The following is a 57,671-nucleotide window of genomic DNA, read 5'->3' as shown; positions in this document are numbered from 1 at the left end:
CAGTGAGCAAGTGCAGCAAGGTTTTGCGTTTACTGGCACGCCACTGTTTAAAGCAGTGTTATTTGTTACACCTGACGGCGAAGCCAACAATCGCTTGCTGTTTAGCGCACATCACTTGCTAGTGGATGGCGTCTCTTGGCGTGTGTTACTTGAAGATGTAAGTCAGCTATTACAGCAGCAAACAAACAATGTGCCGCTGGAGCTTCCTGCCGCAAGCGCGAATTTGGCTGAACTTGCCGATTTTTATCGTGAACTTGCAACCGATGAGCGTGGTTTGCGCAAATGGCAGAAGGTGGCTGCACTGGCTGAAACTTCGCACTTATTGAGTCTTAAAGATACAAGCGCGACCCCAACCATAGCCAAAGTTCGCCACACATTGTCAGCAGCGCACACCCGTGCGCTACTGGGATCCGCCAACACCAGTTACGGTACGACGGCGCAAGCATTGCTGCTTAGTGCGCTTGCCTGGTGTGCGCAAAAGCGTGGTGCAGGCAGTGAAGTGATCATGCTAGAAGGGCATGGTCGCGAGTTACTGACGGAGGCACTGGATAGCAGCCGAACCATTGGCTGGTTAACGGCGCTCTATCCAATGCAGTTATTTAGTAATGGTAGCCGCTTGCATGATGTGATTTGCAGTATCAAGGCAGAGCTTGAAAGGAGCGCTAAAGTCGCCAGTAGTTATGGTGCAGCGCGGTATTTACACCCAGAACCAAACGTTCGCTCGTCGCTTGAGATTGATACTCGAGGCTTACTGTTTTTCAACTATTTAGGCCAGCTAGATACAGTCATTGAGCAACAAGGTTTGCTGGGCGAGGCCCGTGAGTCGACTGGCACTTTGGTTGCAGAGTCAAACCTCAGTTACTTTGGAGCGCAGCTAACAGCGGCAGTTGTCGATGGTCAATTGGCGTTAACGTTAGAGTTTGACAGCCTGCGCTTAGCATCTGAAGCAGCAGAGCGATTAAGTAAAGAGATACTCGAAAGTCTAATTCAGGTCATCGAGCATTGCCAATCCCAGCCTCAACGTCATTACACAGTCAGTGACTTTGCACTTCTCAGCGGCATTTCTGAACGGCAGTTACAGCGCATACTTGGGCAGGTTGAAGGGGAAGTTGAGGATATTTACCCTCTAACAGGCTTACAGCAAGGCATGTGGTTTCACAGTCAAACGGTACATGAGGCGCACGCTCAAAACACGCAACCTTATGTCGAGCAAACCAGCTTATTGTTGCAAGGAAGTATAGATATTGAAGCGCTGAGTTATGCTTGGCAGCAATTGATTAAGCAGCACAGCATATTACGCTCGGCATTTATAGACGTTGCTGGCGAGCCGCTGCAAGTGGTCTGTAAACATGCCGATGTGCCACTCAAACTGCTGCACAGCAGTGTCATTGCAGAAGAGCAATCGCAAATAGTGAAATCACAGGCCGCGGTGGAGCTTGCCGAGCCGCTTAGGCTTTCACAAGCGCCTTGTATGCGATTGAAGTTAATTGCTTTTGAGGATGGCAATGTTGGGGTGGTTTGGACTTATCATCATCTCATCATGGATGGTTGGTCGCTGCCGGTATTATTTGCTGAATTATTGGCATTTTATCAAGCCCGTTGCCAAGGTGAGTTACGGCCCATTGTGGTAGATAATTTCCGCGATCATATCGAATATTTGCATACGCATGCTGAAGTTGATGAAGCGTTTTGGCGAGAGTATTTGGGAGCAGTCACTGCGCCCACATTACTCAGCGAAAAGGTACTACACACTGAAAATCAAGCGGCTGGTGTTAAAGAACTTAGTGTGACTTTACCGCAATCGTTGCAAGATGCCGTGACTCGCTTTACAGGCGAACATGGACTCACCGTCAATCAGTTTATCCAAGGGCTTTGGGCTTACTGGATGGCAAGCTGCTGCAACGAACCGTATGCCTTATTTGGTCAAACCATTGCTGGCAGACCTACAGAACTCAGTCGAATGGCGCAGCGCGTTGGCTTGTATATCAATACGCAAGCGGTCCATGTCGCGATAGATCAAGCTGCGCGTGTGAAAGATTACCTGCAAGCGGTGAAGTCGCAGCTTACGGCATTGGCGCAGCACCCGCATACACCACTGACACAAGTTCATCAGTGGTCGGGTATTGAGAACGACAGTCTATTGTTTGATTGCTTGTATGTTTTTGAAAATTATCCGCAAGATCCGTTGCAAAATAGCGCTGCGCTGCCATTTATTGCAACAACCTTAAGCGAAGTTGACGAAACACACTACCCATTGACCTTTGTGGTCGGCGTAGGGGCGAGTTTATCGCTCACGCTGAGCTATCAGCAGCAATGCTTTGATGAAGTGTTTATCGAGCAAAGCCTTGCGGCGATGCAGCAGTTGATGTTAGCTGCGACACAACAGCCCGAACAAACACTTGGGAAATTGTCTTGGCAGCCTCAACACGCGCCGTACAGCAAGGCATTGCCTCTACCTACTTTTTCACTGACGCAAGCGGTGCAATATCAAACGCCAAATTTACCAATTCAGCAATTATTTGCTCAAGTTGCTGCTGAATTTCCTGAGCATATTGCTATTCGTGAATATAGTACCGCCTCTGGGGAGGCTCGCTGTTATCGCTATTCACAGCTGGATAAAGACGCCAATCAGCTCGCCCATTACCTTGCTTCACGACTAGAGCCGAGTACAGCCCCCGTTATTATTGGCCTGTGTCTAGAGGCGAATTACCAGCTTATTGTGGCTATGCTTGCGGTGCTCAAATTGGGCGCAGCTTATCTACCAATTGCACCAACACTACCCGAGTCTCGACGTCGTTTGCTGCTGCAAAATGCCAATGCAGCCATGCTGGTTTCTAAAACAGAATATTGGCAGGGTAGCTCGGAGCAGGTGGTGCCTCAAGTCGATTTAGATAGTATTCAGGGCGCTTTGGCCGAGCAGCCTAGCCGTTGCTTTACTGCGCCATGCCAGATTGACGACCTCTGTTATGTAATTTATACCTCGGGCACCACGGGCATGCCAAAAGGGGTGATGGTGGAGCATGCCAGTGTCGTTAATTATGTGCAGGCATTAGCCGCGCAATATGCGATTACGCCCAGCGACAATTACCTGCAATTTGCCAGCATGAGCTTTGATGTGTTTGCCGAAGAAGTCTTTTGTACTTTACTTCGTGGCGCAACCTTGGTGATGGCACCGACAGACGACATGTTGGATCCCAACAAGCTAGCGCAATTAAGCCAAGATGCCGAGTTAACGCTGATGAGTTTACCGACGGCGTATTGGCATCAACTTGCAGCGACTTCAGTCACCTTGCCAACCTCGCTGAGGATCATCACCATAGGTGGCGAGCAAATGCTGATTGCCGCGCTCACCGATTGGCAGCAGCGCTATGGCGACCATATTCGAATTATTAATGCCTATGGCCCGACCGAAGCAACCATTTCTGCAACCCTTAATGATGTCACACACTTCAGCGGTGCACGCGTGCCGATCGGTCAACCCGTCGAGGGTTTATCTTTATATTTACTTGATGAACAGCTTCGAGCGGTGGCTACCGGTGTGGAAGGGGATTTATACATTGCAGGTATTGGCCTTGCCAGAGGCTACCTCAATGACGAAGAAAAGACGCAGCAGGCCTTTATCATTGAGCCAAATAGCGGCCAGCGACTTTATAAAACCGGCGATCGTGCTTGCTGCTTAGCCTCAAATGAATTGCTGTATCTAGGCCGTGGTGATGACCAAGTTAAAGTGCGCGGTTACCGCATCGAACTGGGTGAGATTGAGCGGCAACTTCAGCTGCTAGACGAAGTTGCTGCGTGTGCTGTGGTGGTGCGTGAAGATAGCAGTAACAACGCGCAATTAGTGGCATTTGTGCAGCCAACGCAACATACGGAAGTGAATGATGCAGCTCTGCGAGCGCAATTACGCGCAGTACTACCCACTTACATGGTCCCTGAGTTGTTTCAATCAGTTAGCCAACTTCCGCTGACAACGAACGGCAAAGTAGATCGCAAACAGCTCATTGCGCTGGCCGGATCATACACTCCGCCTCAACCCTTGCGGCAAGAGGCTAAGCTGGAAAGGCTTACACCACTACAAACTCAATTAGTGCAGCAGTTTGCTAGTCGTTTGCTGGTGGATGGAGTGTGCCTTGACGATAACTTCTTTAATTTAGGTGGTCATTCGCTATTAGCGATGCGTTTAGTGGGTGATATTAATCAGCACCTACAACTCAATTTGCCACTGTCGGCACTTTTTGAGCATCCGACTGTGCGTGGGCTCAGCCAGTATATTCAAGCATTGAGGGATAGTTTCGGCGAATGTCATGGTAAACCTCAATCGCTTGAAACCTTAGTGTGTTTGCAAGAGGGCGAGCTTGGTTTTACACCAGTGGTGTTGATTGCGGGAGCGGGGGGGTGGCTAATGGCATTTCATGCTTTAGTGAATGGGCTTGATAGCCGTATACCCGTTTATGGCTTGCAGCCAGAGGCGCTAGCCGAGGAACCCGAGACGCTAACCTCGATTAGACACACCGCAGCGTATTACTTGAGTGTATTAGCAGACGCTGAACTTGGTGAGCAAGTGCATTTGGTCGGACATTCTTTTGGCAGCTTTATCGCCTATCAACTTGCCACTTTACTTGAGCAGCAAGGTCGAATTGGCTGTTCGGTAACTGTGATTGATACGCCTGTACCGAGCAACCCAGCGCTTAACTTAGATGAAGCGCAAATCGCACAAATGATGCTGGATAATCTGATAACGTTTTTTCGTCTCAGTGTCTCTGATGCTGAAATCAGTGCCTATAAGCAAGGTGAAGCTTCAACACGCATTGCCTATCTCAATCACTGGATACATCAAGCTGGATTTAACTTTAGTGATGCGCATTTACGCCACTTTCAACAAGTTTTTAGTGCCCAACTGCGAGCAAATATTGAGATGCCGTCTATGCTTAGCGACACCCTAATCTGTGTTGTAAAAACGCAGCAAACGCAAGAATTTGAAGGCCATCCTGTGAATAAAGACATGGGATGGAAACCATTTAGTCACTCTCTCTCTTGTTATGAAGTCAAAGGAGATCATTTGTCCTGCCTGCAAGCCGAGCAAGTAGGGCAGTTGGTTAACATAATTGAGCGCAACTATGTGTTGCACTAGCAAAAGTACATACTTTTAAGGATGGGAAAACAATGGATCACGCACTTTCTTTGGAATTGGATCCGACATCGATTGCAGCAGACCCTCGGATACATGACTTATCTGAGGTTAAACAAAGCGGCATGGCATGGGTGAAAAACCACGTTCAAGAGGTGAATAACTGGGTTGAGCGAGATGGTTTTGCATTGCTTCGTGGCTTAAATATTGTGAGCACGAATCAGTTTAGCGCCATACTTGAGACCTTGTTTGGTGAGCGTTTAAGCCAGTATGTTTATCGCTCTTCGCCACGAACGGCACTGAACAACAATATTTACACCACCACGGAATATCATGCCGATCAAGTGATCCTGCAGCATAACGAAAATGCTTACTCCAATGTTTGGCCGATGCGAATGGGCTTTTTTTGTGTGATCCCAGCAACCACGGGTGGGTGCACACCACTTGCCGACAGCCGTGAAGTATATCGTCGTATTCCCAGTGAATTAAGAGACAAGTTTGAGCGTTTAGGTGTGCAGTACGTGCGTAACTACGGTGATATCGACCTACCTTGGCAAGAGGTTTTTCAGACTGAGAGTAAAGCCGAAGTTGAGCAATATTGCCGACAAAATGAAATCGAATTTACTTGGCTTGATGATAAAAGGCTACAAACCAAGCAATGGCGTCCGGCGGTCATGCGCCATCCAAAAAGTGGTGAAAAGGTATGGTTTAATCAAGCTCACTTGTTCCACTGCTCGAGCCTAGATAATCAACTCAGTGCACAAATGCGTGACAGTATCGGCAGCGAATTTTTACCTCGTAACGCCTTTTTTGGTGATGGTAGCGAAATAAGTGACCAAGACATCAAGCTCATCAATCAGGTTTATCAAGACCTCACTTTTGCTTACCCGTGGCAAAGAAACGATATTTTGCTGCTGGATAATATGCTGTTTACTCATGGCAGAGAGGCCTATACAGGCACTCGTAAAGTACTAGTTGGCATGGCAAATATCGCGTCAGCATAACTAGTTGGTACTCATTCCGATGAAAATCGGGCAACAACATTTGTTAGTGGTTACGTGGTTGGCAATGTAAGGAATGAAAAAATGAAATGGCTAATACAACTACGGCTAAGAATGATGATGCTATTTTGCATCACCTTAGCACTGGCTTCTTGTTTGCAGAAAAAGAGCGTCGCAGATAATCACACGATTATGCCTAATCAATTAGAAATGATAGCGGCGGTGGTGAATGAATATTGCGATGCCAACCTATTCTTTGGCACGGTTTATATCACCTCGGTTGATAAGGTGGTGTACCAGTCCAACTGCGGACCACAGAACATGCAATATGATGTAGATAACAGCGTTAAGTCCAAGTATCGCATTGGCTCCAATACCAAAGCGTTTTCGGCTGCTATTTTAATGAAGATGTTAGATGGTAAGGACTTACGGCAGGAAACCATTGGCGATCACTTGCCTTGGTACCCAGATAACCAATGTGCGGATGTTTCGCTGCATCATTTGCTTACCATGTCGTCTGGGATCAATAACTACAGCGACAACGAAGCCGTGTACGATAATTACGGTTGGCGGCCTTATTTATATAACTCGAGTCTAGATCTTAACGGTCCGGAAGATTTTAGTAATCGCTTTTGCACCTGTGGTGCCGAAGCGGGGCAAAGTGGCACACCGTCATTTACGCCCGGCAGCAAGTATGAATACAGCAACTGTAACTATTATCTCATCGGTAATATCATCGAGCAGCTAGCGGCTGGCAAACAAGGCAATATCGGTCGTGAGTATTGGTTTGCTAATATCGTTCAAGAGCAAATTCTAAACCCGCTTAGCATGACGGACAGCGGCTCTTACAGTGCGATTGGTGTCTATGCAAATATGACCACAGGCTATATCTATAATCAAAACCAATACTTACCCCTTGCCAATGGTCGTCCACCAGCTACAGGTGGACCTGCACCTTACGAAGACATTTTAGTGAATCCATATAGCAACCCTTTGGTACTGTATTCCGCTGGAGATTTGTATTCCACAGTGGAAGACATGCATAAGTGGGATCAAGGCTTGTATGGCACTCAAATCTTAAACGATACCCAGAAACTAGCGGCCTTTGCTCCCTACTCTAACACTGGTAGCAGCGACGAGTGTGAATACTATGGCTATGGTTGGTTTGTGACTTATGTCGACCCAAACCAGTACGGCAAAGTGGCAAATTGCCCCGAAAACCCAGCCGATGCAAATCTCAGAATGTATGAAAAATTTTTACAGTACTCTGGTAGTTACCCCTATTCATGGGTGACCAGTTTCACCCGTTTACTGGAACGAGATCAAAGCATCATGGTGTTTAGCAACTATGTGAAAGAGGGGATTGAGTCAGATTGTATCGCCAAGGAGATCCGCAACATTATCTTCTATAGTGATAAACACCGTACCGAGCAATGCCAGCAAGATTTGAATCAGGCATAACGCGGTAGGGAAAAATACCGAGCTTTCGCGCTCGGTTAAACAAATTAATAGAACGCCTGCAGTAGGTGGCAACGTTTCGCTCAGTTGTATTTGTGACACTGTGCAAATCCTTGGTTGTTCTTAGGTTTACTTCTTCATCATGGATGAAGGCGGTAAAACTCAGAGTTGAATAAGTGCAACTTGTTTGATTTTGGGTACTAGGGCAAGTGCCAACATGGTGCTTGATGAGTTCGACAACTGTTTAAATAAATCATAGAGGATGAATTATGGCAGTGACAAAAACAGCGAAGGATGACAAGGCGAGCGACGCTCCAGAACAACAGGAATCACAACTTGTTGCTGATGAAGACAGAGCAGCCGTTGCTCAGCTGATTGTCGACAAATACACAAAATGGTCGTTTGGCTCTGGGTTTATTCCCGTTCCTGCGGTTGATTTAGTGGCGTTGACAGGGATCCAAATGAAGATGATAGGCGAAGTAGCAAAAGTCTATGGTCAATCATATGGTGACAACAAGCTGCGTGGCACAGTAAGCGCATTGATCGGCGGCTCTTTTCCACAAACCTTAGGGGGCGCGGGACTAAGCAGCTTTTTGAAGGCGGTTCCTGTCCTTGGCACGTTAAGCGCAATCGCATTTATGCCTGTTGTGTCTGCGGCATCAACACACGCAGTAGGCGCAACTTTTGTTCGACACTTTGAAAATGGCGGCACGCTGATAGACCTGAATCTAGCAAGTATGAAAGGGGATATCGCAGACATCGCAGCTAAGTATCGTGCAAATAAAGGGAATGCGGACGCAACAGCTACAGCGGAAAAAGCCACAGTATAGATACTGGCTGACATAAACCGGCAGGCAACTGCTGGTTTATTCTTCGCACCGAATTTATCAACAACTTGGAGAAAATTATGCTTATCGCTTTATATTTAGTGTTATGCATTTTAACTGGTTATTGGGGACGAAACACCTTTGCCGGACCTGTGGGCTTCTTTTTAATTTCGTTGATGTTTACGCCTATTGTTGGCTTGATCATTTTACTAGTTGGGCAAAAGCGCAAGCCCACAGAGGAGAATGACGAGGAATGAGATCTTACATTGCCGGTAAAACTGGGCGATTTATAAATATAACTTAATGTTTTAATGCAATATTTATTTAAATCCAACAGGCAGTTTTGATTTTTAGGGACTATGCTAAGTAGCATGCGCGGGCGGTAGCCCAATAACAATAAAAGATAATAACAATGGTATTGTACGAATTAATTCGCCGACATATTCAGATAAAGAAAAGGACCTTTATTGCACTGGGGTGTATTTCTGGTTTGGCCAACGCGTTGGTGCTTGCGCTTATCAACAACGTAGCTGCCAATATCTCTGATATTAATAAAGAAAATCATATTCTTTACTACTTGGTGCTATTTACACTGACGATTGCAATATATGGTTTCACTCAGCAAAGATTGATGACTAAAGCCGCGCAAATGGTGGAGCGTGCTATAGATAAATTGAGAGTCGATCTGTTTGAAAGCATTCGTCATACCGAACTGTCAACGCTAGAGAAAATTGGCAAAGAGCGGATCTTTAATACCATCAGCAAAGAGTTACAGACCATATCTCAGTCGGCGCAGCTGTTTGTGATCATTGGTCAATCCATCAGTTTGGTGTTTTTCACATCTCTTTATATTGCTTGGCACTCTTTTGTGGCTTTTATGGTTATCTCGACACTGATTTTGGTCGGAGCCAGTATTCACCGATTACGCGCCAATGAAATCCAGCGCAACATGCGCATTTCTTTTGAAAGCGAAAACCAGCTTATTCAACGCTTATCTGACTTGCTCGATGGCTTTAAAGAAGTAAAGCTCAGTGAGCCAAGAGCGGAAGATTTAGAACATGAATATCGTCGCGATTCGAATCGTGCAAGGCGTGCAAAAACCAAAACCCAAACCTTGTTTGCGACCGACTTTATTCTGTCGCAAATCACCTTTTTCGCAGCGACAGGCGCTATGGTGTTTATCGTCCCTATGCTCTCTGACGTGTATACCGATGTGGTCATTAAAGTTACCACCGCATCGCTATTTTTAATCGGCCCTATTACCAGTATTGTTGGTGGGATCCCCGTTTTCACCACCGCAACAGAGGCGGCGCAAAACGTCTTAGCATTGGAGCGCGATTTAAAAAATGTCCAAGATGAGCAAGAGGTTAAACGACCTGAACCGAGTGAAAGCCTAACCTCATTCAATGCCATCACCTTAGCGGGGGCGTTTTATCAACATCAGAAAAAATCGAGCGATCGTCCGTTTGCCGTGGGGCCGGTGGATATCACCTTTGAACAAGGGAAAACCACTTTTATTACCGGTGGTAATGGTAGCGGTAAAACAACGTTTATACGGATGTTGACTGGCCTTTATGAATTACAGAGCGGACAAATCCTTTTGAATGGCAAAGCGGTTACGGAAGATAATCGCCTTGCTTATCGAAGCCTATTCACAGCCGTTTTTGCGGATTTTCATTTGTTCCAGCAGCTCTATGGTATTCGTGATTTGAGTACTGAAGAAATCGACGAATGGTTGGACTTTTTAGAGATGCGCGCCAAAGTGGGTATTCAAAATGGGGCGTTTAGCACCATAGATTTATCATCAGGTCAGCGCAAGCGCTTAGCGCTTTTGAGTACCATTTTAGAAAATCGTCCCATTTACATCTTTGATGAGTGGGCGGCAGATCAAGATCCTATCTTTAGACGAAAATTCTACGAACAAGTGTTACCTCGTTTAAAAGCGCGTGGTAACACCATTATTGCCATCACCCATGACGACGCCTATTTCCATTTGGCCGATGTGCACTTAAAAATGGAGGAAGGTCAGTTGTTAGCACACCTCGACAGTGAAAGTAATGGAGTACCATCATGAACATTAATATTTCAGGGGATTTTGCCTTACTCGTCGCCGGCGGCTTAATACTGGCACTGATCCTATCTAATTTGCTCATGCGGGTGTTAAAGCGTTACAAGCCCAAGTGGCATAAGCGTATTTTGTCTTGGCGTTTTCGCGCAGGTGTGACGTTACTTATTCTACTGTTTATTGCCGTTGCATTGGTCAAAGTTATTTTTATTAAAGTCGACTCAGGTCAAGTTGGGGTGCTGTGGAAGCGCCTTGGCGGTGGTACGTTTGTAGAACATCCATTTTATGAGGGTACGGTGCTGGTTTATCCCTGGGATACGTTGACGATTTATTCGAGTCGATTTCAAACTGCGACCACAGAGATCCACGCCATTACCTCCGAGGGGCTCAGGATCAAAATGGAAATAACAGTGCGATACCGTCCTGTTGTGGAACATATTCCTTACCTACACAAGTTAGTCGGGACAGACTATCTTGATGAAATTGTGATCCCTGAAGTTGCATCAGCGGTTCGTATGATTGTTTCTGATTATACCGCTGAAGAGGTCTATGCTAATCAGCGATTAAAGATCCAAGATCAACTGTTAAGCACTGTGTTGAGAGAAGTTCAGCTACAAGAGAAGTCGATACTCAAACAGGAAAAAAGCGAAATGCAAGGGCACAATTTGGTTAATTTAGACGATATGCTTATTCGTCAGGTTGATATTCCTGAAGGCGTACATAGTGCGATTGTTGCGAAGGTGAATCAAATGCACCTATATCAAGAATATAAAATGCGTTTAGATGTTGCTGAAAAAGAGGCTGAGCGAAAGAAAGTGGAGGCTCAGGGGATAGCCGACTTTCAAGAAACGGTGAGTGGTGGGATCTCTGAAACTTATCTAAGATGGCGCGGCATAGAAGCAACCATAGAATTGGCGAAATCTAATAACGCAAAAGTGGTGGTAATAGGCAGTGGTAAAGATGGTCTACCATTGATTTTAAATACGGAGGGCAGCACATCTGCTTTGCCTGCTTCGGTTAACCCAAATGCTACGGATCCACAAAGCCAAGAGCCACAAACACCTAATGCAGCTAAATCAAAGTAAGGAGTAGTTACATTTTCAGTGTCACGGACTACACTGTGGCGATAAAGGAAAAGAGAAGGACAACGAAAAATGCAAATTGATTTACATAATGGCATGACGTGGGTGGTCGCACGCGCAGCGGGATTCACTGACCAAGAGGCTGAAATTATTGCTCACGCGGCACAATACGTTGATGATGCAACAAACTATGGTCACATCAAGTTTGATAACGGTGCAGCTTATGAGCGCATCGCAACTGCCCACAAGATGCTCGATTATAAAAACCTAGACAGCTTAAAGAATATGAAAGTGTGGGTACCTTTTCATTTCCTACCGGGTAATGGCGGTTTACCTGCTGGGCAAAATCCGTCAGGCACCTTTATTCAAAAGCTAGTGTGTAAGCCACATTCCCATGTAGCAAAAGATATGGTCGCTGAGTGTATTGCAGATAAGCATAGGCCTTATGGATTGCACCGTCTTGGTATTACCTCTCATGTCTTTATTGATACTTGGGGGCATCAGGGATTTGCTGGCATACAGCATGAAGTCAATGAAGTGACTGAAATAATGGACTTGAATGGTGAAGCAGAAGAGACTTGGCGCGAGCGAATAAGCGAGTACTTTTCTGATGTTTTTCAAGATGATATTCCAAGTTTAGGACATGGGCAGGCGCTTTCCCACCCTGATCAGCCTCATCAGCAGTGGAGTTACATCAACGGATTGGGCGAGAAAGTGGTGCGAGATAATCCAAGCGATTTTCTGGTCGCAGCCGATGAGCTCTGTAAAGTCTATCAAGACTATCTAGGCGAGGCTACAAGTGGCTTGAGTGAGTCATTAAAGCAAAAAATAGCGCAGTGCTTTGCTGAATTTGATATGGATGATGGTGAAGAACGTCATCAACTGTGGCTTGATGCCATTGAAGCTAACCGATTTGGGCTTGGAAGTTATACCCTAACTTACATTGCCAAAGGTGAAGGGTCGTGGAAACACCAAGCGCTAGGTACAACCCGTGCTAAAGGTGACGACGATAGCTATTCATTTCGCAGTGAATTCTTAACTTCTAACTGGAAGTATTTTCACGATGCAGCCAAAAAGCATCGCCTCTGTGTCATTGATGATATTTTACCCAAATACGGAATTTGTGTGAGCTAAGCTTCAGTAAAGTAAGTGCAGCAAGGCTGCACAATTTTGTGTTTAAAATAGCTCGGAAGAAAGCTCGCGGGATTGTGAATTTTGGTTAATATGCCAAGTTTCGACAAGGCGAGTCGTACCACCCGAGTTTTTACAAATTAATTCTGTCACCAGCACTTTATAAAAACCACTGTATTTAGCCTCACCCACAACATTCAAGACATCACTATAAAATCCACCTTGATGTCTTTCATTGAAAAATTCTGGGTTACCACTGACATAATTGGTTTTACGGCACTGGCCTTGGTGCGAGTTGTTATTAATATTAATCAAGCCGGTATATTGAACATCCGCAAAATACCCTGGGCCATTGCTCGGCGTTTGCCAATCAGCCACTGTGATTTTACTGTGCCATACAACGGCGGGAGCCTTGGGTATCTTGTGATAAACAACCGCCTCTTCACCTGAGGGTAACGTGCAGCTGAGTTTAAGCGACTTTTCTGTCAGCTTATGCTCCGCAGGCAGTGGGCCAGAAATAAAGGGCGCGTTGAATGTGAGAGGAGCAATCAAATCGCCGGTTTGTGTATTAACCACTTCAAATTGATGGCACTCATCCGCCGCTAAGCCGCCCGTGAGCGCATTAAAGTACTCAGTTGTGCCTGCACGAGCTGAGATAAAATCAACAGGTGCGCCCTGATACTGCGAATGATCTCCAGCACCATCCTGATCATAAAATACCTGAGTAGCCAAAACAGAAGTGGAACTACAAGCCAATGCCATCGCAAGTAGTCGAGTGTTGAATGTAACCATAGTCTTTCCTTTACAGTTGTGTTTGTTTTTTATTCAGTCTCAATATAAGGTAAATGTAACTTCATGCAACTTTTTGATTTTTCTGGTTTTGGCAACTATCTAATTACTGCAACTGCTATTTGGGGTGGTGCGTGATGTGGATATAAATACTTAGAGTTTAGCCAGCGTTAGATGAATGGAGTTCAAGTGGGTAGAGGGTCGAGTTATCTGAAGCTCTAGTTACTAGGTTTCAGTGTCTTATGATGTGGATTGAAAGTTGTGTTTGTACCTTCTTTGGATTAAAGCTGTGCAACTTTAAAATTTAGGGCTAAGGAGTTATGGGGCCAATATTTTTATAGTTTGCAATCAAATAGGCTTTTGAATATTGATTTCAGTAGTACGTTAAAAAGAATAAAAAAGACGTAAGGTAAGAAAAATGGTGGCCCCACCTGGACTCGAACCAGGGACCTAACGATTATGAGTCGTGCGCTCTAACCAACTGAGCTATAGGGCCATTTTGTGTTGTAAGTGCTCATTAAATTCATCCATGAAGCAATATCCTGTCGGCGTCCTGCCTCCACCTCATCAAGCTGCGAAGCGGTGCTTCGGTCTTGATTCGCCCAACTGAGCTATAGGGCCATTTTGTGTTTTTGCGCGTTATATTCGTCCATGAAGCTTGGTTCCGGTCTCGGATTCAACACTCAGGGTCGCTGCGCTAATATCCTTTCGCTTCCTCGACGTAAACTTTCTTTGAAAGTTTACCCAACTGAGCTATAGGGCTATTTGCTGTAGTGATTTAAAGGTAAATCACTGAAAGCGCAGGCAGTATAAAAATTTTTAACAGGCTTGTCACTATTAAAACGTGAAAAAGTCGGGGCGAATGGATTGATTGCTCAATAATAAGCCAATGTTGTAGCGGTTAGGGTGTTGCGTTGTGCGGATCATTAAAATGGTGAGGTAAGTATTGGTCTGGTTTTGCAGTGTAAAAAAATAGAGTTACTTAGAATTCGGGTTGGATTTTTGCTGTAAACACAAGATGAGCAAGCAGTAACGTTCGCTGGAAGTAGGGCAGAGATAAAAGAAGCCGGCAATTGGCCGGCCTCTTTTAGGAGAACGAATTAGGTTATTGGTGCATGCCTAGTTTTTTCTCTAGGTAGTGGATATTCGTGCCACCGTTTTGGAAGTTCTCGTCTGACAAGATCTTCTTGTGAAGCGGGGTATTGGTTTTAATCCCGTCAATTACTAGCTCATTTAGTGCGTTTTTAGCACGAGCGATCGCAACATCACGGTTCTCACCATAAGTGATTAACTTACCGATCATCGAGTCGTAATGTGGCGGTACTGTGTAATCAGCGTAAATATGGCTGTCCCAACGGATCCCAAGGCCACCTGCTGGGTGGAAGCGTGTAATTTTACCCGGTGAAGGGATAAAGCTCTCTGGGTCTTCTGCGTTAATACGGCACTCGATTGCGTGACCACGGATCACCACGTCTTCTTGTGTGATAGAAAGCGGTTGACCAGCAGCAATCTTAAGTTGCTCTTTGATTAAGTCTACGCCAGTGACCATTTCTGTTACTGGGTGCTCAACCTGAATACGGGTGTTCATTTCAATGAAGTAGAACTCGCCGTTTTCGTATAAGAATTCAAACGTACCTGCGCCGCGATAACCAATCTCGATACACGCGCGAGTACAGCGATCACCAATGTATTTACGCATTTCTGCTGTGATCCCTGGTGCAGGTGCTTCTTCCACTACTTTTTGGTGACGACGCTGCATTGAACAGTCGCGCTCACCTAGGTGGATTGCATTGCCTTGACCGTCAGCGAGTACTTGAACTTCGATATGGCGTGGGTTTTCTAGGAATTTTTCCATGTAAACCATACCGTTACCGAAGAACTGCTTCGCTTCTTGTTGTGTTAAGGCGATAGAGTTTGCAAGTTCTTTTTCGTTGCGAACGACACGCATACCACGACCACCGCCGCCGCCAGCCGCTTTGATGATAACTGGGTAGCCGATACGCTTAGCGATCTGCGTATTGCGGTCGTTGTCATCTGTCAATGGACCATCAGAACCTGGCACGCAAGGTACGCCTGCTTTTCTCATCGCTTCAATTGCTGATACTTTATCGCCCATTAGGCGAATAGTGTCGCCCTTTGGACCGATAAAGATAAAGCCACTTTGCTCAACTTGGTCTGCAAAGTCAGCATTTTCAGAAAGGAAACCGTAACCTGGGTGAATAGCAACCGCGTCAGTGACTTCTGCCGCTGCGATAATACGAGGAATATCAAGGTAGCTTTCGCTTGCCGCAGGTTTTCCGATACAAATGGTTTCATCTGCAAGAAGAACGTGTTTTAGGTCGCGGTCAGCTGTTGAGTGCACAGCAACCGTCTTAATACCTAGCTCCTTGCAGGCACGCAATACGCGAAGTGCAATTTCACCTCGGTTTGCAATGACTACTTTATCTAACATAACGTTGACCTTCTGCGTAATTATTCGATGATGAATAGCGGTTGGTCGAATTCTACTGGCTCACCGTTTTCAACTAGGATTGCTTTCACTACACCAGCTTTGTCTGATTCGATCTGGTTCATCATCTTCATGGCTTCAACGATGCAAAGTGTGTCGCCAACATTTACTTTTGAACCTACTTCAACGTATGCCGCTGCTGTTGGAGAAGAAGCGGTGTAGAAAGTACCAACCATAGGAGACTTAACTTGGTGACCCGCAGGTGTGCTGCTTTCTGCTGGTGCTGCTTCTACTGCTGCAGGAGCCGCCGCTGGTGCTGCTGGTGCAGGTGCCGCTGGAGCTGCCATGTATTGTTGAGGTTGTGCATAAACTGGTGCACTGCTGTGGCGATTGATACGTACTGACTCTTCACCTTCAGTGATTTCTAGCTCTGCAATACCTGATTCTTCTACTAGCTCGATAAGTTTTTTGATCTTGCGAATATCCATACAATGACCCGCCTGTTAGTTAATTTGAGTTATTTTGTTTTCGCAATTGCGCTAACGCTGCATCAAATGCAGCACGATAGCCCAACGCGCCTAATCCACATATCACGCCTTCCGCCACATCAGAAAAATAAGACTTGTGACGAAATGGCTCTCTGGCGTACACATTGGTGATGTGTACTTCATAAAAAGGGATGTCCACACTGAGTAAAGCGTCTCGAAGGGCAATGCTCGTATGGGTAAATGCGGCAGGATTAATGATAATCGCATCGCATTGTTCATATTGAGCGTGAATAGCCTCAATTAGCTGCGCTTCACTATTACTTTGAATGTGTGACAAGCTGACTTGCTGTGCTTCTGCATATTCAGTTAATGCGTCAACAATTTCGTTGAGAGTCTGCGTGCCGTACTTGTGCGGCTCACGGCGACCTAGCATATTCAAATTAGGGCCGTTTACTAATAAAATCTTTAATTTTGCAGACATATTACGCGAACTTCCTTTAACTAAAGCATTAGCCAAAAATTTAGACTGTATGGCTTGTTAACTTAAGCCGAATTCCAGCAAATAGCAAATATTTCTCCATTTCGTGGAGTATTATAGAGAGTTCGAGGTAAATAGCAGCAAAATACTGGTCTAATCAGAAGGGGAGAGGGGCAAACAAGCTTGCCCCTAAAATGGTTACTTTGCGTCCTGCTTGGCCTTTTCTAGGTGGGCAGCAAAGTCTTTTGCATCTAAGAAGCCTGTGATGCGGTGTGCTGGCATCTCATTACCTTGGCTATCAAAGATTAAAATAGTCGGCAAACCAAACACCGTAAATGCTTCCATGATCTCTTGGGTGTTGTCATTGGCTTTGGTCAAGTCGAGCTTTAATAGCTCATAATCTTTGAACTGTGCTTGTACTTCAGGTTTCGGGAAAGTGTATTTTTCAAACTCTTTACACGCAACACACCACTCTGCGTATAAATCAACGATAGGCACTTTGCCCTTGGCATTGGCCTCAGTAACGGCGACTTTAAGCGCGGCTAAGTCAGGTAGTAGCTTAAACTTCTGCTCTCCGGTAACGGCCTCTGCTTGAGTCGATGCAGTACTTACAACAGCTGTAGGTGCAGGAAACAAGCTTGTTTTTAATGCGTATAAGCCAACAATAAACAGGGTGATCGCAAAGCCCCACAATGTGGTTTTACCTTTTCCTGCCTGTAATTGGCTTTGCCAATAATGCAAGTAGAGTGCTGTTGCTACGGCGAGGCCACCGGCAAGTGAGACAATCACTGTCGCATCGAGTATGCGCTCTAAAAGGATAAGCGGTACGAAGAGCATTACAAAACCAAATAGCGTTTTGACCTGATCCATCCAGCCTCCTGCTTTTGGTAGTAATTTTCCACCTGAGGTACCTAGCAGTAATAGCGGTAGGCCCATGCCCAAGCTAAGTGCATATAGGGTTACCGCGCCCACCACATAATCACCACTTTGCGCGACAAATAATAGCGCGCCGGAAAGTGGAGCCGTGGTGCAGGGCGATGCAATAAGTCCAGATAGTACACCCATAATGAATACGCCCCAGTAATTGCCGCCTTTTTGCTTGTTACTGAGCTGAGTGAGTTTATCCATCATGCCGCTAGGTAAACGAATTTCGTAAACTCCAAACATAGATAGCGCGAGTGCGACGAACAATATACTAAAGCTGATAAGTACCGTTGGATGCTGCAAGTAGCCTTGAATTTGGCCACCAAAATACGCAACGACTAACCCAAGCGCAGCGTAAGTGACCGCCATACCTTGCACATAAACAAAAGACAAACTGAAGGCTTTTTTAGTCGAAAGGCCTTGTTGACCGGCGATGAGGCTCGACAAAATCGGGAACATCGGGAATACACAAGGGGTAAACGCAAGGCCAATACCAAGGCCAAAGAAAGTCAAAATATTCGCAACTAAGCTGCGCTGCATTAACTGCTCAGTGAAAGACAAATTATCGTTATCCACAGGCGCGATGTCGCTTTGAGCTTCTGCTTTTGTCTCAGGTGCTTTTGTTTCAGGAGCTTTGGTTGGCGTGGTCTTTGGCTTTTCTCCTGCAATCGTGCTTAACGGCACTTCTACAATTTCTGGCGGATAGCAAAGTCCAGCTTCGGCGCAGCCTTGATAGCGTATTTTTACGATTGCACCTTGCTCGATATTACTGAGCTTAGAGACAACAGATAAGTTATTAAAGTAGACTTCAGTGCGACCAAAAAACTCATCTTCAATCATCTTGCCTTTTTCAAGTTCAGGCACTTGGATGTCGGCTTGTTTGGCGATAATTTGAAGATTCTTCTTATATAAGTAATAGCCGTCGGCGATGTCCCAACCCACAAACAAGGTATTGCCTTGCTGGTCAAAATCGAACTTGAATGCTTCTTTTACTGGTAAAAAAGTCTGTTGTTTAGGAGCCAGTAAGCTGTCTAGCACCGCATTGTTTGCTTGCGCGGGAAACCACATCAGCAATGAAAAAAGAACTACTAAGAGTCGCATTACAATAATACCTCGTCCATCCATTTGAAATAAGCTAAGTTGCCGCTGGTGACGTCCACGACTTGAATTTCTGGGACATCATAACTGTGTAAGTCGCGAATAGCGGCCATCACTTGCTCTAGTTTTTCGGATTTTGTCTTGATTAACAGCTTGGTCTCTTGTGCATGTTCAACCTGACCTTCCCAAACATAAATAGATTCCACTGCTGGGATTAGGTTCACACAAGCTGCAAGTTTTTGCGTTACAAGTTGCGTTGCAATCTTACGCGCTTCTGCAACCGAATCGCATGTAGATAAGACGAGTTTATATCTTACGCCCATTGCCATTTCCATTTTAGGGTTAGTAATGGCATCTTAGCGGATAGCTCCTCTTTTCTAAAGCGTCTTACTTGTATCGCTTGAATTAAGACCTTAGCACCCATATTTATCTTTCGTAGATTTGGAGAAAGTATGTTTAGATTCTTATTTATTTTATTTATCGCTATTCCGATTATTGAAATTGCTTTGCTGATCCAAGTCAGCGAGGTGATAGGCGGTTTTGCTACCATTGCGCTTGTAATTGGTACCGCCATTTTAGGGGCAAGACTGGTTAAACAGCAGGGTCTTGGCGCTTATGTCAACGTACAGCAACAGATGTCTCGTGGGCAATTGCCTGCACAAGATTTATTTACTGGTTTGTGTGTGATTATTGCCGGTGTGCTATTGATGACGCCTGGGATCATGACCGATGTATTAGGTTTTTTACTGTTAACCCCAGCCGTTAGAAAAAAGCTGGCGCAGTCGCTTTTAGCCCATGCCACCGTAAGAGTGCAAACAGGCATGCATTCAGGTCAATCGCCGTTTGCTAATCAATCACGCGACGAGCGTGCGGATCAGCAGGAAGAAATTAGAGATCCATTTAAAAATCAATCGGGTAGAAATTCTTCAACAACGATTGAAGGTGAATACGAAAGAAAAGACTAAATTTTTTTGGTTTTTTCTCTTGGGTTTTAATTTGCCCATCCCCATAAATGAAAGCAATTAAAATTGCGTGTGTTAACCACAGCCTGTGGATGTAACAGCGCCTTAAAAAAGCATTATTTCTGTCATTGTTCAGAAACTGTTAGGAGAACTATATAAATGAACATTCGTCCTTTACATGATCGCGTCATTGTTAAGCGTCTTGAAGAAGAAACAAAGTCAGCTGGCGGCATTGTGTTAACTGGTTCTGCAGCTGAAAAGTCTTCACGTGGTGAAGTGGTTGCAGTAGGCAACGGCCGCGTGTTGGACAATGGTGAAACTAAAGCACTACAAGTAAAAGCTGGCGACACAGTGTTGTTCGGCTCTTACATCGAAAAAACTGAAAAGATCGAAGGTCAAGAGTACCTGATCATGCGCGAAGATAACATCTTAGGCATCGTAGAATAATTAATACTTTTTAGTTTAATCGACAACAGAATTTAAGAGGAATTTATAACATGGCAGCTAAAGAAGTTCGTTTTGCAGGTGACGCTCGTACAAAAATGCTAAAAGGCGTAAACGTACTAGCAGACGCAGTAAAAGTAACACTAGGTCCTAAAGGCCGTAACGTTGTTTTAGAAAAGTCATTCGGCGCACCAACTATCACTAAAGACGGTGTATCTGTTGCGAAAGAGATCGAGCTTGAAGATAAGTTCGAGAACATGGGCGCACAAATGGTTAAAGAAGTTGCGTCTAAAGCTAATGACGCAGCGGGTGACGGTACTACCACTGCAACTGTTCTTGCGCAAGCTATCGTGAATGAAGGCCTTAAGTCAGTTGCTGCGGGCATGAACCCAATGGACCTTAAGCGTGGTATCGACAAAGCAGTTATCGCTGCTGTTGAAGAGTTAAAAACGCTTTCAGTACCTTGTTCAGACGCAAAAGCGATTGCACAGGTTGGTACGATTTCAGCTAACTCTGACAAAGAGATTGGTGACATCATTGCAGAAGCAATGGAAAAAGTAGGTCGCGAGTCAGGTGTTATCACTGTAGAAGAAGGCCAATCACTACAGAACGAACTAGATGTAGTTGAAGGTATGCAGTTTGACCGCGGTTACCTTTCTCCGTACTTCATCAACAACGCTGAAAAAGGCCAAGTTGAGCTAGATAACCCACATATTCTTCTAGTAGACAAGAAGATCTCAAACATTCGTGAGCTTCTACCTACACTTGAAGCTGTTGCTAAAACAAGCAAGCCGCTACTAATCATTGCTGAAGACCTTGAAGGTGAAGCGCTGGCAACTCTGGTTGTAAACAACATGCGTGGTATCGTGAAAGTGGCAGCGGTTAAAGCGCCAGGCTTTGGTGACCGTCGTAAAGCAATGCTACAAGATATCGCGACACTAACTGGTGGTACAGTTATCTCTGAAGAAATTGGCCTTGAGCTTGAGAAAGCTACGGTTGAAGACCTAGGTACAGCTAAGCGCGTGGTTATCACTAAAGACGACACAACTATCATCGACGGTGCAGGCGAGCAAGAAGCAATCGATGGTCGCGTATCTCAAATCAAAGCACAAATCGAAGAAGCAACTTCTGACTACGACAAAGAGAAACTACAAGAGCGCATGGCAAAACTTGCAGGCGGTGTTGCAGTAATCAAAGTTGGCGCAGCAACTGAAGTTGAAATGAAAGAGAAAAAAGACCGCGTAGAAGATGCACTACACGCAACTCGCGCAGCGGTTGAAGAAGGTGTAGTACCTGGTGGTGGTGTTGCGCTAGTTCGCGTTGCGAGCAAGCTTGAATCGCTAACTGGTGACAACGAAGACCAAAACCTCGGTATTAAAGTGGCACTTCGTGCGATGGAAGCACCACTTCGTCAAATCGTTTCAAACGCAGGTGACGAAGCATCAGTTGTGGTTAACGCAGTTAAAGCTGGCGAAGGTAACTACGGTTACAACGCTGCAACTGGCGAATACAGCGACATGATCGAAATGGGTATCCTAGACCCAACTAAAGTAACGCGTTCTGCACTACAATTTGCAGCATCAGTTGCCGGTCTAATGATCACCACAGAAGCGATGGTTGCTGAGATTCCGAAAGAAGAAGCTGCTGCTCCAGATATGGGCGGCATGGGCGGAATGGGTGGTATGGGCGGCATGATGTAATCAGCCTCCTATGATTTCATAGAAACTCATAATGTTTCAAAAACCCCGTAAAGCATTGTTTTACGGGGTTTTTCTTTATCTGTAACTGTTCAGCTTGTTTCACAATAGTTCACGAAGTTTCAATTTTTTTGGGGTATAAAGTGGGGGATATTTAGCAATATAAGCTCTAGCGGGAATACTTCCGGGAAGCTTTGGTGTTATGAATAGAGTGACCAGCACCTAACAAGTGAAAAAGTTCAAGCATCGAGTAGTACTCATTGCCATAGGAATAATATCCCCAGCCAGCTACTGCAAATGCCAAGTGCTTGTTGTTTCTATTATTATTAAATGCAGGTTTATAGGCTTTACCTGCTAGCTGAGCTTCAATCTGGAAAAGATTTAACTGGCGAAGAAGGTGTTTTATAGCAGCCACTCTTTCTTGAGTGACTGCTCAAATTAGCTTTGTGGAGTCCTAAAGTATATTGTCTTCTGTTAGAATTGAAGTTGGTAGAATTACTAATTTTTGATTGAAAATGAATAACGTATTTCCATCAACACTCAATTTCATTTGTGGATAATACCCAAGTGACTCATTTAGCCAGGTTGCTGCAACTTTTTCTGGGACACCACCATTTTCTATCTCTGAGAGATCATATTTGATTACGTAAAATAGATTACTGACAATATTTCTATACAGGATATATGCCTGATTGCCATTATCTGAAATTGTAGCGTCAACTAAACCTAAATAGCCGTCATCACTACTAAATCCGACTGGTAACGTAAAACGTTCATTAAAATTTTCATCTCGAATAGAAAGCGCTCGTGGACCAGATTCATAATGTGAAACAAGGGCATTAACAGCTAGTATTCGTTTGCCATCCTGACTCATCGACGTACGAACATTATCAACAAAATTGTCCGAAACTTTCTTTGCTGTCTTACCTTGGTCTTCAATTTTATAAAGTGCTTCGTAATGATATGTTGAAACGAAAATAGCAGCACCATTTCGGCTTCTAAACGGAACAGGGTCGTAACCAGTTTCAATGTCGATTTCACTAAAGAGCTTGGCGTTTTGAGAATAAATTAACATTGATGTGTCACTTCCACTGGTATCTCGACCAAATAGAATTTTATCCTCATTATATATATTTAGAGATGTAACATCATGCAAAGTATCTCTATCTTCCAGCACAGTCTGCTTGTATGTAGAGGCATCAAATTTTATTAGTTTACCTTCTTTTAAGGCCAAGAGTGATTTGTTATCGCTGGACAATTCAAGATCTTGAATATTGCTAAATGCAAATAGTGGGTCTTTTGACCAGGCTTCTCCATTTCCCTTAATCGCTTTCCAGTGTTGTTCGCCTTCAATATATAGAGTGTTATTTAGAGGGTTGAATAGACTTTTTCTGTAAGAAAAAGTATCCACTTCTAAATCAATGACTTGATATGAGTAGTTTTGCTCGGTTTTTATTGTAATTGTATTATTGAACGACTTCTCAATATTTTTAACATCAACAATTATATCTCCGGTTTGTGAAACAGGCTCTGCATCAAGATAAATCTGATAGTTATTTTCAACTTTGGCTTTGGTAACATTGATACCATTTACTACCAAGTTATTTGAGTCTATCGAAGATAAGCCACACCCGTTAAGTACTACCCGTATTGGCTGACCTTCATAATGTACTTTTGGCATTACGGAAGTTATCTTGGGATACTGGCTGTCTACATTTACCTTTAGTGGAATCGTTAGATGTGTATTTAACCCCGTTACAGTGTCCACTTTTATTTGGATATTGGCATTATAGGTGCCGCATTCTAGTTGGTCAGATAAGCTGAATGACAGAACCCCAAGTCCGTTGTCTATGCTTTGTTCAACTGTTAACCAGTCTTGATTTGACTGTTCATATGTTACTGAAGCTGACCAGTCGTGGTTTTTTAGTCCTAGGTTGTGAAAACTTATTTCTACATTGTCTGATATAACGTGGGAATCATCATATGCATTTAAATGAACGCTCTCTGGTATTGTGGGAGCTTCAAATATCTTTACGGTATAATCAAGCTTTGCGCGTCCAAATTCATTAGTACAAGCATTATCATAACAGCCCTTTAAGTTAACCTCGCTAGTATATTGTCCGGGTGTGAGATCAGTTTGGCTAGTTATGTAGAGAATCCCATATCCGCGATTTGTATAAACCGTTAATTCTGCATATGCGACGCTGGGCTCACTTGATTCAATAAAGAAGTAGAGCTTCTTGCCGTTTTTTGCCTCATTATAGATATCTTCAGAAACGTTAACGCGGACCGTTGAACCTTTGCGCGTCTCTTGGTTAACAAAAGCATGATGCTCTACCCGATTATCGGAAAATGTAACTTTTCCATTCTGTTTGATAGGTTGATTACCACTTGAATTACCAATGGTATTATTACTTGAATCACTTCCGCCTCCGCAACCAGCAATCAATCCTGAGACCACTATGACACACAGTAGCCCTTTTACTCTATTCATGTAGTTCCTCATAATCACCTTTATAGCTATTAAATATCGCATGTTTGGAATCTAGTACCGCAGAAAGGAACGGACCCTACCATATAATTTGTAGTTTCAACACAATTAATTCATTTCTCCATTGGAACTCCCATACCAAAAAAATTACGAGGACAAAATTATTAAAGTAGCTGTCCGTTGCTGCCAGCAGCAGAAGCGTAGGCTGGCGTTCTGTTGATATAGATAACTGGATGAAAAATATATAAATTTATCCTTTATTTCACTCTAGGGGTATAAAGTGGGGTATCACCACTTTTTCCCATGTTAATAGTTTAATAGATACAAAGGCTTGAGTTCTAGATGGGCGGCATGATGTAAAACATCATCTCCTAAGCACTACATGCTTTAGAAAAAATCTAGCTGTTTGAACTGACCCCCAATAGTTGGACACCAACATTGGGGGTTATTTTATGTCTACATACATCAGAGAATTAAAGCTGTGCATCGCACAGCGTTGTCTTGATGGTGAATCATCGACTCAAGAGTTTTCTATCAGTTTTAGACTGATTAGGTATTGGACTTCTGTTTATATAATCCATGGTTCATCTTCATTTTACCTCTGATTATGAAAATTCCGCAGACTTTAAATGCTCGGTATGGTTGTTGGCGTATTCATTATGTTTTGCGTAAAGAAGGTATCTACTTAATCATAAAGCGGTTCAGTGTTTAATGGCAAAACTAGGGTTAAAATCGACTGTAAGGCCGGAGAAATATCGTTCATATAAAGGATTAGATGGACGTATTGCACCAAATATCATGAATCGAAACTTCACATGGACTAAACCAAATGAAAAGTGGATGACCGATGTGACAGAATGTAAAGTGGCAGGTGAAAAAATGTATTTATCTCCTATTATCGATTTATTTAATCAAGAAATCGTTAGCCATACTGTCGCGACCACACCTAAATTGCATCTCGTGACTGAGATGCTAGATAAAGCGATGAGTGAATTAAGTCAAGTATGATCCTTGGTTCTACATAGCGAACAAGGGTGGCAATTCCAGCACCATGGTTATCATAATATTTTGAAAAATAAAAAATTAATCGGAGTGTATTGAGAAAAGGAAATTGTTTTGATAATACAGTGGCTGCAAATTTCTTCACGCTTTTAAAATCAGAAATGTACCATGGTCACTACTTTGACAGTGCCGAGCAACTTATGGCATGCATTGATGAATATATTGATTATTACAATAACGATCGGATTAAGGTCAAATTAAAAGGCCTGATTCCGGTAGAATACCGAAATCAGGCGTTGGAAGTCGCATAATAGAAATGTCCAACTTTAATGGGTCACTTCAGCTAAGGTGGCTTTTCTTGTTCGTTCGGAAAGTTTAACTAAAGCAGCAATCTTTGATTAGCGATTTAATAATCGCTTGAGATGGTTTTATTTTTTCCATATTGAGATATTCATTTGGCTGATGTGCTTGATTAATTGAACCTGGGCCCATGACGATAGTTTCGCAGCCTAGCTGTTGTAGAAATGGCGCTTCGGTACAATAGTTTACAGCAATTGCTTGTTGTCCTGACAGGCGTTCAGCCATTTTCACCAAAGCAGAATCCGTCGAGCCGGTAAAAGCCGGAATAGGTTCGTGCATATCTATAACCGAGACACTATTCGGATAATGTGTATTGATTGGTGCTACGGCTGCCGTGAGCATGGCTTGTAGTTCTTTGATGCTCAGACCTGGCAAAGGGCGCATATCAATATGTAATTCACAACAGCCACAAATACGGTTGGCATTGTCGCCGCCATGAATGTGTCCAAGGTTTAAAGTTGGGTAAGGAATAGCAAAATGTGGAGTTGAATATTTATTCTTTAATTCTTCTCTTAATTTTAATAAATTTGCAATCACCTGATGCATGATTTCAATAGCATTTAAGCCACGCTCTGGATCTGAGCTATGGCCTGAACGACCAACTATACGGATGGCGGTCGTCATATGGCCTTTGTGGGTAAATACCGGCACCATATCGGTGGGTTCACCAATAACGCAGCGCGCCGGCTTCAAGCTTGGATGTTTAGCAATTTCCTGAGCGCCAGCCATGGTGGTTTCTTCATCGGCGGTGGCTAAAATCATGATAGGAGCACTTTGCTGTAATTCATCAAGCTCTGAGATTGCATTCAATACGAAAGCAAAAAAACCTTTCATATCAATACTTCCAAGACCATATAATTTATTATCTTGCTCGCTTAATTTAAAAGGATCAAATTGCCAGCGGCTATCGTCGAATGGCACGGTATCCGTGTGGCCGGCCAACATTAATCCACCATCGCCATTACCTCGTCTTGCAATTAGATTATATTTTCCTTTTGCATGTTCAAGCTCTGTTACTTCGACAGTAAATCCTAACGTTTCGCACCACTGTGCGAGTAGGTGGATCACATTCTGATTACTCATGTTGAGACTTTCTTCTAATGCACTGATAGATGGCGCGGCGATCAGTTGCTGATACATTTCCATAAAAGCGGGCAATTTCATAAAAATTCCTAAAATACTTATTCAAAGTTCTTGCATAAAAATATAAAGATGTTTAGAGTGAATATCAATTCACTTTTTTAGCATAAATATATTTTGGAACAGCAATGCGACGATTTGACTTCAACAATTAGCAGAACCAATCCTAATCAAACTTTTTTAATCTTGAGAACACTATGTTGAAAGTATCTATAATCGGAGCGAGCGGCTACAGTGGCGCTGAGCTTGCTAAGCTGGTTGCCAAGCATCCTGCCTTCACACTTGCGCATTGCTTTGTATCTGAGCAAAGCTTAGACAAACACAAATTCATCAGCGATTTATATCCAGAATATTCGGGCTTGCTAGATATTGAGCTGCAACCCTTAAATGAGCAAGCTTTTTCGTTGATAGAGCAATCATCGGATTATGTGTGTTTATGCACGGATCACAAGGTTAGCGTAGAGCTTGCACCGATATTTTTACAGATGGGGAAACGGGTTTTTGACCTATCTGGAGGTTACCGTTTATCTAGCAATGAAGACTACGAAAATTACTACGGCTTTTCTCACCCACATCAAGACTGGTTAGCGCAAGCGCAATACGGATTAGCTGAATGGTATGGCGATGCTATTAAAACGGCGAAGTTGGTGGCGGTCGCGGGCTGCTATCCGACTGCGGCACTCAATGCACTCAAGCCATTACAACAAGCTGATCTGATAACAGAGCAACCAGTTATCATCAATGCTGTTTCAGGTGTTACTGGCGCAGGTAGAAAAGCGAATGTCGCCACACACTTTTGCGAAGTATCTCTTGCACCGTACGGTTTGTTTACGCACAGACACAGTCCAGAAATAGAAAAATACCTTGAACACCCAGTGTTGTTTACGCCGCATTTAGGGAACTTTAAGCGTGGTATCTTGGAAACGATCTACGTCACTCTGAAAGAAAATGTCACACCAAATCAAGTCGATGCCGCTTACCAAGTGCTTGCCGATGAGCCGCTGATCAGATTAAAGGGGAGTCAACTTCCATCAATCAAAGCCGTTGAAAATCAGCCTTTTGTTGATATTGGTTGGCAGCAAAAGGGCAATCAACTGATCGTGGTTGTCGCGATTGATAACTTGCTTAAAGGGGCTGCAGGCCAAGCATTACAATGTATGAACTTGGCGGCAGGACTTGAGCATTATCAAGGTTTAGGAGTATCAGCATGACCAAACAAACTTGGGTGATAAAACTAGGTGGTGCGGTGTTGAATCAAGAGGGTGCAGCGCAAGCATTGTTTTCAGCTATCAAGCAAATTCAACAGGACGCACCACACAAGCAGTTTGTGATTGTTCATGGTGGCGGGGCGCTGGTTGATAAGTGGCTTACCGATGCTGGTTTTGCTACTGCAAAACATCAAGGACTGCGGATCAGTCCGCAAGAGCAAATGCCCTATATTGTTGGTGCACTTGCAGGCTGTGCTAACAAGCAACTGATGGCGGATGCCATTACCGCCACGCTCAAGCCCGTTGGGCTGTGCTTATATGATGCAGGATTTACCACAACTCAAAAGCTTAAAGCGCTTGGCCGTGTGGGTAGCTGTGAAGCGAGTGAAGGGGGCATGCTTGAAGCGGTGTTGGAGTTTGACAGGTTGCCTGTTGTTAGTTCAGTTGGTATTGGCGCTGACGGCCATTTATACAACGTGAATGCGGATGAAGCAGCAGCAGCTATCGCCAGTAAGCTTGGTGCAGAACTTATTTTTATGACTGACGTTGAGGCGGTACTTGATGGCGATAAACAGCCATTAAATCAACTTAACGCGGAACAGATCTCAACGTTAATCGCGCAAAAGGTCATTGTGGGCGGGATGGAGGTCAAAGTTAAGACCAGTCTTCACGCTGCCCAACACTTACGACGAGGGGTGTACATCTCTAGCTGGCAAAAGCCAGAAAATTTAATTGCGTTGCTCAATGGTGAGCACGTAGGTACACAAATTCTGCCGTAGGAAAACACCATGACTAAGCATTTTTTAACTGGTTTGGAATTAGACCAAACTAACGTTTTGAACTTATTAAAGCTTGCAAAAAATATTAAAAATCAACCGCAAGAATATAACCAAGCCTTAGCAGGCAAATCGATTGTCACGTTATTCGAAAAGCCGAGCTTAAGAACGCGGCTGTCGTTCGATATAGGTATCCATAAACTGGGCGGCCATGCTGTGTATTTAGATCAGCAAAACGGTGCAATGGGGGCGCGTGAATCCGTAAAAGATTTTGCGCTTAATATTTCTACTTGGGCTGACGGCCTTGTGGCCCGAGTAAATCACCATAGCACGCTTGAGACGCTCGCTGAGTTTTCGTCTGTGCCTGTTGTGAATAGCCTATGTGATTTATATCACCCTTGCCAAGCGTTGGCTGATTTTCTCACCTTATTTGAAACTTACGACGATGTCAGTCAGATCAAAATCGCTTATCTCGGTGAAGGTAACAACGTAACACATTCATTAATGTTGCTTGCGGCAACGTTAGGTACTGATTTTGTGGCGGTTTGTCCTAAAGGTCATTCTCCAGATGCACAGATTGTAAAGCAAGCTGAACAAATTGCGGCGGTAAATGGCGCCTCAGTTCTGGTCAGTGATCGGGTAGAAGCGGCGGCTGGTGCCAATGTGCTCTACGCTGATACTTGGGTTTCGATGGGGAATAAAACGCCAATTGAACAGGTGAAAGACACCTTTATGCCATATCAAATCAACCAACAATTGGTTGAAGCGTGTGGCGCACAAACCATTTTGCATTGCCAGCCAGCACATCGTGAGTTTGAAATTACTTCCGAAGTGATGGACGGGCCAAAGTCAAAAATTATTCAACAAGCTGAAAACCGCATGCATGCTCAAAACGCATTGCTGGTATCGCTGTTAAACAAAGATTACGTTTGAGGTTAAAGAACATGAGCAAGATTAAAAAAGTGGTACTGGCTTACTCTGGTGGATTAGACACATCAGCGATTGTGCCATGGTTAAAAGAGAACTACGGTTGTGAAGTTGTCGCCTTTGTTGCCGATGTAGGTCAGGGTGAAGAAGAACTGGTTGGGGTTGAAGAAAAGGCAATCGCATCGGGTGCCTCTGAGTGCCATATCGTCGACTTAAAAGAAGAAATGGTTAGCGACTATATTTATCCAACTCTTAAAACTGGTGCTATCTATGAAGGGACATATTTACTGGGTACTTCGATGGCGCGTCCTATTATCGCCAAAGCACAAGTTGAAATCGCTCGTAAAGTTGGCGCGGATGCACTTTCGCATGGTTGTACAGGCAAGGGGAATGATCAGGTGCGTTTTGAATCTTGCTTCTCAGCGCTTGCGCCTGACCTTAAAGTGATTGCACCATGGCGTGAATGGTCACTATCAAGTCGTGAATCTTTGCTTGACTATTTGGCCGAGCGTAATATCCCTTGTGCAGCCTCTGCCACCAAAATTTACAGTCGTGATGCCAATGCTTGGCATATTTCTCACGAAGGTGGCGAATTGGAAGATCCATGGAATGAGCCAAGCGATCAGGTTTGGACCATGACTAACTCTCCAGAAGCAGCTCCGGATCAGCCTGAATATGTGTCGGTATTAATCGAAAAGGGTGAAATCACCGGTGTTAACGGTGAGAGCTACAGCCCTTATCAGTGCCTAGTTAAGTTAAACGAGATTGCAGCGCAGCACGGTGTTGGTCGTGTGGATATCGTTGAAAACCGCCTGGTCGGCATGAAATCTCGTGGCTGTTATGAAACACCGGGAGGCACTGTGATGATGGCTGCGTTACAAGCGATTGATGAGCTGATCTTAGACAAATCTTGTCGTAAATGGAAAACCGCGCTTAGCGAAGAGTTTGCACACTTAGTCTATGACGGTCGTTGGTTTACCCCACTGAAAGATTCAATTCTAGCTGCCGCAGAGTCTTTCGCACAGCAGGCAACTGGTGAGGTGGTACTTAAGCTTTATAAAGGCCATGTACATGCAGTGCAAAAGCAATCAATCAATAGCTTATACAGCGAAGATTTTGCCACATTTGGTGAAGATGATGTATATGACCAATCTCATGCGGAGGGATTCATTCGTCTATTCTCACTATCTAGCCGGATAGCGGCGTTAAACAAGCAAAAGCAGTCTTAAGGTAGGAGAACGAGATGGCATTATGGGGTGGCCGTTTTTCATCAGGTCCTGATGAGGCATTTAAGCAATTTAATGATTCTCTGCCATTTGATTATCAATTGGCAGAGCAAGATATTGTTGGCTCTATCGCTTGGGCGGGTGCGCTAAAGCAAGTAGATGTATTAACTGAAAGCGAACATCAGCAGATCATCTCAGCGCTGAAACAGCTTTTGGATGAAGTGATTGCTGATCCGCGCAGTGTAGCAACCGCGGGACATGAGGATATTCATTCTTATGTTGAAGCTAAACTTATCGACAAAGTGGGTGATTTAGGTAAAAAGCTGCACACAGGTCGAAGCCGTAACGACCAAGTAGCCACAGACTTTAGATTGTGGAGCCGGAAAACGGCGCAGCAATTGCTTGTGGCACTGAGTTCACTCAAGCAAGCTCTTGTGGTACTCGCAGAGCAGGAGCTTGGTACTATGTTGCCAGGCTACACCCATTTACAGCGTGCTCAGCCCGTGCTCTTTAGTCATTGGTGTATGGCCTACGTTGAGATGATTGAGCGTGATGAGTCGCGCTTAAATGATGCGCTTGAAAGGTTAAATGTGTGCCCACTTGGCTCAGGTGCACTAGCGGGGACTGCTTATCCTATCGACCGTGAAATGTTAGCTGTAAACCTTGGCTTTAGAGAAGCCTCTCGCAATAGTTTAGATGCGGTCTCTGATCGTGACTTTGTGGTTGAGCTACTCAGTTGTGCGTCTATTTCGATGATGCATTTATCTCGTTTTGCAGAGGATTTGATCTTTTACAACTCTGGTGAATCTGGATTTATTGATTTGGCCGACAGTGTGACGTCCGGCTCATCCTTGATGCCACAGAAAAAGAATCCTGATGCCTTAGAGTTGATCCGTGGCAAAACAGGTCGAGTTTTTGGCGCCTTTAGCGGCATGATGATGACGCTTAAAGCTTTGCCCTTGGCCTACAACAAAGACATGCAGGAAGATAAAGAAGGCCTATTTGATGCCATGCCAACTTGGCTTGCGTGTATTCATATGGCTGAAGCATGCGTTAAAGGCATTAAGGTTAATGGTGATAAGACGTTAGCGGCTGCAAAAGGTGGTTACGCCAATGCGACAGAGCTTGCTGATTATCTCGTTGCTAAGGGAATACCGTTTAGGGAAGGCCATCACATCGTCGGTGAATTAGTGCAGTTAGCAATTAGTAAGGGGCAAAACCTCGAGGATCTGAGCTTAGAAGAATTCCAGCAAGTCAGCGCAGTAATTGCAGAGGATGTCTACCCGGTACTAGAAATTGACGCTTGTATTGCCGCTCGTAAAGCATTAGGCGGCACCTCATTGCCACAAGTGACCAATGCCATTAAAACGGCAAAAAAAAAGCAAAAAATCCTAGTGCGTGATGCCAATTTAGATGATGTTGAAGCCATTGCCGGACTGATCCAATATTGGGCTAAAGTAGGTGAGAACCTACCGCGAGCGAAAAGTGATATGATCCATAGTATCAATGAGTTTGCGGTGACAGAGGTCGATGGCAAAGTGACAGGATGTGCATCTTTGTATATTTACGACACTGGGCTTGCTGAAATTCGCTCTTTGGGTGTAAATCCCGAGAGCGAAATAAAGGGACAAGGGCAACTTTTAGTCGAGCATTTACTGGTGAAAGCCAAAAAATTGGCACTCAATCGTATTATTGTACTAACTAGAGTGCCTGGCTTCTTTATGAAACAAGGTTTTAACAATTGTACCAAAGATAGCTTGCCTGAAAAAGTGATGAAAGATTGCGAGTTGTGTTTACGCAAAGATAACTGTGATGAAATTGCGATGGATTTCATTATAAAACAAACATCTAGCTTAAGTATTCCATGTAAATTTGTGGCTTAACACTAAGCTTTTACAGAATAAGAAAGAGCGCTAGTAAGCGTTCTTTCTGTATGTAAATCAACCGATTGAAATTGATTTAATAAATGTTGGCGTGTTTCGTGCTAAGTAAATCTCGATAATTTTTAGATGACTCACTTTTAGAGTTAAGACTAATTTGTAAATATTGAGGGAAATTTCATGATAAAAACAATCCTAGCGAGAAAAAATCAAGCTAAAACAACTGGTCAAGCAAAGCCACTTTCTGATAAGGTGATTCAATCTGTAAGTAAACTTGAGATGGTATCTGGCGCACGTGGAAGTGCAATAATTCCGCCTGGGTCTAAAGAACCGTACTAATGATTAATGTTAATTTATGACTTTTTTGGTATGAGTATAGGAGCCCTTGTAATATGGGGCTTCTTGATGGCCTCACTGCTACATCTATTTTTTTATATACTAAAAGTCCAGAAAAATTTACAGCTACTCTTTGCTTCTATCCTGTTATTTACCTCCTACTTTGTAAGTGATTTTATCATTGCTTCTGATAGCTACAATACGGCTATTCACGGAATATTTGCTTTGTTTGATCTCTTTACCTTATTGATTCTTTTTCTAGTCGCGTATACTTTTTTTAAAGATGAAAAGCTCGAAGTTGGCGTTTTATATATTACGGTAGGTTTGGTTATTAATACTTTAATGTTCTTCTTTATGTTTATAGATACATATATTTATGAAAATGTAACACGCTGGTTCTTATGGTATTTATACTCATACATAGTGATTTCTGTGGACTTTATTATGGTTGCTTCTTTATTAGTCAATAAAGATTGGTTAGGTATTAAATGGGCTATAAGTAAGGTGAGAGCTAGGGTAGCTTGAAAATTTAGTCGATTTAAACTGTGGTTTTTACTTACTTATCAGTGTGTTGTGTTCGTTTTGCTGTTTTTGTGCTTACTGGTTATACACTATCGGAATGTATATAACCGATCAGCTTTTAATTGTCGTTTTGCTTATTCCTAAAGATCTTCTTGGATTATACGCCATGATCATAGAGCGGCGATGGCCGCTCGTTAAAACTGATATTCCACGCTCAACGTAAGTGCTGCGTGGCTTTCGTCTTCTTCCTGAGACTTATCTTGCCATGCTTTTACGCCTATTTTTGCAAGCGCGCCAAACACGCCTTGTTGGTAACCGAGCTCGAGCTGGTTTCGTTCAACATCTCGTGTGTCAAATTCAACTCGTTTCAGTTTGGCATAGGCGCCAATGCCATCCGTGCTGAAGTAATCTAACGCGAATGTGAGGTTTTTAGCATCCAATCCCGAGCTTGCTCCAAGCCAGAGGTCGCGCTCGCTGTAGTTCGCTGAATCCACTGTATTGTCTCTTGGGCAAAGCGCGAGCTTTAGCTCGTCTTTACAATCAATGCTTGTATCTGAATATTCAATAAAGCTCTTGAGACGATAGTCTTTACCACCCCAGTAGCTTTCAATACCTAGGGTGTACATTGGATTGCTTGGTAATGCACCACTGTCATTATTGCCTGCAAACTCACCGTATAAAGCGAGCGGTTGATTAGCTATCCGAGTGGAATATTTGAAGTCAACGCTGGTGAGGTGTTGCGTTTGCTTTTCGCTTTCAAGGTTTTGTTGTTGATAAACAAAGTCGCTGGATGTTGTACTAAAGCCAAGTTCTAACCCTTGAATTGGAAAAGCAGCCGCTCTAAACCCCCAAAAGTCGCCATCCTTTTTACTGGCTATATTTGGGCGTTGTTTTGCCATAATGGCCGTCACTTGCCAAGGACCAACGAAAGAGAAAAAGCTTGGTCCAATATAGTTGTTATTGGCACGACTTAAACGAACCGCTTTCATGGGGGCTGCGTTGTTTGAAAGCATCAGCGCATTTTCGTTGCTCGGGCCCCACCAGTAACTCAGTCGCTCAGCGCTGAGAGACCAATTACCAAACAACACTGCAAGGTGACTGCCGTGGTGATTAACGTATTTTCCATCTTGGCTTTCATCTGCGTAGTTAACCGCAACTTTAGCGCTAACAGCACCACCTGTAATAACGCCATAAGTACGCAAGCCTGAACGTTCATTTTGACGTTCACCAAAGCCTGTTGAGCGCTCTTCAGCACCGTTAAAATGTGCTTTTACACTACTGTATCTTTCTCTTTTTGCTTGTTTTAGCGCATGGCGTAAATGTGCCAATGCAAAGCTTGCGGTTTCAGAGAGATTGCTGTCATCAATAGCGGCAAGGTCATTAACAATGCCGCTCCACAACAGAGGATATTGATTAACTGGGCGATTTATCACGCCTTCTGCAACCAGTAAATCTATGCTGTGTTTAAGCTCACTTTGTGACACCTCTATCCAAGGTGAAGCATGCGCATAAGTACCAACCAATACGGCTAGGGATAATAGGCACTTTTTCATCCGTGTAGTTTTTCCTCTAAAGCTTTGGCAACCAGCGGGTGAACAAATTCACTGACATTGCCTTTATGAAGTGCAACTTCTTTTACTAAAGTTGACGAGATAAATGAATTCTTTTCAGATGGCGTTAAAAATACGCTTTCCAAATCGGGATGTAAACGGCGATTCATATTGGCCAGCTGGAACTCATAGTCAAAGTCAGACACCGCGCGAATACCGCGGATCAGCACGTTGGCTTTTTGCTCTTTCGCTAAATCAACGAGTAATCCTGAAAACCCAATCACCTTTACATTTTTATGTGACTTTAAAATTTCTTCAGCCAAAGCAACACGTTGCTCTAGTGAGAAACAAGGCTGTTTATTTGGGTTATGGGCAATTGCCAAGATCACGGTATCAAACATTTTTGCTGCACGTTTGATTAAGTCTTCATGTCCATTAGTGAGGGGATCAAATGTGCCAGGGTAGAGGGCGATGACTTTCATAAGCGTAATTATGTTGAATTTTTTTGTATGGTAACAAGGTTTTTTTGAAAAAACACTGGTCAGCTTTGTCGGATCTAAGCTTATCTAGAGGTAAAATTAGTGCTATTTTTTCACATGGAGCGCGCAATAGCCTATTAACACTAGCAATAGCGCGACCACGTTATCAACAAAGATAGAGAATCGTAATGAATACCAAGGAAAAAATAATACGTACCAGCATCGCGTTATTTAATTTGCATGGAGAGCGCGCGATTACGACAAACCATATAGCGTCCAGTTTGGGGATTAGTCCTGGCAATTTGTACTATCATTTTAAAAATAAAGAAGACATCATTCGGCAAATATTCGCGCTTTATAGCGAGCATTTAAATACGCACTTTAAGCCACTGGAGCAGCACAATGAGCCGCTTGAGCAGCTAACTCAATATTTAGACTCCTTGTTCGACCTGATGTGGCGTTATCACTTTTTCTACGACAATCTGACAGACATCTTGGCTCGTGATGATGAATTGAAAAAAAACTACATTGCTTTTCAGTCACGCTTACTTGAGCAAGTAAAAGCTGTGGTAATTGGTCTAAGAGATACAGGCGTGATCACCATAGATGATGACGATGCTAAAGAGCTCGCGCATATGTTGAAAATGACCGTTAGTTTCTGGACTCCCTATGTTAAAGCCAGAAGAATGACAGGCGTCCTTGAGCAACAAGATATATACAATGGTATTGTTAAAGTTCTGATGATTTTTAAACCTTACGCGACGCCCATGAGCGCACCGAAAGTGGCACAACTTCAGCAGCATTATCAAGCACTAGCAGAGGCGAGCTTACCGAGTATTGCTTAGCCTGAAATAATTAAGCGGGCCTTTTGCCTGGGTGAGCACGGCAAAAGGCTTTCTTTGTAGAGCACAAAGGGAAAAGGTTTGTTTATTTCCTAATCGGCTCTGAGTTTGATATACTCGCGCGCCCGAACTGTCCTCGGTCAGTGTGCGCCACGATAAAGTCCGCTTAGGTCAAATCAGTGCGTCATCGCAACCGATAATCGATCTGTAGTAGAGTGACTTTTATGCTTAAATTTATCGTCAAATTACATCCCGAAATTGCTATTAAGAGCAAATCCGTCCGTAAGCGTTTTACCAAAGTATTAGAGAAAAACATCAAAATGCTGTTGGTTCGCGTTGACGAAAACGTAAAAGTTAAAAATAACTGGGACAATATCTCAGTGACGAGCGAGCTAAGTGACGAGAAAACCCGTCTTGGTCTGATCGACCACCTTAAACGCACGCCAGGTATTGTGCAGTTTATTGAGGTGCAAGAAACACAGTTCGACACGCTTGATGATATCTACCAACAAACGATTGCTTTGGTTGAGCCATTGATCAAGGGCAAAACGTTTTGCGTGCGTGTAAAGCGCCAAGGTAAGCATGAGTTTACTTCAAGCGACGTGGAGCGTTATGTTGGTGGCGGTTTAAACCAAAATGTAGAGGGTGCCAGTGTAAGACTGAAAAAACCTGATGTGACGGTTAAAATCGAAGTCAAAGACAATAAAGCCTACATCGTTCGTCACCAGCACTTTGGTCTAGGTGGCTTCCCACTACCAACGCAAGAAGACGTGCTGTCTTTGGTTTCTGGCGGATTCGACTCGGGTGTTGCGACTTATCAAATGATGCGAAAAGGCGCGCGAACGCACTTTTTGTTCTTTAACTTAGGTGGCGCAGCCCACGAAATTGGCGTTAAGCAAGTGAGCCACTATTTGTGGAAACAATTTAGCTCTACCCACAAAGTTAAATTTATTACGATTGACTTTGAGCCGGTTGTTGCAGAAATTCTTGAAAATATCGAAAGCGGACAAATGGGCGTGGTACTAAAGCGCATGATGATGCGTGCAGGTGCTGTGGTTGCAGAGCGTTTAGGGATCCCTGCGCTGGTAACTGGTGAAAGTATTGGTCAGGTATCGAGCCAAACCTTGGCTAACCTTAACGTGATTGACCGTGTCACAGAGATGCTGATATTACGACCGCTTATTCAACACGATAAAGAAGAGATCATTCGTATTGCCAGAGCGATTGGCACCAATGAAATGGCAGAAGCAATGCCTGAATATTGTGGTGTGATCTCTCAAAAACCAACGGTAAAAGCACAGCTTCACAAGATATTAGCTGAAGAAGAAAAGTTTGACTTTGATGTATTGAATACGGTTGTAGCTAACGCGACGGTAAAAGATATTCGCGACATTGAAGCTGAAGCAAAAGAAGAGGTGAAAGAAGCGGAATCGGTAAGTGAATTACCGGACAACGCGGTGGTACTGGATATTCGTTCTCCAGAAGAGGAAGATGCAAACCCTCTAGAGCTAGATGGTGCACAAGTGATACACTTACCTTTCTTTAGATTAGCCACTAAGTTTGGCGACTTACCACAGGACAAAGCATACTACTTGTACTGTTCGAAAGGCGTAATGAGCCAGTTACAAGCACTTATTCTGCATGAAAATGGCTATGCAAACGTCAAGGTGTACCGTCCTTAAAAAAGCGTGTTAACAAGCGTTGGGTGAGACTTTAGGATTTACCCAACGTGCGTTTTTTGTGGGGAGGTTATAGGTTGCTTGTTTATCCTCGTTTATTTACTAGGTATTTTGTAGCTGCCCTCCACAGTTAGTATCAAAGCGCAGCCATGCGCTCCTCGTTCATTCTTTTGAAACGACACAATCGAGCGAATCAAGAAAACGTCGCCCCGACATCATACTGAAGCCTAAAACCAAAAAACTGATAGGAAAGCAACCGACATCCCGCCGGTGCATTGCATATCGGCTTATGCTTCTCAGGTGTGATGAAAGGGGAATTATACCAGTTGTATTAAGTAAATGATCTATCTTGAAGCGGGGAAATAGCTTTAGTAGCAAGGCAAAAATTTTGCTATTTAGTTGTTCTAAATGAGAAATTTTTAACGAAGCTAATATGCTATTTCACCCTTCAAATTGATTAGAGAATTAATTCAATTGGTATTAGCTGCTTATGAAACCTTCTACGGTTTTAGCAGTTAAGCTGCTTGCAAGTATTGCAAAAACTCTCAACGAGCTGTATCCCTAATTCGCTGTGCAAATAACTTTGTGGGGGGCGGTTTACCCGCCGAGAAGTTAAGTCTATTGTCGCGCTAGCTGCCAGCGCTTATTCACTTCCTCAAGTAACTGTTGATTAAACGGCACATCGATATTTTGCTTCGCTGCTAGCTCACAAATATACCCGCACATGGCGTCAATTTCTGTGCGTCTGTTATTCGTGATATCCTGATTCATTGAAGAGCGATTGTTTGCAGTTTGCGCCATTACGGTGTAAGCAAGCGTGACTAGCTCGCTAAGCGCTAAGTTCACGCCTGTACTTGTGGCCACAAGTTGTACTTCATTCATTAAATTAAGGATTTGGGCCGCGTATTTGGGCTGTCTTAGCTGACCATTTGCGACTTGTTCCAATGCACTTAACGGGTTAATGGCAATATTAACCGCCAGCTTTTTCCAAAGTGTTGGCATGATGTCAAACGTGGTTTGAGCATTGTCAAATGTGCTAAACAGTTGCGAGAATACGCGCTGGTAGTGGCATTCAGCTGGTAAATTTAACGGCCCAAACCAAGTTGCACCTTGTCCTGTATGATGCACAGTGTCTGCGACTTTATAGCCTGCGATGGATGTGCTTAAGAAGTAGGCTGATTGTGTTTTATCAAGCGCTGCTAACTCACCAGACCAATCTACCATGCCATTATGACTAAGGATTAGCGTGCCATTTTTTGAAAGTGCAGGGCGAAGCGCTCGGAGTGCTTCGATGACCTGATATGCTTTAACAGGAATGATTAGCGTATCTATACTGCTAGCTGGAAGTTCTGCAAGCGTTTTTGTACTGCATGGGATGGTTTGTTGAATACTTGCTGTTTGATAGCGATAAGTCGCCGCGCGTTTGTTTCGAGTGATCAGCGTAATTTGATGAGATTGACTAAGGTGCTGGGCGAGCAGTAATCCTATCGCCCCTTCACCTAAAATATGTATGTTAGCCATGTTTTCTGTTGCGCCAACTTGCCCAAATATAAAATAGAACAAAATAACTGACCGCACCGGCTAAATCAGCGAAAAAATCAGCGGTAGATGCTTGGCGATACGGTAATGAATGTTGCATCCACTCAATTCCTGCACCATACAAGGACAGCAGTACTATGTGTGTCCATACTTTCACTTTAAAAGCATGGTGAGAGATAAACGCAAGCACAAAAAACACACCAAAATGCGCCACTTTATCGATATTTGGGAACAGCTTTGGAGACAAGCTAATTTCCTTTGCGAATAGCACCGTACATATAATTAAAGAGATAATCAAAAGAGCTTTATAAACGCGCCGTGTCACAATACATCCTACTTCTGTATGACTAAGCGAGCAGTATACCATCGAAAACTGTCCATTGGGTGAACATCCTAATACGCTGTTTAAAAACTTAAAGTAACTCAAATTAAGCATAAACTGCTATAATCGAGCCAAAATGACTTTAGGAGAGAAGCATGCCTTCATTTGATATTGTATCTGAAATTGATATGACAGAAGCAAAAAATACCGTAGACAACGCGGTTCGCGAGCTTGATACGCGTTTTGATTTTCGTGGCGTAGATGCATCAATCGAGCTTAACGGTGAAATGATCAACCTTAAAGCGGAAGCAGAACAGCAAGTTATGCAGTTGTTTGATATGTTAGTGGGTAAAGCGGCAAAGCGTGGCCTTGATGTGGCAAGCTTCGAGCTAAAAGACATTGAACGCTCAGGCAAATACGTATCGCGCAAGGTGGCGTTAAAACAAGGCATCGACAAAGAGACGGCGAAAAAACTGGTTAAGCTTATTAAAGACTCAAAAGTTAAAGTTCAAGCATCAATTCAAGGCGATACGGTGCGTGTAACGGGTAAAAAGCGTGACGATTTGCAAGAAACGATGCAATTGGTTCGTACCGGTGAGCTTGGCCAACCATTTCAATTCAAAAACTTCCGCGACTAATTACGCTTTACTTCATTCCAAAAGTGCATAGATTGCACTTTTGGATTTCTAGACGTCCATTGACAATCATTCCGAAACCCAAGACAATAGCCTCGCATTTTCAAGGTGCTGTACACAACCTAGTGTGGTTGCTAAGTGTATAGATAATCGGGAAACTGGTGCGAACACAAGGGAACATCTAATTGCGTGAATCAATAATAAATTGAGTAAGACAGTTTATTACACATGATTAGCTTGGATCGGTTCTATGCCAGCGCTGCCCCCGCAACGGTAGAGTGAACTGCTAATCTGCAGATTTACTGAGCCCGGAGACCGGCCTTGAAACAGTCACTTTGTGTTCTTGTACGGTGGGTACAAGTTAGGGGAAACCATGTTAAATAAAACTGCTCTAAGCGCGGCGATAGCGACGGCGCTCTCTTTTTCAGCATTTGCGGATCAAAATGTTGAACATATCACTGTTACTGCCAATAAATTTGAACAATCTCTAGAAAGCGCATTGTCTGCCATTACGGTTATAGGTCGCGCTGAAATTGAAAAAAGCAATGTTCAAGATGTCGTATCGCTACTCGATAATGTCGCTGGTATTCAAGCGGTTAGAAACGGTGGCCTCGGCCAAAGCGTGAGTTTATTCCTACGCGGTAATGATGCTAAGCATACGCTAGTGTTAATCGATGGGGTTCGAGTGACGGATGCAAACTCCGGTGACAATTCGCTCACTAATTTACCACTTAATAGCATCGAAAGGATTGAGATCATTCGTGGTGCCAAAGCTGCGATTTATGGTTCAGATGCCATTGCTGGCGTGATTAATATTATTAGTCGCGAAGGGAATAACAATACTATCGCGTTTACTACTGGGAGTAACAATTACTCCAAGACCGAAGCGACGGTAAATTACAAAAAAGACAAGTTTAGTATTGCAGCTAATGCGGGTTACACTCATACCGATGGCTATGATGTGATTGAGAAAGACCCTGAAGCTGCAATCACAAAAAACCATGACCGTGATGGATATTATAACGGTAATGCCGGTTTAAATGTGCAGTATGGTGATGAAGAAAGTGGCATTTTTAGCTTACGTTCACAGTACAGTGAAGGTGAGGGGGAGTATGACTCTTTTGGTAGTGATGCTTACCGTTTCCATAACTACACCAATAAGTTGGCGTGGAAAAGACGTACTGATAAGTTTAGCCAAAGTGCGTCATACAGCTTAGGTAAGGAACAAAATGTTCAAATCGGTAATAGTGCTGACGATAACGCTTATGTCACCAAACGCAGCCAATTTGAATTTCAGTCGCAATATAGTTTAACTGAAGCTTTGATCTTCACGGGTAACTTTACCTTTCTAAATGAAGATGTTGGTGATTCTACCGCCTCTTTTTCAGAGCCTGAGCGTGATAATTTATCTTTAGCACTCGGTGGGTTTTACAACGATGAAAATTGGCTGGCAGAGGTTGTACTGAGAACGGATGATTATGATTTTCATGGTCGTGCAAACACCTACACGGTTGCTGTAGGTAAGCAACTCATGGATGGCCTAAGTGTTAAGTTGAATCATGGTACTGCCTTTAGAGCACCTTCTTTATCACAGGCGTTTGTGATTGATAGTCCTTACTATTTACCTAACCCAAATATTAAGCCAGAAGAAGCTACTAATAACGAAATTATTGTTACATGGAGCGGCGAGAACTTCCGTGTGGAAGCTGCGGTATACGATAACCGTATTACCGATAAAATCGTTTATCAGCAAAATGATAAATGGAAATACATCCCTTACAATGTTCAGCGCGCTGACTTTGAAGGTGCTGATCTTTCTGTTGAAATTGAAGACAACTTTGGTATCGAGCATACGGTAAATGTGAGCTATGTGAGTGCTAAAGACGCAGATACCGATAAGCAATTACAGCGCAGAGCGAGACGCACCTTAACTTATTCAGTCAGTAAAGAGTGGGAAAATGTCGACGCAACACTGACCTTAGTCCATAGAGGTAATCGCGACGATAAAGTATGGGGAGCTGAAGGTGCATATACAGTGACTTTACCGTCATATACGCTGTTTAACTTAGCTGCTAACTATACGTTTTTCGACGGATTCAAGTTAAATGGCCGTATTGAAAACTTAACCGATAAGCGTTATTTCAATGCCACAGCGGGCGAAGCAAAAGATGGCTCTTTACTGGGCTATAAGCCACTAGGTAGACAAGCCTACGTTGGTGTGAGCTACAGCTTCTAATACGTTAAAAGCTTTTCAATACCCAGAGTGATCCATCGTGAGTAATGGATCACTTTTCTTATTTATCATTTAGTTGCATTACATTTGTAACTGGTGTTCTGCCTTATGTGTGGTTGATAATAGATTTGATTTGTATTATTACTACCTTAAGGAAAAGAACATGAAGTCACTATTATTTGGGTTACTCACGTTTGGGATTGTCACATCAGCGCAAGCCTCACTACCTGAAAATCAGCTTGAACCTCAATTTTCAACACAATCAATGACGGGCGATTTCGCTTGGTTTAACGCGCCATCGCAAACCTGTAATCGGATCCGCAGCATGATGTATTATCGCCACCCCGGCAACGATCACCTAACGCCTATATCTGTGCCTGTAATTTATACTGGTGGAGAGTGTTGGTCTACTGGCAGGACAACATCTAGCCAAGGTCCAAAGGAAATGTATACGCAGGTTTCAGATATCATTCATCAGCAATTTTCGAATGTAGAACATAACTACAAAGAGTTGACGACCGATATCGTCAATAATATTGCCGCACAATCTAGTTCAAATAAAGTAAGCCACACGACTAGTCTCTACGGCACTATGCATATGAAAATCGCAGGTAGAGTCGATGCACAAAATAAAGTACCGGTGTTGATCGATGGCTTCGATTTGAAGTCTTACGCTAAGTTTCGTAAGAAGCAGCTTGGGATGAATATTTATATCCATGTCTATATTAACAACGAAAATGTCACCATCAAAGGTAAGTATGATGTACGTACCCAGCAGCTTGAGTTAGATCCTTTAATTTCTAGCTTTAAGCCTGTGGTGACGACAAAAGTAGAGCTGCCGTGGATCCTCGATTTGATAGATACCTTGACTCCGGGGATTTTTGACAAGCTTTATACAGAATTTAGCCGTATTGTGATTGATGTGTTTGAATTCTTGGGTGTGGATATGAGCGAAGATATTCCGCAGGTCATTAAACACAACGCCCAGTTAATCAATTCAGGTGTTGTTCCGCTTAAAGGCTTAGATACCTTAAGACCTGGTGATACTGCGAATTTAGAAATGGAAGTAACGCGTGGGCATTTGCGGATTAAAGATGGCCGCACTAGCTTTTATGTATTTGCTATACCTATGTTGCCGTAAGGCGTAAGCCGAACGCAATCGATTGCGTTCGGCACACAAGTTTAGTGTTTTAAATTCGCCGCAAAATGGCTTTCAAACTTTGCAATTTTAGGAGCAATCATCACACTGCAATAGCCTTGGTTTGGGTTTTCAGTGTAATAATCTTGGTGATAGTGCTCAGCAGGATAAAATTCAGGCGCTGGGCTAACTTCAGTCACTATTTTTTCACTTAACTGGCTTTGAAGCTGCGCAATACAATCTTGAGTTTGCTGCTGTTGCTGCTGGTCATGATAAAACACTACACTGCGGTACTGAGTACCAATGTCATTGCCTTGGCGATTCAACTGCGTTGGGTCATGCAGGGTAAAAAACATATTAAGCAAAGTATCAAAGCTGACAATATCGGCATCAAATTGCAGTTGGACTACCTCAGCATGACCACTGTCTCCCCGACATATCATTTGATAGGTGGGATTATCTGTGTGGCCACCTGCGTAACCTGACTGCACTGACTCAACACCATTGACGCGGCGAAATGCCGCATCAATACACCAAAAACAACCACCACCAAAAGTTGCGGTTTGTAAAGTTGCCATTATACCTCCTGCTCAGGATGTTGTTTCGACTGCTCCTCAAGACGTTTTGTCGTCTCTTCTGGAGATTGCGTCTGCTTAGCTAGTAAAGTATAGGCGGTTGGGATAACAAACAAGGTTAAAATGGTGGCAACACTGACACCGGCAAAAATCACGACACCGATCACCATGCGGCTTTCGAACCCAGGGCCTGTTGCAAACACAAGCGGGATAGAGCTCATCACGGTTGTTAGCGAGGTCATAATAATAGGTCTTAATCGCTGCGCAGCAGCATCAACAATGGCTTGTTCGAAGGCAATGCCTTTGTCACGCAATTGGTTAGCAAATTCCACGATTAAGATACCGTTTTTGGCGCTAAGGCCAATCAACATGACAATACCAATTTGGCTATAAATGTTTAGCGTGCTGTCGGTGATAAATAATCCATACATCGCACCGACTAAGCCCAGCGGTACGGTGAGCATGATAACCAGTGGATGGACAAAGCTTTCAAACTGTGCGGCTAATACTAAGAAAGTAACGGTTAGCGCCAGAATAAACACATAGGTCATCGCTGATGCACCTTCATAAAACAGCTGTGACTCGCCTTTGTAGTCGATGGCACCGTCGATATCATTCTCTTCGGCGGCAACTTTATTTAAAAAGTCGAGCGCTTGCTCCAGTGTATAGTCGCCAGCGAGGTTTGCCGTGATAGTGATTGCGCGCATACGGTTGTAGCGGTTTAATCGAGAAGCTGTGGCTTCTTCTTTTATGGTGATCAAACTGTCTAATGGCACAAGCTCATCGCTACGAGATTTCACATAAATATCAGAAATATTATCTGGGGCAGAGAAGTCGGCTTTGGTGCCTTTTAAGATCACATCGTATTCTTCACCGCGGTCAATAAAGGTGGTAACACGACGTTGTCCCAACATGGTTTCTAGCGTTTGGCCGATGGCACTTACCGACACGCCTAAATCTGCGGCTTTGGTTTTATCAATGCTTATCAAAAACTGTGGGAAGGTTTCTTTGTAATCGTGATCGAGGCGAACCAGTCCTTTATTTTCTCGTGCGCGTTCTAGGATGCGATCACGCCATGCGGCCAATTCGTCATAGTCGTTGCCTTGTAGTACAAACTCAATGGGGCGTGAGTTACCGCCGCCGCCAATACCACGGCGCATAATAGCAAAGGCGCGAATATCTGTAACATCTTGCATTTTACCGCTGATCTCATCCATGACTTCCCAAGTAGAGCGTTTTCGCTCATCCCAGTCTGGCATGCCGATAATAGCAACACCGCCTTGACCACCCCAACCAGGTACCCGAATTAGCACGCGGCTAAGTTCCTCTGAGTCTACATAAGGAAGTAGGCGCTCTTCAATTTTTGCCATATTTTGCGAGTTGTTTTCGTAGCTTGCCCCTTCAGGACCATTCATCATAACGAAGAAAGTACCGCGGTCTTCTTTTGGTGTCAGTTCAGACGGGATCTGTTTAAACAGGCTATAGCTGGTAAAACCCGCTAGTGCCAACATCACGATCAGGCTGTATTTGCGCGATAAGTTGTCTTGTAAAACACGGCGATACCCTTGTTCTAGTCGAGTAAATTGACGGTCCATCCACTGACTAAAGCGGTTTTCTTTATTACTAGGTTTTAATACTTTGGAGCAAAGGGCTGGAGACAAGGTCAACGCGGTAATACTGGAGAACAGCACCGCAGCACTTACTGCAAAGGCAAACTCGGTAAATAGGGCACCAATACGACCATCCATAAAGACCAAAGGAATAAATACGGCAACCAAAACCAGCGTTGTGGCAATGATGGCAAAGCCTACTTCACGTGCGCCACGGTATGCCGCCAGTAACTTGGGTTCGCCAAGCTCGATACGGCGATAGATATTTTCCAGCATCACAATGGCGTCATCGACCACAAGGCCGATGGCAAGCACAAGTGCAAGCAGCGTCAGCAAGTTGATAGAATACCCCATGGCCAGCAAGAACATAAAGGTTGCAACTAAGGCTACCGGCACGGTAACAGCAGGGATCAGCGTAGCGCGGATATTGCCAAGGAAGATGTAGATAACGAGTACCACCAACGCCATGGCAATCGCAAGTGTGCTGTATACTTCCGCAATGGACTCACGAATAAAAATAGAAGAATCGTAGCTGTCTTCTATGGTGGTGCCTTGAGGCAGATTGCGTTTTATTTTTTCAAGCTCTTTGCGGGCGTTGTCGACCACTTCTAGCGTATTGGCTTTGGCTTGCTTGACAACGCCAAGGCCAATCATATTTTTACCATTACCACGGAAGGTACTTTCGTCGTCAGCGGCTTCAAGTACCACCTGCGCGACTTCACCAAGTCGCACCAAATAACCTTGTTCACCACGCTTAATTACTAGGTTGTCAAAGTCTTCTTGAGTCTTATAGCTTCTGGCAATACGAACAGAAAAATCACGGTCAACGGATTCTATTTCGCCAGCGGGTAATTCTACGTTTTCTCTGCGTAGCACTTGTTCAATATCACTGCTTGTGACTCCACGAGCGGCCATCGCCTTTCGGTCTAGCCAAATCTTCATGGCGTATTGACGTTCACCGCCAATACGTACATTCGATACGCCATCAACAACCGCCAGACGGTCAACGATAAAGCGCTGGGCGTAGTCTGAAAGCTGCAAGGTATCCATGGTTTCGCTGTTGAGTACAAACCAAGCGATAGGGCTTTCGTCGCTGTTTGATTTCGATACTTCAGGCGGCCTAACTTGCTCTGGCAACCTATCCAGCGCTCGAGAAACGCGCTCACGCACATCATTTGCAGCAGCGTCGATGTCGCGATCGATATTAAATTCGATAGTGATATTGGAACTACCATTGCGGCTACTGGAATTTATGCTTTTGATCCCTTCGATCCCCGAAATCCGGTTTTCTAATACTTGGGTGATCTTGGTTTCTACTACTTCCGCTGATGCGCCTGTGTAGTTAGTGCTTACACTGACTATTGGGGTTTCAATATCAGGATATTCGCGCAGCGGTAGCATAGTAAATGCCACTAAGCCAAAGGTCAGCAGCAGTAAGTTAATAACGATCGCGAAGATCGGGCGCTTTACCGCCGTATCAGTGATTCTCACGTCGCCTTACCCCTTTATTTCAACTTTTGAGCCTGAGCGGATCTTCAGGGTGCCTTCCGTGATCACCTGTTGTCCCTCTGTAAGCCCCTCATCGATAGCTACCCAGCCGCTAAAGCGAGTTTGCAGGTGCACTTCACGTTGTTGCGCTTTACCTTGGTCGTCAATGACAAATACAAAATGCTTATCTTGTCTTGGTATGATGCTTTTTTCTGGCACCACAAGGGCTTGTAATCGAGCCAGTTCCAATCCCATGTGTAGTAGCATACCTGGGCGGAGTTTATGGTCTAGATTGGTGAAACTTGCTGTCACTCGTACCGAGCGCGTTTGTTCATTAATACGCGGGTCAATATGGGAGACCTTACCGGTAAATAGTTGCTCTGGGTAAGCTTCGCTTTGTGCATTCACTTGCATACCAAGCTGTAGTTGCGCTAGGTATTTTTCTGGTACCTGAAAATCCACTTTGATGATGCTAATGTCATCGAGTGTGGTGATCACAGTATTGTTGTTTACGAAGCTACCGATAGAGATATTTCGAGTACCCAATAATCCATCGAATGGCGCATAAATGGTCATCTCGGCGAGTTTTGTTTTGGTGGCTTCCAATTGTGCCGTTAAGGTGTCAACCTTTGCTGATTGTGCTTCTAATTGAGAGCGAGCCGCCGATTGAGTTTTTGCGAGGTCTTTAAGGCGGTTTAGTTGTCTAATTTCTTCCTTTAGTGTCACTTTCAGCGCTTCGATATCGAGCTTCTCTTCGGCATCGCGCAACTGGACTAGCTTGTCACCTTTTTTTACTACGTCTCCGTCATCGAAAAAGAGGGCTGCCACATAGTCGCTTTGGACGCTACTCACGTTGATTGCTTGATTTGCTCTGGCGGAACCAATAGAGTGAACAGCAATAATACGCTCCTCTTTAGTTACGGTATGAGCTTGAACGGAGGTTACGGGTGCTGAGTTGCCACTCATTTTGCCTTCCGAGGCTGGTAAATATAAATAGCCGCTGATGACGACTAGCACTACAATGATAAAAGGAAACAGTGCTTTTCCTGATTGATGACGCATAAAAGTGACCCAGATTATAATTTGTCTCTAGTTTACAAAATTAAAGGCTAACAAAGTCGACGGCATATCCTGTAAATTTGTGCATTAAACGAAAATGTAATTCAATTTAAGTGTTTGTACCTAAATTAAATATTATGAAACGCAGCCATTCATGTAAACGATGCATCACAATACGTAAATTAGTCGCATGGGCGATCATCATGTATATCTTCTATGTCTGGTATACCCATGCTTGAAGCAAAACTACGTGCAACCGCTGATCGCAATGGCGTTGAATTTATGCTGGTTGGCGCAATTGGTTTGATTGTTATCATGCTTTTTGTCAATTTGCGTGGTACTGCTATTACTATTGTAGAAATATTTCTTGCCAGCGCCATGTTAGTGGCTATTTTTGTTGGCTTTCTCAAAAGTCAGCAACCATATTTTAGTTTATACTTTACAGAACAAGAGTTTAGGTATGTGCATAAATATGGAGCTTGGCCGCTATCCATTGTAAACTTCCACTCCAGCGGCATTCCCAAAGTTCAACAAGGTGTTGAAACACTTGAGTTAAATGCAGTTGGTATTAAACTTAATGATATTGATGCGTTTTTATTAAATTTAACACCTCGACTTGCGGGTAAATTATTGATCGAGCAGCGGCATATTTTTTTACAAGCTGTTAAAATGCATTGCGAAAATGGCAACTGCCCATCTGAATGGTTGATAGAAGAAACCGTTTTTCGCTCCAAGGCGGGAAAAGAATATACTGGTTTAATGGCAATGTTTGCAAACCGGATGGATAATTTAAAGACAGTGACGGGATATGATTTATTGATCCCCGCGACTGCCTTAGACAGGGATATTTGGCAATTTTCAGTCATGTTAAACCGCTGGAAACTTAACCCTAAAGAGGTGGTAAAAGCATTGTTAGAAGAACAAACCACCTACTGAAGATGTAACAGGATACACCAATATGAGCTTAGAAACGGCCTATATTAAAAGTGGGCGTAATACCATTATTCACAAAGAGAAGAAGTTAGATCTTGTGATTGTAAATGGTGAAGCACACCCAAAAATCAAGGTGACTGCAAACGGCTTGGTGCCTTTTAAGGAAGAGCTGCCGAGAAATCGAAGAGAGGCTAAAGAGCGTTATTTAGAAGTCGTCCACGTTTCGAGTATTGATGTGTTTGGTGAAGTGAAGCGGTTGTTATTTATTCAGGCTTTAGATGGTCGAGAATACAAAGTAGATTATAGTAAAGTTGGCACTAAGTTGTTTGTGCGGATACATCAAGAAAGTTATCTATAATTCATAAGGAAGAATATGAATGCATTCAAGGGAAGTTGGGTTGTACTTGCACTAATATTAACAGGTTGTGGTGGAGGCTCTGGGAGTGATGAACCGAGTCAAGTCAGTGCGTCGGTTAATGCGGGTGCTGATATCCAAGTGACCGAAAAAACAGAAGTCACCTTGAATGCTCAAGCATCACCTGCTGGCGGCACCTTTAACTGGCAGGTTATCTCTGGTGCAAACGTCAGTGAATTTCCAATTACGGAGCAACAAGCCGCTTTTGTTGCACCGGATATCAAAGCCGATGTCAATTTACTTATTCAGGTTGACTATGTTGCGCCTGATGGCAGTCTTGCAAGCGACCAAGTGACGGTTGCTATCAAATCTAACAACCAATTACCTATACCAAGTATCAGCCAAACTGCACCGGAAACACTACCAGCCAAATATAAAGATACTATTGTCCTCAGTGGCGCAGGCTCCTCCGATCCAGACGAAAATGGCCAAGTGGTTGCTTATCAATGGCAACAAGTGAGTGGTCCCACAACAATACAGCCAATTGGTTTGAATACAGCTACTTTATCTTTTGTCCACCCATTATTGGCTACCTCTCAGGCGTCAATCTGGCAGTTGACGGTTACCGATGATGAAGGCGGACAAGCCAGTACCCAGTTTACCCTCGGGCTACTTGAGAATTCGGATGTAGTAGTGGCGGATGCTGGGAGCGACCAGCAAGTGCAAGAGTTTGATGAGGTCACGCTTGATGGTTCAAACAGTGATACGGTATCTGGTCAGAAACAGTGTGTATGGCGGCAAGTGACGTCTGGCACTCAGGTAGCATTAAGTTCTGTTACCGGGTGTTCAACAACTTTTAACGCACCAGATCAAAATATTTTGTCGCAAGTGGAATTTGAGCTGACCGTTACTGACTCACAAAACCGTTCAGCTACCGACACCGTGCGCATTGATATCGAGAAAAAGCCATTAGGTAAACTAAACGACAGTGGCCAAACCTCGTGTTTTAACAATACGGATGTGATCACCTGTAGTATGACGCAGTTTACGGCTCAAGATGCACAGCGTGGGCGTGATAATTTTGCCACTCAGGTGGCGAAAGAAGGCAGTGGTCGAGCAGGTTTTGACTTTACCAAACTAAATCGCTTTGCGGATGAACTGCCTGATGACGCTACCGACTTTGCTTGCGTTCGTGATAACGTCACGGGACTTATTTGGGAAGTAAAAGAAGCGAGTTCGGGTACATTACCAAACACTTCTTCTCGCAACGCACAAAATAGTTATACCTGGTATGTTGAGGTAGATGGAGCGATTGCCGAGGGGAGTGTGCAGGCCGCAGCAAATACAACCTGCCCGCAGGATAGTCACTGTGGTATTCAAGCTTTGATTGATGAAGTAAATAACCCTGCCGTTGGAGAGCAAAGTTACTGTGGTGGTAACAATTGGCGCTTACCAACTTATATGGAACTACTTGGACTACTAGATTACGGCAGTGCAGGTACTGCGGTGATAGATGAAGCGCTTTTCCCTAACTTACCTAGCACAACAACACTTGGTCATCGCTATTACTGGACCTTGCAGTCGAGTTTAGATGGTACCGGTGGCACGCTGAGAAGGGCTTATGTTATCGACATGGATACGGGCAATGATTTTGCAGTAGAAAAGTCTAGCAGCGCATTTGTTAGGTTGGTTAGGAATCCTTAGGGAGCGTGGTATGAAAATTATTACAACTATACTATTTACTCTGTCATTCACGGCTGTTTGCCAAGCGCAAACTTGCGTTGGTACTGGCTCCAATACCAGCCGTTATACGATAAATAGCAACGGTACAGTGCTGGATAGCCAAACGGGATTAATGTGGCAGCGCTGCAACTTTGGGCAAAGTTACAACGCGACTTCTCAAAGCTGTGAAGACAATGCTCAGCAACTTACTTGGCAGCAGGCATTGGTGGTTGCCAACGAAGACCAATTTGCAGGGTTTACAGACTGGCAAGTACCTAACGTTAAAGAGCTTGCCAGTATTGTGTATCACGAGTGTGTGACTCCAGCGATAAACATAACGGTATTTCCAACGACCAAAAGTAATAATTACTGGTCTGCGACGACCCAGACTAGTCAACCTCAGTTTGCTTGGGTGTATCAGTTTGCTGATGGTAAAAATAATCCAACCATTAAAACTGCGGATGCCTTTGTCAGGTTAGTGAGATACTATCAATAGCCCTTAGTTAGTGGTATTGCTACTGCCTTTAATGCTGACGGGTATGGATCTCTAATATTGCCAGTAAGACATAGCTTGTTACTTTCATCCGTCTAAAATGGCTTTGGGATTGTTTGATCTTTTGGTACTCTCCTGAAGCACCCCTTTCCCGTCTTACGTTCTGCACACAGGAGGCCATATGAATCGATTACTCAGCGCGATAGCCTTGTCTTGTGCCGTATTGGCGTCTTCCGTACATGCAAAAAATAAGTGCGATGTTGAACTTGGGCATGGTCTTATCATCACCGACAACGAAATTCGTATCGTTGATGATGGTCAGACTCGAATCCAAATCAACAATGATAGTCAGCTCTTTATTCTAGGTCGCTGGATTGAGTTAGATCCGGAAGGGAAGAGAGTTGTGCGCGAGTACTCTTTAGGAATACGGGATACCGTTCCTGAGCTGGTAAATCTGGCAACCGATGGCGTCAACCTCGGATTGAGTGCGATTGAGCAGGTGGTTGAGGGGATGTCCGACAAAGAGCCCGAAGTGCTCAAAACGCAGTTGCAATACGTTGAACGTGCGCTGATGGATAAGTTTAAGCGTGGAGATGATTTCTTTTTTATCGCACCACAGTCACTTTCTAAAATTGATGATTTTTTTACTAAAGAGATCAGCCAAAAAATTCACTCTGCTGTTCATGGTTCGTTGGGCTCTATTTTAGTCTCTTTGGGGGATGCATTTAAATCTCGCGAAGGGAATATCGAAGATCGCATTAACGATATGGGACAACGCATGGAGATTATTTCGAAAGAGATAGATAAATCGCTGCAGAAAAAGGCCCATCAATTAGAAGAAAAAGCGGCAGAATATTGCGAGTGCTTAAACACCTTAGATCAAACGGAAGAAAAACTACAGCGCATAGTACCTGAGCTAGTTGCTTACGATCTCGTCCAGATCCGCTCATAGTCCATAGCAACTTTTGGCATTGTCTCGGCTGAGTTTATGCCAAGTTGACGATATGCCTATCACGTCTAAATAATCCTGCCATATTTGCCAATAGCTTTTTTGCATAAGAGAAACCGGATAATTCGAACCTAGCATTAGGCTCTCTTCTCCTGCATGTGTGATTAAGTGAGTAAGCCACTCAGAGAGTGTGAGTGGGTTTGCTAACATTTCGTGGCCAGAGCACTTGATCATGACATTATTAAGCGCTCCAATGCGCCTTAATATATCTGTACAAGGACTGTTAGCGTCAATAAACCCTGCATGGTTAAATACGATTTTAAGGTCAGCTTTTTGTTCTGCAAGTTGTAATAAAAGGTCGACTTTTTCGCTTTGTTTAAATTCTAATTGCGCCTCAAAATGTAGTCCATGCTCGGCAAGACAGGTGAGATTTTCGAGCACGAAAGGCGCGGATAAACGTTGGCTGTCACAGCCTTCGGTGATGTCTCTTATCGCCACGAGGTGAGGATGTGCTAACTGTGCTATGGCTGCGCTAAATTGCTCAGGCGTTGCGTTAATAGGGGCGTAACCGACGGCTTTAAAAGGAAAGCTGCATAGTTCCTGATTTAACCAATGTAATTCGTTGATGGGATTGTGATTATCAAAACCGGCTTCCACATGCACCAAGGCTTCGAGTGTAAACTGTGCATGTTGGGGAAGACTAGTAAGGGTATGATTCTGCCTTATTTTTTCCAGATTAGGCCAAGCGGGCGGGTTGTGTTTGAGCCAAGAATATTGTCCTAACGCTAAATCGAAAAAGTGTAGGTGGCTATCAATAACTCTCAGACTCATCACGCATTCCTTTTTTACTGTGCAGTATAACCGCCATCAATGCTTTGTAGGCTACCTGTGATAAAGCTCGCATCCTCACTTAGCAAGAAAGCAACCAGCGCTGCAACCTCTTGCGGTTGCCCTAATCTACCCAATGGTTGCAACTGGGCTTCTTCTGCAACGATTTCTGCTTTATCAGCGCCGCTGCGCGCGCAGTAACTATCAATGGCATGATGGAATAACGGAGTTTCAATTGTGCCAGGGCACACTGCATTCGCGCGAATGTTAAATTTGGCGTAATCCAATGCTGTGGTTTTCGCCATCGAAGCAAGCGCACATTTAGACAGGTTGTAAGCGAAGGAGTTAGGTTTACCAATAACTGCCTGATCCGAAGACATCAATACGATGCTACCGCTACCTTGTGATTTCATGCTTGGTAATACGGCTTGAATGGCAGCGTAAGCGCCTTTCACATTCAATGCAAAAAGGGCATCAAATGTGGCTTCGTCGGTATCTTCGATCGTGGCACTCAGATGTTTCCCTGCGTTTGAAACGAGTGCATCTATTTTCCCTGTTTCTGCGACTATATCTGCAATTGTTGCTTTTACATCGGCGACTTTACTGACGTCACAATGGCGAAAAATCCCTTGTTCACTGGGCTGAATATCGAGGTTATAAACTGTGTATTGTTGCGATAGCAGCTTGTTGACAATGGCGGCGCCAATGCCAAAGCTGCCACCGGTAACGATGGCAACTTGGTTCATCATTAGTGTCCGCAGCCGCCAGCAGCGTGTACGTGACCATGTGAAATTTCTTCTGCGGTTGCTTCGCGTACAGAAAGGATCTCAACATCAAACGTTAGCGTTTTGCCTGCGAATGGGTGGTTTAAGTCACAATCCGCATTGAAGCGTCCTACTTTTACTACCTTAACCTGATGACGACCTTGGTTTGAATCGACAATAGCAGTCATGCCTGGCTTCCAAACTTTGCTGTCACCAAGACCTTGAAGGTGCTTAATAGGAATGCGCTGTACTAGACCTTCTTGATATTCGCCATAAGCTTGCTCTGGCGTTAAGGTTACCGTAAAGCTATCGCCACCGGTTTTACCTTCAAGTTCACTTTCAAGACCAGGTAGCATGCCTTCAGTACCGTGCAGGTAGTTTAGTGGCTCGCCTTCTTTGCTTGATTCGATTTGGCTGTCACCTTCGTGAAGTGTGTAGTGAAACTCTACCACTGTGTTCTTTGCAATTTGCATAAGTAAACCTTAAATAAATAGTGTTCGGTGACGCCATTTAGCATCCACCTGTAAAGCGTGTAGTTTACGTGAGTGCGCTTCTTGGACGCAAGTCTATCCCTTTAATTTGGGCTCTCACTTTGCTTTGGCTTGCCATGGCGCAGTATTGATTGGAGCGCTTCAATGCTAGAGATTGAGGAGCTAGCTGGTTGAGTCTTATTGCTTTTTGGTGCAGCAGGAGCTGGTAAAAACACCATTAACACTTTGCCAGGTTTTAATAGACTCTGCGCCGTGAGTGAATTCCAATTTAATAAATCTTTTACCGCGACCTTGTAGTGACGGCTGATAGTCCACAATGACTCGCCTTGTTTTATGGTGTGGTGATGTTCCACTTGAGGTATGGGCTTGGCTTTTATTTCTTTAATATAAGGGCTTACGTCATAGTCGATGAGTAAGTCTAACTGCTCATTACTCTCGGAAACTAATAGCTTTTCGCCAACTCGGATCAAATCAGAGCGCTTATTGTTCAGCGCTTTTAGTGCACTAACACTCATCCCCGCATTTATTGCGATGCGGTAGAGTGTGTCGTTAGCTTTGACTGTGTAGCCTTGGCTGAAGTTTTCCCTGAAAAATGCACTTTCCAATAATGCTTGCTCGGATAATGGCAATAACACTTTGTGTGGACCGTTTGGAGAGCTTCTATGTTTTAAGATCCCTTGATTGAGTGCGTATAGTTGACGCTTTTTGATACCACTGAGTTTAGCCAGTTGATTGACGTCAAATTGCTGTCCAATATCAAGTATCGACGTAGTGGCCTTGTTGGGCAAACTTGGTATCTTAAAACCCTTGGGTGAGGTTTTTAGTAAGTGGCTGAGCGCTAAGAGTTTGGGCACGTAGTCTGCGGTTTCTTTTGGTAATGTTAAGTGCCAAAAGTGGGTCGACTTTCCTGCTTTTCTATTTTTTGCGATGGCTTTTTTGACGCGCCCTTCACCACTATTGTAGGCTGCAAGCGCGTGTAGCCAGTCGCCATCAAAGCGTTCATGCAAATACAGCAAATAATCAAGCGCGGCGTCAGTCGATGCTAACACATCCTGTCGACCGTCATACCATTCGTCTTTCTTGATGCCGAAATGGTAGGCAGTGGCATCCACTAACTGCCAAACTCCAACAGCATTTTGTTGCGATTTGGCCTTTGGTCTAAAGTCACTTTCGACAAAAGGAAGTAATGCGATTTCAACAGGAAGACCTTTGCGCTCTACCTTTTTTACTACGTGATAAAAGTAGGGGGCGGCGCGCTTATTTACCACATTGAGATAATTAGGCTGTGATAAATACCATTTTATGCGCTTATCAAGCCTTGGGTGAGATGCAGTATTAAAACTGAGCTTTTGGCGTATGTGTTGCCATAAATCATCGTCTCTGAGGGGGGCTTTAACGGTAGTGGCTTTGGGTGGTTTTACCTCAACTATAGCTGGAGGCATGACTGGCTTTTCTACGGGCACTTGCGTGAGAGCCGACAAAATGGCTTGCCTACTCACTTGTGGACTGCTACTGCTTTTACACCCAGAGAGCATGGTTAATAATATTAACCCGCTTAGCTGTATTAATACTCTGTTCATCCTTTAACTATACCGAGAGGTTAAGTTTTATTCAAAATTTCTTTGCTGCTGAAAGTGTTGCCACTGTAATAACGCGCGTTGCTGCATGTGTTTATTTGGATATAGAATGCTTATCTTTTCAACCACTTGTTGACTATCTTGTAACGCTAATAAAGCCAAAAATTGTGCTGGAGTGCTCAGCATTTCAGGACGATAGGGTTTTCCTGTTGCAGGTAATATCCAATCAAGTGCATAGCGATTAAAGCGAGCAATAGTTTGCTGCCACTGTGTAGTATGCGGTAAATGCGCAAGTGGGATCTGATCCACGCTATAACCTGCTATCAAGCCTTGATATTTTGGCAGATAAACACTGATGTCATGACCGCTAAAGCCCGTGACTTGAGTAAGCTCAACCACTACACCTCCTAGCTCCACGGTTTTAGGCGCGTTATCAATGGCTTTACTTGATGGCGCTTGTGTGGCGAGCTTGGACCACGTTGCAATCCTACTTTTTGCCAGTGCAAGTTTGGTTTGCCACT

Annotated in this window: 51 protein-coding genes, 1 tRNA gene and 1 riboswitch (2 of these 53 running past the window's edge); of the genes, 30 read left to right on the top strand and 22 right to left on the bottom strand. The window is 43.9% G+C overall.

The features are described from left to right. The 8 genes from L1271_RS12390 to L1271_RS12355 form a co-directional block, all read left to right on the top strand. On the top strand, positions 1-5,131 hold the final stretch of the coding sequence (locus L1271_RS12390) for a non-ribosomal peptide synthetase (RefSeq protein ID WP_235367977.1). It extends 6,926 nt beyond the left edge of the window; only the last 5,131 of its 12,057 coding nucleotides appear in the window; the start codon falls outside the window, past its left edge; its stop codon occupies positions 5,129-5,131. A 32-nt stretch (positions 5,132-5,163) separates the two neighbouring features. After that, positions 5,164-6,132, top strand: a complete 969-nt coding sequence (locus L1271_RS12385; protein ID WP_102057605.1) for a TauD/TfdA family dioxygenase — start codon at positions 5,164-5,166, stop codon at positions 6,130-6,132. Between the two features lie 81 nt (positions 6,133-6,213). Continuing rightward, the gene (locus L1271_RS12380; protein WP_235367976.1) at positions 6,214-7,590 is read left to right on the top strand and encodes a serine hydrolase domain-containing protein; all 1,377 of its coding nucleotides are present in this window, start codon (positions 6,214-6,216) and stop codon (positions 7,588-7,590) included. Between the two features lie 266 nt (positions 7,591-7,856). Continuing rightward, the gene (locus L1271_RS12375; protein WP_010607109.1) at positions 7,857-8,417 is read left to right on the top strand and encodes a YcjF family protein; all 561 of its coding nucleotides are present in this window, start codon (positions 7,857-7,859) and stop codon (positions 8,415-8,417) included. A gap of 77 nt (positions 8,418-8,494) precedes the next feature. After that, the gene (locus tag L1271_RS12370; protein WP_235367975.1) at positions 8,495-8,671 is read left to right on the top strand and encodes a hypothetical protein; all 177 of its coding nucleotides are present in this window, start codon (positions 8,495-8,497) and stop codon (positions 8,669-8,671) included. 155 nt (positions 8,672-8,826) lie between these two features. Then, positions 8,827-10,488 carry a cyclic peptide export ABC transporter gene (locus L1271_RS12365; protein WP_102057603.1) on the top strand — a complete coding sequence of 554 codons (1,662 nt, stop codon included), beginning with the start codon at positions 8,827-8,829 and terminating at the stop codon, positions 10,486-10,488. Then, the gene (locus tag L1271_RS12360; RefSeq protein ID WP_102057602.1) at positions 10,485-11,564 is read left to right on the top strand and encodes a prohibitin family protein; all 1,080 of its coding nucleotides are present in this window, start codon (positions 10,485-10,487) and stop codon (positions 11,562-11,564) included. The genes L1271_RS12365 and L1271_RS12360 overlap by 4 nt, the downstream gene beginning before the upstream one ends. 69 nt (positions 11,565-11,633) lie before the next feature. After that, positions 11,634-12,695 carry a DUF6765 family protein gene (locus L1271_RS12355; protein ID WP_235367974.1) on the top strand — a complete coding sequence of 354 codons (1,062 nt, stop codon included), beginning with the start codon at positions 11,634-11,636 and terminating at the stop codon, positions 12,693-12,695. Between the two features lie 42 nt (positions 12,696-12,737). Here L1271_RS12355 and L1271_RS12350 read toward each other — a convergent pair whose 3' ends face one another. From L1271_RS12350 to cutA, 7 genes are all read right to left on the bottom strand, one after another. After that, entirely contained in the window at positions 12,738-13,484 is a 747-nt protein-coding gene (locus tag L1271_RS12350; RefSeq protein ID WP_235367973.1) for a hypothetical protein, read from the bottom strand. A gap of 416 nt (positions 13,485-13,900) precedes the next feature. Next, positions 13,901-13,977 (bottom strand) — tRNA-Ile (locus L1271_RS12345). Between the two features lie 609 nt (positions 13,978-14,586). Next, positions 14,587-15,933 carry an acetyl-CoA carboxylase biotin carboxylase subunit gene (gene accC, locus L1271_RS12340; RefSeq protein WP_045987969.1) on the bottom strand — a complete coding sequence of 449 codons (1,347 nt, stop codon included), beginning with the start codon at positions 15,931-15,933 and terminating at the stop codon, positions 14,587-14,589. Positions 15,934-15,953: 20 nt separating this feature from the next. After that, positions 15,954-16,418, bottom strand: a complete 465-nt coding sequence (gene accB, locus L1271_RS12335) for an acetyl-CoA carboxylase biotin carboxyl carrier protein (protein WP_069021388.1) — start codon at positions 16,416-16,418, stop codon at positions 15,954-15,956. Between the two features lie 19 nt (positions 16,419-16,437). Next, entirely contained in the window at positions 16,438-16,899 is a 462-nt protein-coding gene (gene aroQ, locus L1271_RS12330; RefSeq protein ID WP_010368763.1) for a type II 3-dehydroquinate dehydratase, read from the bottom strand. Between the two features lie 195 nt (positions 16,900-17,094). Then, positions 17,095-18,921 (bottom strand): protein-disulfide reductase DsbD, encoded by a 1,827-nt coding sequence (locus L1271_RS12325; RefSeq protein ID WP_235367972.1) that lies wholly within the window; start codon positions 18,919-18,921, stop codon positions 17,095-17,097. Next, positions 18,921-19,241, bottom strand: coding sequence for a divalent-cation tolerance protein CutA (cutA, locus tag L1271_RS12320; protein ID WP_039494127.1), 321 nt, complete (start codon positions 19,239-19,241; stop codon positions 18,921-18,923). Before cutA ends, L1271_RS12325 begins: the two co-directional genes overlap by 1 nt. Before the next feature lie 129 nt (positions 19,242-19,370). On the opposite strand from cutA, the gene L1271_RS12315 reads away from it, so the two are divergent. The 3 genes from L1271_RS12315 to groL all read left to right on the top strand — a co-directional run bounded on the left by L1271_RS12315 (position 19,371) and on the right by groL (position 22,024). Then, a complete protein-coding gene (locus tag L1271_RS12315) occupies positions 19,371-19,883 on the top strand; it encodes an FxsA family protein (protein ID WP_017217203.1) in 513 nt (170 codons plus the stop codon). 156 nt (positions 19,884-20,039) lie between these two features. Next, positions 20,040-20,327 carry a co-chaperone GroES gene (locus tag L1271_RS12310; protein ID WP_010368755.1) on the top strand — a complete coding sequence of 96 codons (288 nt, stop codon included), beginning with the start codon at positions 20,040-20,042 and terminating at the stop codon, positions 20,325-20,327. Between the two features lie 50 nt (positions 20,328-20,377). Continuing rightward, positions 20,378-22,024, top strand: coding sequence for a chaperonin GroEL (gene groL, locus L1271_RS12305; RefSeq protein ID WP_095728380.1), 1,647 nt, complete (start codon positions 20,378-20,380; stop codon positions 22,022-22,024). 166 nt (positions 22,025-22,190) lie between these two features. Here groL and L1271_RS12300 read toward each other — a convergent pair whose 3' ends face one another. Both L1271_RS12300 and L1271_RS12295 read right to left on the bottom strand, forming a co-directional pair. Next, positions 22,191-22,436, bottom strand: coding sequence for a hypothetical protein (locus L1271_RS12300; protein WP_235367971.1), 246 nt, complete (start codon positions 22,434-22,436; stop codon positions 22,191-22,193). A 39-nt stretch (positions 22,437-22,475) separates the two neighbouring features. Then, complete coding sequence (locus L1271_RS12295) at positions 22,476-24,515, bottom strand: hypothetical protein (protein ID WP_235367970.1); 2,040 nt, start codon at positions 24,513-24,515, stop codon at positions 22,476-22,478. Between the two features lie 708 nt (positions 24,516-25,223). On the opposite strand from L1271_RS12295, the gene L1271_RS12290 reads away from it, so the two are divergent. Both L1271_RS12290 and L1271_RS12285 read left to right on the top strand, forming a co-directional pair. Then, positions 25,224-25,520 carry a DDE-type integrase/transposase/recombinase gene (locus L1271_RS12290; RefSeq protein ID WP_235367969.1) on the top strand — a complete coding sequence of 99 codons (297 nt, stop codon included), beginning with the start codon at positions 25,224-25,226 and terminating at the stop codon, positions 25,518-25,520. Positions 25,521-25,594: 74 nt separating this feature from the next. Then, on the top strand, positions 25,595-25,825 hold the full coding sequence (locus L1271_RS12285; RefSeq protein ID WP_328265963.1) for an IS3 family transposase: 231 nt from the start codon (positions 25,595-25,597) through the stop codon (positions 25,823-25,825). Between the two features lie 64 nt (positions 25,826-25,889). Here L1271_RS12285 and argE read toward each other — a convergent pair whose 3' ends face one another. Continuing rightward, on the bottom strand, positions 25,890-27,038 hold the full coding sequence (gene argE / locus L1271_RS12280; RefSeq protein WP_235367967.1) for an acetylornithine deacetylase: 1,149 nt from the start codon (positions 27,036-27,038) through the stop codon (positions 25,890-25,892). A gap of 176 nt (positions 27,039-27,214) precedes the next feature. Here argE and argC point away from each other — a divergent pair, with 176 nt between their 5' ends. The 7 genes from argC (at position 27,215) to L1271_RS12245 (ending at position 33,892) form a co-directional block, all read left to right on the top strand. After that, a complete protein-coding gene (argC, locus tag L1271_RS12275; protein ID WP_174170633.1) occupies positions 27,215-28,225 on the top strand; it encodes an N-acetyl-gamma-glutamyl-phosphate reductase in 1,011 nt (336 codons plus the stop codon). After that, the gene (gene argB / locus L1271_RS12270; protein WP_235367966.1) at positions 28,222-29,001 is read left to right on the top strand and encodes an acetylglutamate kinase; all 780 of its coding nucleotides are present in this window, start codon (positions 28,222-28,224) and stop codon (positions 28,999-29,001) included. Before argC ends, argB begins: the two co-directional genes overlap by 4 nt. Before the next feature lie 9 nt (positions 29,002-29,010). Continuing rightward, positions 29,011-29,931 carry an ornithine carbamoyltransferase gene (locus L1271_RS12265; protein WP_010374249.1) on the top strand — a complete coding sequence of 307 codons (921 nt, stop codon included), beginning with the start codon at positions 29,011-29,013 and terminating at the stop codon, positions 29,929-29,931. 11 nt (positions 29,932-29,942) lie between these two features. Next, positions 29,943-31,154 (top strand): argininosuccinate synthase, encoded by a 1,212-nt coding sequence (locus L1271_RS12260; RefSeq protein ID WP_010607125.1) that lies wholly within the window; start codon positions 29,943-29,945, stop codon positions 31,152-31,154. Between the two features lie 14 nt (positions 31,155-31,168). Next, the gene (gene argH / locus L1271_RS12255) at positions 31,169-33,034 is read left to right on the top strand and encodes an argininosuccinate lyase (protein ID WP_235367965.1); all 1,866 of its coding nucleotides are present in this window, start codon (positions 31,169-31,171) and stop codon (positions 33,032-33,034) included. A gap of 177 nt (positions 33,035-33,211) precedes the next feature. Then, a complete protein-coding gene (locus tag L1271_RS12250; RefSeq protein ID WP_167310205.1) occupies positions 33,212-33,370 on the top strand; it encodes a hypothetical protein in 159 nt (52 codons plus the stop codon). A 66-nt stretch (positions 33,371-33,436) separates the two neighbouring features. Then, positions 33,437-33,892 carry a hypothetical protein gene (locus L1271_RS12245; RefSeq protein ID WP_233525185.1) on the top strand — a complete coding sequence of 152 codons (456 nt, stop codon included), beginning with the start codon at positions 33,437-33,439 and terminating at the stop codon, positions 33,890-33,892. 191 nt (positions 33,893-34,083) lie between these two features. Here the strand turns inward: L1271_RS12245 and L1271_RS12240 are convergent, their stop codons facing one another. Both L1271_RS12240 and coaD read right to left on the bottom strand, forming a co-directional pair. Further along, positions 34,084-35,442 (bottom strand): capsule assembly Wzi family protein, encoded by a 1,359-nt coding sequence (locus L1271_RS12240; RefSeq protein ID WP_235367964.1) that lies wholly within the window; start codon positions 35,440-35,442, stop codon positions 34,084-34,086. Further along, entirely contained in the window at positions 35,439-35,921 is a 483-nt protein-coding gene (gene coaD, locus L1271_RS12235) for a pantetheine-phosphate adenylyltransferase (RefSeq protein ID WP_010374242.1), read from the bottom strand. Before coaD ends, L1271_RS12240 begins: the two co-directional genes overlap by 4 nt. Before the next feature lie 185 nt (positions 35,922-36,106). Between coaD and L1271_RS12230 the strand changes: the two genes are divergently transcribed. Next, a complete protein-coding gene (locus L1271_RS12230) occupies positions 36,107-36,763 on the top strand; it encodes a TetR/AcrR family transcriptional regulator (RefSeq protein ID WP_010374241.1) in 657 nt (218 codons plus the stop codon). Positions 36,764-36,984: 221 nt separating this feature from the next. After that, positions 36,985-38,442, top strand: a complete 1,458-nt coding sequence (gene thiI, locus L1271_RS12225) for a tRNA uracil 4-sulfurtransferase ThiI (protein WP_010607129.1) — start codon at positions 36,985-36,987, stop codon at positions 38,440-38,442. Positions 38,443-39,057: 615 nt separating this feature from the next. Here thiI and L1271_RS12220 read toward each other — a convergent pair. Continuing rightward, positions 39,058-39,960, bottom strand: coding sequence for a ketopantoate reductase family protein (locus L1271_RS12220; RefSeq protein WP_235367963.1), 903 nt, complete (start codon positions 39,958-39,960; stop codon positions 39,058-39,060). Next, positions 39,953-40,303 carry a VanZ family protein gene (locus tag L1271_RS12215; RefSeq protein ID WP_174170590.1) on the bottom strand — a complete coding sequence of 117 codons (351 nt, stop codon included), beginning with the start codon at positions 40,301-40,303 and terminating at the stop codon, positions 39,953-39,955. The genes L1271_RS12220 and L1271_RS12215 overlap by 8 nt, the downstream gene beginning before the upstream one ends. A 152-nt stretch (positions 40,304-40,455) precedes the next feature. Between L1271_RS12215 and L1271_RS12210 the strand changes: the two genes are divergently transcribed. The 3 genes from L1271_RS12210 to L1271_RS12200 all read left to right on the top strand — a co-directional run bounded on the left by L1271_RS12210 (position 40,456) and on the right by L1271_RS12200 (position 44,309). Next, positions 40,456-40,938, top strand: a complete 483-nt coding sequence (locus tag L1271_RS12210) for a YajQ family cyclic di-GMP-binding protein (protein WP_235367962.1) — start codon at positions 40,456-40,458, stop codon at positions 40,936-40,938. An 86-nt stretch (positions 40,939-41,024) separates the two neighbouring features. Beyond that, positions 41,025-41,273, top strand: a riboswitch (cobalamin riboswitch). 35 nt (positions 41,274-41,308) lie between these two features. Then, complete coding sequence (locus L1271_RS12205) at positions 41,309-43,171, top strand: TonB-dependent receptor domain-containing protein (protein WP_235367961.1); 1,863 nt, start codon at positions 41,309-41,311, stop codon at positions 43,169-43,171. A 160-nt stretch (positions 43,172-43,331) separates the two neighbouring features. Continuing rightward, positions 43,332-44,309: a hypothetical protein gene (locus L1271_RS12200; protein ID WP_102057582.1), complete on the top strand. Its 978-nt coding sequence runs from the start codon at positions 43,332-43,334 to the stop codon at positions 44,307-44,309. Between the two features lie 41 nt (positions 44,310-44,350). Here L1271_RS12200 and msrA read toward each other — a convergent pair whose 3' ends face one another. From msrA to L1271_RS12185, 3 genes are read right to left on the bottom strand one after another with little or no spacing between them, the layout of a single operon-like run. Then, positions 44,351-44,884, bottom strand: coding sequence for a peptide-methionine (S)-S-oxide reductase MsrA (gene msrA / locus L1271_RS12195; protein ID WP_102057581.1), 534 nt, complete (start codon positions 44,882-44,884; stop codon positions 44,351-44,353). Next, the gene (locus L1271_RS12190) at positions 44,884-47,982 is read right to left on the bottom strand and encodes an efflux RND transporter permease subunit (RefSeq protein WP_010607137.1); all 3,099 of its coding nucleotides are present in this window, start codon (positions 47,980-47,982) and stop codon (positions 44,884-44,886) included. The genes msrA and L1271_RS12190 overlap by 1 nt, the downstream gene beginning before the upstream one ends. 6 nt (positions 47,983-47,988) lie before the next feature. Next, positions 47,989-49,041, bottom strand: coding sequence for an efflux RND transporter periplasmic adaptor subunit (locus L1271_RS12185; protein WP_235367960.1), 1,053 nt, complete (start codon positions 49,039-49,041; stop codon positions 47,989-47,991). 213 nt (positions 49,042-49,254) lie between these two features. Between L1271_RS12185 and L1271_RS12180 the strand changes: the two genes are divergently transcribed. From L1271_RS12180 to L1271_RS12160, 5 genes are all read left to right on the top strand, one after another. Continuing rightward, entirely contained in the window at positions 49,255-49,974 is a 720-nt protein-coding gene (locus tag L1271_RS12180) for a DUF2982 domain-containing protein (RefSeq protein WP_010607139.1), read from the top strand. Positions 49,975-49,996: 22 nt separating this feature from the next. After that, complete coding sequence (locus L1271_RS12175) at positions 49,997-50,329, top strand: hypothetical protein (protein ID WP_102057579.1); 333 nt, start codon at positions 49,997-49,999, stop codon at positions 50,327-50,329. A gap of 15 nt (positions 50,330-50,344) precedes the next feature. Next, on the top strand, positions 50,345-52,030 hold the full coding sequence (locus L1271_RS12170; protein WP_235367959.1) for an Lcl C-terminal domain-containing protein: 1,686 nt from the start codon (positions 50,345-50,347) through the stop codon (positions 52,028-52,030). Between the two features lie 10 nt (positions 52,031-52,040). Continuing rightward, positions 52,041-52,544, top strand: a complete 504-nt coding sequence (locus tag L1271_RS12165; RefSeq protein ID WP_010607142.1) for an Lcl C-terminal domain-containing protein — start codon at positions 52,041-52,043, stop codon at positions 52,542-52,544. Positions 52,545-52,722: 178 nt separating this feature from the next. Beyond that, entirely contained in the window at positions 52,723-53,493 is a 771-nt protein-coding gene (locus L1271_RS12160) for a YggN family protein (RefSeq protein WP_235367958.1), read from the top strand. Here the strand turns inward: L1271_RS12160 and L1271_RS12155 are convergent. The 5 genes from L1271_RS12155 to L1271_RS12135 all read right to left on the bottom strand — a co-directional run. Further along, a complete protein-coding gene (locus L1271_RS12155) occupies positions 53,488-54,321 on the bottom strand; it encodes an amidohydrolase family protein (RefSeq protein ID WP_102057576.1) in 834 nt (277 codons plus the stop codon). The genes L1271_RS12160 and L1271_RS12155 overlap by 6 nt on opposite strands. 14 nt (positions 54,322-54,335) lie before the next feature. Beyond that, positions 54,336-55,064, bottom strand: a complete 729-nt coding sequence (locus L1271_RS12150) for an SDR family NAD(P)-dependent oxidoreductase (RefSeq protein ID WP_010374223.1) — start codon at positions 55,062-55,064, stop codon at positions 54,336-54,338. A 2-nt stretch (positions 55,065-55,066) separates the two neighbouring features. After that, positions 55,067-55,555, bottom strand: coding sequence for an FKBP-type peptidyl-prolyl cis-trans isomerase (locus L1271_RS12145; RefSeq protein WP_010607145.1), 489 nt, complete (start codon positions 55,553-55,555; stop codon positions 55,067-55,069). A 101-nt stretch (positions 55,556-55,656) separates the two neighbouring features. Then, a complete protein-coding gene (locus L1271_RS12140) occupies positions 55,657-57,153 on the bottom strand; it encodes a LysM peptidoglycan-binding domain-containing protein (RefSeq protein ID WP_442960421.1) in 1,497 nt (498 codons plus the stop codon). Positions 57,154-57,180: 27 nt separating this feature from the next. After that, a protein-coding gene (locus L1271_RS12135) for a hypothetical protein (protein WP_235367957.1) crosses the window boundary here: on the bottom strand, positions 57,181-57,671 show its 3' portion. 490 nt of this gene lie beyond the right edge of the window; 491 of the gene's 981 nt are visible here — the last part of the coding sequence; the start codon falls outside the window, past its right edge; it ends in the stop codon at positions 57,181-57,183.

The organism is Pseudoalteromonas sp. OF5H-5 (assembly GCF_021530695.1).
Classification (GTDB): domain Bacteria; phylum Pseudomonadota; class Gammaproteobacteria; order Enterobacterales; family Alteromonadaceae; genus Pseudoalteromonas.
The sequence above is the reverse complement of the archived record's forward strand: the minus strand, read 5'-3'. Positions and strand labels throughout refer to the sequence as shown.

What these genes read in the sequence shown, in the direction of transcription:
- thiI (WP_010607129.1), top strand. Translation starts at nt 36,985, where the DNA reads ATGCTTAAATTTATCGTCAAATTACATCCCGAAATTGCTATTAAGAGC.
- L1271_RS12220 (WP_235367963.1), bottom strand. Translation starts at nt 39,960, where the DNA reads ATGGCTAACATACATATTTTAGGTGAAGGGGCGATAGGATTACTGCTC.
- L1271_RS12385 (WP_102057605.1), top strand. Translation starts at nt 5,164, where the DNA reads ATGGATCACGCACTTTCTTTGGAATTGGATCCGACATCGATTGCAGCA.
- accC (WP_045987969.1), bottom strand. Translation starts at nt 15,933, where the DNA reads ATGTTAGATAAAGTAGTCATTGCAAACCGAGGTGAAATTGCACTTCGC.
- aroQ (WP_010368763.1), bottom strand. Translation starts at nt 16,899, where the DNA reads ATGTCTGCAAAATTAAAGATTTTATTAGTAAACGGCCCTAATTTGAAT.
- coaD (WP_010374242.1), bottom strand. Translation starts at nt 35,921, where the DNA reads ATGAAAGTCATCGCCCTCTACCCTGGCACATTTGATCCCCTCACTAAT.
- L1271_RS12210 (WP_235367962.1), top strand. Translation starts at nt 40,456, where the DNA reads ATGCCTTCATTTGATATTGTATCTGAAATTGATATGACAGAAGCAAAA.
- msrA (WP_102057581.1), bottom strand. Translation starts at nt 44,884, where the DNA reads ATGGCAACTTTACAAACCGCAACTTTTGGTGGTGGTTGTTTTTGGTGT.
- L1271_RS12245 (WP_233525185.1), top strand. Translation starts at nt 33,437, where the DNA reads ATGGCCTCACTGCTACATCTATTTTTTTATATACTAAAAGTCCAGAAA.
- L1271_RS12250 (WP_167310205.1), top strand. Translation starts at nt 33,212, where the DNA reads ATGATAAAAACAATCCTAGCGAGAAAAAATCAAGCTAAAACAACTGGT.
- L1271_RS12165 (WP_010607142.1), top strand. Translation starts at nt 52,041, where the DNA reads ATGAAAATTATTACAACTATACTATTTACTCTGTCATTCACGGCTGTT.
- L1271_RS12315 (WP_017217203.1), top strand. Translation starts at nt 19,371, where the DNA reads ATGTTTAGATTCTTATTTATTTTATTTATCGCTATTCCGATTATTGAA.
- groL (WP_095728380.1), top strand. Translation starts at nt 20,378, where the DNA reads ATGGCAGCTAAAGAAGTTCGTTTTGCAGGTGACGCTCGTACAAAAATG.
- L1271_RS12145 (WP_010607145.1), bottom strand. Translation starts at nt 55,555, where the DNA reads ATGCAAATTGCAAAGAACACAGTGGTAGAGTTTCACTACACACTTCAC.
- L1271_RS12295 (WP_235367970.1), bottom strand. Translation starts at nt 24,515, where the DNA reads ATGAATAGAGTAAAAGGGCTACTGTGTGTCATAGTGGTCTCAGGATTG.
- L1271_RS12150 (WP_010374223.1), bottom strand. Translation starts at nt 55,064, where the DNA reads ATGAACCAAGTTGCCATCGTTACCGGTGGCAGCTTTGGCATTGGCGCC.
- L1271_RS12375 (WP_010607109.1), top strand. Translation starts at nt 7,857, where the DNA reads ATGGCAGTGACAAAAACAGCGAAGGATGACAAGGCGAGCGACGCTCCA.
- L1271_RS12325 (WP_235367972.1), bottom strand. Translation starts at nt 18,921, where the DNA reads ATGCGACTCTTAGTAGTTCTTTTTTCATTGCTGATGTGGTTTCCCGCG.
- argB (WP_235367966.1), top strand. Translation starts at nt 28,222, where the DNA reads ATGACCAAACAAACTTGGGTGATAAAACTAGGTGGTGCGGTGTTGAAT.
- argH (WP_235367965.1), top strand. Translation starts at nt 31,169, where the DNA reads ATGGCATTATGGGGTGGCCGTTTTTCATCAGGTCCTGATGAGGCATTT.
- L1271_RS12185 (WP_235367960.1), bottom strand. Translation starts at nt 49,041, where the DNA reads ATGCGTCATCAATCAGGAAAAGCACTGTTTCCTTTTATCATTGTAGTG.
- L1271_RS12140 (WP_442960421.1), bottom strand. Translation starts at nt 57,153, where the DNA reads ATGAACAGAGTATTAATACAGCTAAGCGGGTTAATATTATTAACCATG.
- accB (WP_069021388.1), bottom strand. Translation starts at nt 16,418, where the DNA reads ATGGATATTCGCAAGATCAAAAAACTTATCGAGCTAGTAGAAGAATCA.
- L1271_RS12380 (WP_235367976.1), top strand. Translation starts at nt 6,214, where the DNA reads ATGAAATGGCTAATACAACTACGGCTAAGAATGATGATGCTATTTTGC.
- L1271_RS12265 (WP_010374249.1), top strand. Translation starts at nt 29,011, where the DNA reads ATGACTAAGCATTTTTTAACTGGTTTGGAATTAGACCAAACTAACGTT.
- L1271_RS12350 (WP_235367973.1), bottom strand. Translation starts at nt 13,484, where the DNA reads ATGGTTACATTCAACACTCGACTACTTGCGATGGCATTGGCTTGTAGT.
- L1271_RS12230 (WP_010374241.1), top strand. Translation starts at nt 36,107, where the DNA reads ATGAATACCAAGGAAAAAATAATACGTACCAGCATCGCGTTATTTAAT.
- L1271_RS12200 (WP_102057582.1), top strand. Translation starts at nt 43,332, where the DNA reads ATGAAGTCACTATTATTTGGGTTACTCACGTTTGGGATTGTCACATCA.
- L1271_RS12310 (WP_010368755.1), top strand. Translation starts at nt 20,040, where the DNA reads ATGAACATTCGTCCTTTACATGATCGCGTCATTGTTAAGCGTCTTGAA.
- L1271_RS12180 (WP_010607139.1), top strand. Translation starts at nt 49,255, where the DNA reads ATGTCTGGTATACCCATGCTTGAAGCAAAACTACGTGCAACCGCTGAT.
- L1271_RS12365 (WP_102057603.1), top strand. Translation starts at nt 8,827, where the DNA reads ATGGTATTGTACGAATTAATTCGCCGACATATTCAGATAAAGAAAAGG.
- L1271_RS12160 (WP_235367958.1), top strand. Translation starts at nt 52,723, where the DNA reads ATGAATCGATTACTCAGCGCGATAGCCTTGTCTTGTGCCGTATTGGCG.
- L1271_RS12290 (WP_235367969.1), top strand. Translation starts at nt 25,224, where the DNA reads ATGGCAAAACTAGGGTTAAAATCGACTGTAAGGCCGGAGAAATATCGT.
- argE (WP_235367967.1), bottom strand. Translation starts at nt 27,038, where the DNA reads ATGAAATTGCCCGCTTTTATGGAAATGTATCAGCAACTGATCGCCGCG.
- L1271_RS12175 (WP_102057579.1), top strand. Translation starts at nt 49,997, where the DNA reads ATGAGCTTAGAAACGGCCTATATTAAAAGTGGGCGTAATACCATTATT.
- L1271_RS12155 (WP_102057576.1), bottom strand. Translation starts at nt 54,321, where the DNA reads ATGAGTCTGAGAGTTATTGATAGCCACCTACACTTTTTCGATTTAGCG.
- L1271_RS12260 (WP_010607125.1), top strand. Translation starts at nt 29,943, where the DNA reads ATGAGCAAGATTAAAAAAGTGGTACTGGCTTACTCTGGTGGATTAGAC.
- L1271_RS12370 (WP_235367975.1), top strand. Translation starts at nt 8,495, where the DNA reads ATGCTTATCGCTTTATATTTAGTGTTATGCATTTTAACTGGTTATTGG.
- L1271_RS12360 (WP_102057602.1), top strand. Translation starts at nt 10,485, where the DNA reads ATGAACATTAATATTTCAGGGGATTTTGCCTTACTCGTCGCCGGCGGC.
- L1271_RS12205 (WP_235367961.1), top strand. Translation starts at nt 41,309, where the DNA reads ATGTTAAATAAAACTGCTCTAAGCGCGGCGATAGCGACGGCGCTCTCT.
- L1271_RS12240 (WP_235367964.1), bottom strand. Translation starts at nt 35,442, where the DNA reads ATGAAAAAGTGCCTATTATCCCTAGCCGTATTGGTTGGTACTTATGCG.
- L1271_RS12355 (WP_235367974.1), top strand. Translation starts at nt 11,634, where the DNA reads ATGCAAATTGATTTACATAATGGCATGACGTGGGTGGTCGCACGCGCA.
- L1271_RS12170 (WP_235367959.1), top strand. Translation starts at nt 50,345, where the DNA reads ATGAATGCATTCAAGGGAAGTTGGGTTGTACTTGCACTAATATTAACA.
- cutA (WP_039494127.1), bottom strand. Translation starts at nt 19,241, where the DNA reads ATGGGCGTAAGATATAAACTCGTCTTATCTACATGCGATTCGGTTGCA.